The 44158-nt window shown below is 72.2% G+C and carries 42 protein-coding genes; 22 read left to right on the top strand and 20 right to left on the bottom strand.

What is annotated here, in order from left to right; translation table 11 throughout:
- Positions 1 to 45: 45 nt before the first annotated feature.
- Positions 46 to 1320: a glutamate--tRNA ligase gene (gltX, locus tag AB0K34_RS29555; RefSeq protein ID WP_364552201.1), complete on the bottom strand. Its 1275-nt coding sequence runs from the start codon at positions 1318 to 1320 to the stop codon at positions 46 to 48.
- 60 nt (positions 1321 to 1380) lie between these two features.
- Positions 1381 to 1989, bottom strand: a complete 609-nt coding sequence (locus tag AB0K34_RS29550; protein ID WP_364552199.1) for a TIGR03086 family metal-binding protein — start codon at positions 1987 to 1989, stop codon at positions 1381 to 1383.
- Positions 1990 to 2055: 66 nt separating this feature from the next.
- Between AB0K34_RS29550 and AB0K34_RS29545 the strand changes: the two genes are divergently transcribed.
- Both AB0K34_RS29545 and AB0K34_RS29540 read left to right on the top strand, forming a co-directional pair.
- A complete protein-coding gene (locus tag AB0K34_RS29545) occupies positions 2056 to 2895 on the top strand; it encodes a helix-turn-helix domain-containing protein (protein WP_301176354.1) in 840 nt (279 codons plus the stop codon).
- Positions 2892 to 3545, top strand: a complete 654-nt coding sequence (locus AB0K34_RS29540) for a CoA pyrophosphatase (protein WP_301176355.1) — start codon at positions 2892 to 2894, stop codon at positions 3543 to 3545. Before AB0K34_RS29545 ends, AB0K34_RS29540 begins: the two co-directional genes overlap by 4 nt.
- 31 nt (positions 3546 to 3576) lie before the next feature.
- Here AB0K34_RS29540 and AB0K34_RS29535 read toward each other — a convergent pair whose 3' ends face one another.
- The 3 genes from AB0K34_RS29535 to AB0K34_RS29525 all read right to left on the bottom strand — a co-directional run bounded on the left by AB0K34_RS29535 (position 3577) and on the right by AB0K34_RS29525 (position 6056).
- Positions 3577 to 4338 carry an SDR family oxidoreductase gene (locus AB0K34_RS29535; RefSeq protein ID WP_301176356.1) on the bottom strand — a complete coding sequence of 254 codons (762 nt, stop codon included), beginning with the start codon at positions 4336 to 4338 and terminating at the stop codon, positions 3577 to 3579.
- Positions 4339 to 4439: 101 nt separating this feature from the next.
- Positions 4440 to 5447, bottom strand: coding sequence for a methyltransferase (locus AB0K34_RS29530; protein ID WP_301176357.1), 1008 nt, complete (start codon positions 5445 to 5447; stop codon positions 4440 to 4442).
- 108 nt (positions 5448 to 5555) lie between these two features.
- Entirely contained in the window at positions 5556 to 6056 is a 501-nt protein-coding gene (locus tag AB0K34_RS29525; RefSeq protein ID WP_301176358.1) for an HAD domain-containing protein, read from the bottom strand.
- Positions 6057 to 6145: 89 nt separating this feature from the next.
- On the opposite strand from AB0K34_RS29525, the gene AB0K34_RS29520 reads away from it, so the two are divergent.
- Together AB0K34_RS29520 and AB0K34_RS29515 are read left to right on the top strand one after the other, a co-directional pair.
- Positions 6146 to 7000, top strand: a complete 855-nt coding sequence (locus AB0K34_RS29520) for a class II glutamine amidotransferase (protein ID WP_301176359.1) — start codon at positions 6146 to 6148, stop codon at positions 6998 to 7000.
- Between the two features lie 86 nt (positions 7001 to 7086).
- Positions 7087 to 7899: a PIG-L family deacetylase gene (locus AB0K34_RS29515; protein ID WP_301176360.1), complete on the top strand. Its 813-nt coding sequence runs from the start codon at positions 7087 to 7089 to the stop codon at positions 7897 to 7899.
- Here AB0K34_RS29515 and AB0K34_RS29510 read toward each other — a convergent pair.
- From AB0K34_RS29510 to AB0K34_RS29490, 5 genes are all read right to left on the bottom strand, one after another.
- On the bottom strand, positions 7892 to 9034 hold the full coding sequence (locus AB0K34_RS29510; protein WP_301176361.1) for a hypothetical protein: 1143 nt from the start codon (positions 9032 to 9034) through the stop codon (positions 7892 to 7894). The two genes, AB0K34_RS29515 and AB0K34_RS29510, sit on opposite strands and share 8 nt — an antisense overlap.
- Positions 9031 to 10452 (bottom strand): hypothetical protein, encoded by a 1422-nt coding sequence (locus AB0K34_RS29505; RefSeq protein ID WP_301176362.1) that lies wholly within the window; start codon positions 10450 to 10452, stop codon positions 9031 to 9033. The genes AB0K34_RS29510 and AB0K34_RS29505 overlap by 4 nt, the downstream gene beginning before the upstream one ends.
- Positions 10453 to 10665: 213 nt before the next feature.
- Positions 10666 to 11028, bottom strand: a complete 363-nt coding sequence (locus AB0K34_RS29500; RefSeq protein ID WP_301176363.1) for a VOC family protein — start codon at positions 11026 to 11028, stop codon at positions 10666 to 10668.
- A 71-nt stretch (positions 11029 to 11099) separates the two neighbouring features.
- Entirely contained in the window at positions 11100 to 11732 is a 633-nt protein-coding gene (locus AB0K34_RS29495; RefSeq protein WP_301176364.1) for a TetR/AcrR family transcriptional regulator, read from the bottom strand.
- Positions 11725 to 13017 (bottom strand): acyl-CoA dehydrogenase family protein, encoded by a 1293-nt coding sequence (locus AB0K34_RS29490; protein ID WP_301176365.1) that lies wholly within the window; start codon positions 13015 to 13017, stop codon positions 11725 to 11727. The genes AB0K34_RS29495 and AB0K34_RS29490 overlap by 8 nt, the downstream gene beginning before the upstream one ends.
- 106 nt (positions 13018 to 13123) lie before the next feature.
- Between AB0K34_RS29490 and AB0K34_RS29485 the strand changes: the two genes are divergently transcribed.
- From AB0K34_RS29485 to AB0K34_RS29475, 3 genes are all read left to right on the top strand, one after another.
- Positions 13124 to 14188 carry a phosphotransferase family protein gene (locus AB0K34_RS29485; RefSeq protein WP_356948771.1) on the top strand — a complete coding sequence of 355 codons (1065 nt, stop codon included), beginning with the start codon at positions 13124 to 13126 and terminating at the stop codon, positions 14186 to 14188.
- The gene (locus AB0K34_RS29480; protein WP_356948772.1) at positions 14185 to 14703 is read left to right on the top strand and encodes a GNAT family N-acetyltransferase; all 519 of its coding nucleotides are present in this window, start codon (positions 14185 to 14187) and stop codon (positions 14701 to 14703) included. Before AB0K34_RS29485 ends, AB0K34_RS29480 begins: the two co-directional genes overlap by 4 nt.
- Positions 14704 to 14889: 186 nt before the next feature.
- Positions 14890 to 15828, top strand: a complete 939-nt coding sequence (locus AB0K34_RS29475; protein ID WP_301176366.1) for a TIGR03621 family F420-dependent LLM class oxidoreductase — start codon at positions 14890 to 14892, stop codon at positions 15826 to 15828.
- Here the strand turns inward: AB0K34_RS29475 and AB0K34_RS29470 are convergent.
- From AB0K34_RS29470 to AB0K34_RS29460, 3 genes are read right to left on the bottom strand one after another with little or no spacing between them, the layout of a single operon-like run.
- Complete coding sequence (locus AB0K34_RS29470) at positions 15825 to 17333, bottom strand: sugar ABC transporter ATP-binding protein (protein WP_301176367.1); 1509 nt, start codon at positions 17331 to 17333, stop codon at positions 15825 to 15827. The two genes, AB0K34_RS29475 and AB0K34_RS29470, sit on opposite strands and share 4 nt — an antisense overlap.
- Positions 17333 to 18409, bottom strand: coding sequence for a sugar ABC transporter substrate-binding protein (locus tag AB0K34_RS29465; RefSeq protein ID WP_301176368.1), 1077 nt, complete (start codon positions 18407 to 18409; stop codon positions 17333 to 17335). Before AB0K34_RS29465 ends, AB0K34_RS29470 begins: the two co-directional genes overlap by 1 nt.
- Complete coding sequence (locus AB0K34_RS29460) at positions 18406 to 19488, bottom strand: ABC transporter permease (protein WP_301176369.1); 1083 nt, start codon at positions 19486 to 19488, stop codon at positions 18406 to 18408. Before AB0K34_RS29460 ends, AB0K34_RS29465 begins: the two co-directional genes overlap by 4 nt.
- A gap of 102 nt (positions 19489 to 19590) precedes the next feature.
- Between AB0K34_RS29460 and AB0K34_RS29455 the strand changes: the two genes are divergently transcribed.
- From AB0K34_RS29455 to AB0K34_RS29445, 3 genes are all read left to right on the top strand, one after another.
- Positions 19591 to 20373, top strand: coding sequence for an SDR family oxidoreductase (locus AB0K34_RS29455; RefSeq protein ID WP_301176370.1), 783 nt, complete (start codon positions 19591 to 19593; stop codon positions 20371 to 20373).
- A gap of 30 nt (positions 20374 to 20403) precedes the next feature.
- A complete protein-coding gene (locus AB0K34_RS29450; protein ID WP_301176371.1) occupies positions 20404 to 22071 on the top strand; it encodes a thiamine pyrophosphate-binding protein in 1668 nt (555 codons plus the stop codon).
- Between the two features lie 62 nt (positions 22072 to 22133).
- Positions 22134 to 22928 (top strand): IclR family transcriptional regulator, encoded by a 795-nt coding sequence (locus AB0K34_RS29445; RefSeq protein WP_301176372.1) that lies wholly within the window; start codon positions 22134 to 22136, stop codon positions 22926 to 22928.
- A gap of 168 nt (positions 22929 to 23096) precedes the next feature.
- On the opposite strand, the gene AB0K34_RS29440 is transcribed toward AB0K34_RS29445, so the two are convergent.
- Together AB0K34_RS29440 and AB0K34_RS29435 are read right to left on the bottom strand one after the other, a co-directional pair.
- Complete coding sequence (locus tag AB0K34_RS29440; RefSeq protein ID WP_138642038.1) at positions 23097 to 23771, bottom strand: hypothetical protein; 675 nt, start codon at positions 23769 to 23771, stop codon at positions 23097 to 23099.
- An 858-nt stretch (positions 23772 to 24629) separates the two neighbouring features.
- A complete protein-coding gene (locus AB0K34_RS29435) occupies positions 24630 to 25148 on the bottom strand; it encodes a hypothetical protein (protein WP_138642037.1) in 519 nt (172 codons plus the stop codon).
- 476 nt (positions 25149 to 25624) lie between these two features.
- On the opposite strand from AB0K34_RS29435, the gene AB0K34_RS29430 reads away from it, so the two are divergent.
- Entirely contained in the window at positions 25625 to 26719 is a 1095-nt protein-coding gene (locus AB0K34_RS29430; RefSeq protein ID WP_301176373.1) for a winged helix DNA-binding domain-containing protein, read from the top strand.
- Between the two features lie 29 nt (positions 26720 to 26748).
- Here the strand turns inward: AB0K34_RS29430 and AB0K34_RS29425 are convergent, their stop codons facing one another.
- Positions 26749 to 28272, bottom strand: a complete 1524-nt coding sequence (locus tag AB0K34_RS29425) for a long-chain-fatty-acid--CoA ligase (RefSeq protein ID WP_301176374.1) — start codon at positions 28270 to 28272, stop codon at positions 26749 to 26751.
- Positions 28273 to 28514: 242 nt separating this feature from the next.
- On the opposite strand from AB0K34_RS29425, the gene AB0K34_RS29420 reads away from it, so the two are divergent.
- Together AB0K34_RS29420 and AB0K34_RS29415 are read left to right on the top strand one after the other, a co-directional pair.
- Positions 28515 to 28787 carry a hypothetical protein gene (locus AB0K34_RS29420; RefSeq protein WP_138640786.1) on the top strand — a complete coding sequence of 91 codons (273 nt, stop codon included), beginning with the start codon at positions 28515 to 28517 and terminating at the stop codon, positions 28785 to 28787.
- 321 nt (positions 28788 to 29108) lie between these two features.
- Complete coding sequence (locus AB0K34_RS29415; RefSeq protein ID WP_364552187.1) at positions 29109 to 30341, top strand: DUF2786 domain-containing protein; 1233 nt, start codon at positions 29109 to 29111, stop codon at positions 30339 to 30341.
- Between the two features lie 94 nt (positions 30342 to 30435).
- Here AB0K34_RS29415 and AB0K34_RS29410 read toward each other — a convergent pair whose 3' ends face one another.
- A complete protein-coding gene (locus tag AB0K34_RS29410; protein ID WP_089329011.1) occupies positions 30436 to 30648 on the bottom strand; it encodes a helix-turn-helix domain-containing protein in 213 nt (70 codons plus the stop codon).
- Positions 30649 to 30815: 167 nt separating this feature from the next.
- Complete coding sequence (locus AB0K34_RS29405) at positions 30816 to 31811, bottom strand: class II glutamine amidotransferase (RefSeq protein ID WP_301176376.1); 996 nt, start codon at positions 31809 to 31811, stop codon at positions 30816 to 30818.
- Positions 31812 to 31992: 181 nt separating this feature from the next.
- Between AB0K34_RS29405 and AB0K34_RS29400 the strand changes: the two genes are divergently transcribed.
- From AB0K34_RS29400 to AB0K34_RS29385, 4 genes are all read left to right on the top strand, one after another.
- Positions 31993 to 32526, top strand: coding sequence for a 2,4'-dihydroxyacetophenone dioxygenase family protein (locus AB0K34_RS29400; RefSeq protein WP_138640789.1), 534 nt, complete (start codon positions 31993 to 31995; stop codon positions 32524 to 32526).
- A 45-nt stretch (positions 32527 to 32571) separates the two neighbouring features.
- The gene (locus AB0K34_RS29395; RefSeq protein WP_138640790.1) at positions 32572 to 33513 is read left to right on the top strand and encodes a helix-turn-helix domain-containing protein; all 942 of its coding nucleotides are present in this window, start codon (positions 32572 to 32574) and stop codon (positions 33511 to 33513) included.
- A gap of 91 nt (positions 33514 to 33604) precedes the next feature.
- A complete protein-coding gene (locus tag AB0K34_RS29390; protein ID WP_301176377.1) occupies positions 33605 to 34561 on the top strand; it encodes a hypothetical protein in 957 nt (318 codons plus the stop codon).
- Between the two features lie 1184 nt (positions 34562 to 35745).
- Positions 35746 to 36972: a hypothetical protein gene (locus AB0K34_RS29385; RefSeq protein ID WP_301176378.1), complete on the top strand. Its 1227-nt coding sequence runs from the start codon at positions 35746 to 35748 to the stop codon at positions 36970 to 36972.
- A 103-nt stretch (positions 36973 to 37075) separates the two neighbouring features.
- On the opposite strand, the gene AB0K34_RS29380 is transcribed toward AB0K34_RS29385, so the two are convergent.
- Positions 37076 to 37861, bottom strand: coding sequence for a hypothetical protein (locus tag AB0K34_RS29380; protein ID WP_138641095.1), 786 nt, complete (start codon positions 37859 to 37861; stop codon positions 37076 to 37078).
- A 177-nt stretch (positions 37862 to 38038) separates the two neighbouring features.
- Here AB0K34_RS29380 and AB0K34_RS29375 point away from each other — a divergent pair, with 177 nt between their 5' ends.
- Together AB0K34_RS29375 and AB0K34_RS29370 are read left to right on the top strand one after the other, a co-directional pair.
- Positions 38039 to 38968 carry an aldo/keto reductase gene (locus tag AB0K34_RS29375; RefSeq protein ID WP_301176379.1) on the top strand — a complete coding sequence of 310 codons (930 nt, stop codon included), beginning with the start codon at positions 38039 to 38041 and terminating at the stop codon, positions 38966 to 38968.
- 79 nt (positions 38969 to 39047) lie between these two features.
- Positions 39048 to 39941 (top strand): serine/threonine-protein kinase, encoded by an 894-nt coding sequence (locus AB0K34_RS29370; protein ID WP_138641098.1) that lies wholly within the window; start codon positions 39048 to 39050, stop codon positions 39939 to 39941.
- 12 nt (positions 39942 to 39953) lie between these two features.
- On the opposite strand, the gene AB0K34_RS29365 is transcribed toward AB0K34_RS29370, so the two are convergent.
- Complete coding sequence (locus AB0K34_RS29365; protein ID WP_301176380.1) at positions 39954 to 40616, bottom strand: hypothetical protein; 663 nt, start codon at positions 40614 to 40616, stop codon at positions 39954 to 39956.
- A 129-nt stretch (positions 40617 to 40745) separates the two neighbouring features.
- On the opposite strand from AB0K34_RS29365, the gene AB0K34_RS29360 reads away from it, so the two are divergent.
- From AB0K34_RS29360 to AB0K34_RS29350, 3 genes are all read left to right on the top strand, one after another.
- On the top strand, positions 40746 to 42029 hold the full coding sequence (locus AB0K34_RS29360) for a citrate synthase (protein ID WP_138641102.1): 1284 nt from the start codon (positions 40746 to 40748) through the stop codon (positions 42027 to 42029).
- A 178-nt stretch (positions 42030 to 42207) separates the two neighbouring features.
- Entirely contained in the window at positions 42208 to 43113 is a 906-nt protein-coding gene (locus AB0K34_RS29355; protein WP_138641103.1) for a hypothetical protein, read from the top strand.
- 98 nt (positions 43114 to 43211) lie between these two features.
- Positions 43212 to 43865, top strand: a complete 654-nt coding sequence (locus tag AB0K34_RS29350; protein WP_364552182.1) for a nucleoside triphosphate pyrophosphohydrolase — start codon at positions 43212 to 43214, stop codon at positions 43863 to 43865.
- Positions 43866 to 44158: the final 293 nt, after the last annotated feature.

Raw genomic sequence — 44158 nt, 5'->3', positions numbered from 1 at the left:
GGGACTGGATCTCCTCGGCGGTGGCGTTGCCGCGCAGCATCTCGATCATCTCCATCGTCCAGATGCCGGACAGCGCGCGGGCGGCGAGGCGGCGGCCAGCCGGTCCTTCAGCTCGGCGGCGTTCCAGGGGGCGTCCCGGTAGGCGTCCTCGGCGGCGGCGAGGATCGCGGCGGCGGGCTCCTTCATCGCCTTCTTCCAGGACTGCTCGTCGATCGGCGGCTCGTCCAGGCAGACGAAGTCGATCATCTGGACGATCTCCGAGAGCAGCGTGATCCGGGTCTGGGCGAGCGGCGCGAGCTCGGCGAACACGGCGACGTCCACGTCGAAGGGCGCCCGCTCCAGGAAGGGCAGGCATTCGGCGATGAACTTCTCGACGGGCAGCGCGCGGATGTACTCGCCGTTGAACGAGCGGAGCTTCTTCTCGTCGAAGAACGCGGGCGAGGAGTTGACGTCCTCGATGCGGAACTCGTCGACGATCACGTCCCAGGGGACGATCTCGCGGTCGCCGGACGGGGCCCAGCCGAGCAGCATCAGGTAGTTGCGCATGGCCTCGGCGAGGTAGCCCTCGGCGCGGTAGTCCTCCAGGGCGACCTTGTCGCGGCGCTTGGACAGCTTCTGCCGCTTCTCGTTGACGATGACGGGGACGTGCGCCCAGACGGGCGGCTCGCCGCCGAGCGCCTCCCACAGCAGCTGCTGCTTGGGCGCGTTGGACAGGTGCTCCTCGCCGCGCACGACGTGGGTGATGCCCTGGCTCATGTCGTCGACCGCGTTGGCCAGCAGGAAGGTGACCGAGCCGTCGGCGCGGGCGATGACGAAGTCCTCCAGGACGGCGTTCTCGAAGACGGGCTTGCCGCGCAGCAGGTCGACGACGGTGGTCTGGCCCTCGTCGGGGGTGCGGAAGCGGAGGGCGCGTCCGGGGCCGGGCTCCAGGCCGCGGCCGCGGCAGAAGCCGTCGTAGCCCTTGTGCTGGTCGCCGGTGCGGGCGACGATCGCCTCGCGGCTGCAGTCGCAGTAGTAGGCGCGGCCGGCGTCCTTCAGCGTCTGGACGGCCTCGGCGTGCCTGTCGGCGTTGGCGGACTGGAAGTAGGGGCCTTCGTACTGCTCGCCGTCCATCCCGAGCCAGGCGAGGGCGCGGATGATGCCCTCGGTCCATTCGGGGCTGTTGCGGGAGGCGTCGGTGTCCTCGATGCGCAGTACGAGCGTCCCGCCGGACTGGGCGGCCATCACCCAGTTGAACAGCGCCGAGCGGGCGCCGCCGACATGGAACATGCCGGTCGGGGACGGGGCGAAGCGTACGCGGATCGAAGAGCTCGAAGACATGCCTCAAGGGTAGAGCGCGCGGGCCCCCGCTCGCGCCGGGACCCGCGCGCCGCCGCGGATTCAGGGCCTCCAGCGCGGGTCGCGGCCGGCCAGGCCGAGGACCCGGTCGAGCAGGGGGGCGTCCTCCGCCACGGGCACCTCGGGCCCGAACGCGCCGTACTTCCGGCTGACGTCGGCCATCGCGCGGGTCTGCTCCCAGGCCGCCTGGACGGTCTCGGCCGGGAAGGCGGGCTCGCGGCCGGTGGCGACCGCGAGGTCCCAGCCGTGCAGGACGCCTTCGACGAACACGATCCCGCCGATGAACCCGGCGGGCATGCCCTCCTTGGCGCCGGTGAGGCTGGTGTCGCCCTCCCATGCCGCGGGGTCCTGCCACGCCTCGGCGGTCTTGCGGGACTGCTCCTCGAACCGCTCGGCCCAGTGCGGCTCGGCGGTGAAGTCGTGGTCTTCCCCGGGCCCGGTCGGCGGCGCCTTGCGCGCGGCGGCCTCGGCCCGCCCGGTCCACAGGATCAGGTGGTTCACCAGGCCCCGCACGTCCCATTCGGGGCACGGGGTCGGCGCGTCCAGTTTCGCGGGCGGGATCTCCAGGACGATCCGCGCCGCGGCCTCGGCGGCGGAGAGCATCTGGCTCCGGATATCCATGGTCTTTCCCTCGCTCATCAGTTCGAACATCCGTCCACGCTAGGACGGAACGCGGCGCGGGTCTTGAAGAAACGCGACACCGGTAGCCTGGATCCGATGGACCGATCCCTACCCGGCGGGACGCGGGGCATCCTGCGCCCCCGGACGGGCCTGGAGCGCTTCGACGTGGAGCGGATCGCGCCCTGCCCCGCCCTCGCGCCGTTCGTGGCGAACTTCTGGGTGCTGCGCTGGGATCTGCGGGGCCGTCCGCCGCACCGGCAGCAGGTGCTGACGCGCCCGTCCGTGCACGTCACGTTCACGAGTTACCTGACGTCCGGGGCGACGCGCGCGCGGATCGCGGGCGTGGTGCGGGACGATTTCGTCGAGGAGATCCACGGCGAGGGCCGCGTGGTCGGGGCGGCGTTCCGGCCGGGCGGGTTCAGGCCGTTCATGGACGCGCCCGCCGCCTCGCTGACCGGCCGCTTCGCGGGGGTGGACGAGGTGTTCGGCGCGGCGGGGCTCGCGCTCGCCGGGGAGGTCTTCGCGGCGGCGAGCGCCGAGGAGGGCGTCGCCCGGCTGGAGGGGTTCCTCGCGGAGGCGGCCCCCGAGCCCGACCCGGCGGCCGAGCGGGCCGCCTCGGTGGTCGCGCGGATCGCGGAGCGCCCCGGCCTCGTCCGGGTGGACGAGCTGGCCGCCGCGGAGGGGCTCAGCGTGCGGGGGCTGCAGCGCCTGTTCCACGAGTACGTGGGGATCAACCCGAAATGGGTGATCCGGCGGTTCCGGATGCAGGAGGCCGCCGAGCGCGCCGCGTCCGGCGCGGGCGTCGACTGGGCGGCGCTGGCGGCCGAGCTGGGCTATGCCGACCAGGCGCACTTCACCCGCGACTTCACCGCCGCCGTCGGGACGCCGCCCGCGCGGTACGCCCGCGAGGCGGGTCCTGGCACTATCGAGGCATGACCGTCCCCCGTCCCTCCCCCGGCGACCCCGACCCCCTCGATGACCTGGACGCCTTCGGGGCGCTCGCGGCCCGGAGGCTCGGCTCGTTCGCGCACACGACCGTGCCGGACGCGCCCGGCCTGCGCCGCGCCGGGGTCGTGCTGTGCGCGGTGGAGCACGGCGGCGTCCCGTCGGTGATCCTGATCAAGCGCGCCTACCGGGGGCGGAACGCGGGCCAGTGGGGGCTGCCGGGCGGGCGGCTGGAGGACGGCGAGACCGAGGAGGAGGCGGCGCTGCGCGAGCTGCACGAGGAGATCGGGCTGGCCGCCGGGCCGGCGGACGTCCTCGGCCGGCTCGACGACTTCCCCGCCAGCTCCGGCTTCGCGATCACCCCGATCGTGGTGGCGCTGCGGGATCCGGGCCCGCTCGCGCCGAGCCCGGACGAGGTCCACTCCGTCCACTACACGAGCCTGCGGAGGCTGGCGGACGACGACACCCCGCACTGGGTCCCGCAGCCGGACGGCGGGAGCCTCCTGCAGATGCGGCTCGGCCCGAGGTGGCGCGTGCACGCCCCGACCGGGGCGATGCTGTGGCAGTTCCGGGAGGTCGTGCTGCTCGGCAGGCCCGCTCGGGTCGCCGGTTTCGCCCAGCCGGACTGGACGCGCAACTGACCCGCTGCGCTCGCGCCCTACGGCCGCCGGCTCAGAAGGTGCCGCCGTCCACGACGATGCGCTGCCCGGTGACGTAGGACGCGCCGTCCGAGACGAGGAACCGCACGACGTCGGCGACCTCCTCGGGCGAGCACACGTGCCCGTACGGGGACATGGCGTCCTGCTGCCGGATGTCCTCGACGCCCGCGGTGGCGCGCACGAGCCGGCGTCCCATGTCGGTGTCGACCAGCCCGGGCGCGACCACGTTGACGTGCATGCCGTTGCCGCGCTCCTCCTTGGCGAGGACCTGCGCGAGCGCCTCCATCGCCGCCTTGCCCATCGCGTAGGGGCCGCCGAACGGCGGCATGATGTCGGTGATCACGCTGGAGACGAACACGACGTCGCCGCGCTCGGCGCGGCGCAGCAGCGGCAGCAGCGCCTGGCTGACGTGGTGCGGGCCGAACGCGTGCACGCGCATGACCCGCTCCAGCTCGGCCGGGTCGGTGTCGGCGACGCTGTTGCCGCGGCTGGCGATCCCGGCACTGTGCACGAGGATGTCGAGGGAGCCGAACTCCTCCTCGACCTGCCCAGCGAGGCCGCGGCAGTCGTCCACGCTGTCGACCGAGGCGCGGAAGGCGCGGCCGCCCACCCCGGCGGCCTCGATGTCGGCGACGGTCTTGCGGGCGGCCTCCTCGTCCCGCCGGTAGGCGATGCCCACCCGGGCCCCGTCGGCGGCCAGGGCGAGCGCGATGGCCCTGCCGATCCCGCGGCTGCCTCCGGTGACCAGGGCGGTACGGCCGGCGAGAGGACTCATGGGGGCACTCCTTCGTCAGGGGTCGCTTACCACGGTCCATCCTGCACGTTCGAGGTGTGCCGGGGTAAGCGGCCCCCGGTGCGAGCGCCCTCGGCGGAGCGCTAGGCCGCGGGCGCGGCCTCGATCACGTAGTAGGAGGAGGGGGGCAGCGGCCCGGTGAACGAGACGCCGGTGAACCCGGCCGCGTCCAGCAGGTCCCGGAACTCGGCCTCGGAGCGCTCGCGGCCGCCCGTGGCGACGAGCATGTTGAGGTCGTTGCGGACGACGCCGGCCGTCTCCGGCGTGACCATCTCCGGCATCACCTGCTCCAGGACGACGACCCGCGCGCCGGGCTCCATCGCCGCGCGGATGTTCCGCAGGATGGCGAGGGCCTTCTCGTCGCTCCAGTCGTGCAGGACGCTCTTGAGCACGTAGGCGTCAACACCGGCGGGAACGGACTCGAAGAAGTCGCCCGGCACGATCTCGGCCCGGTCGGCGACGTCCGCCAGCGTGCCGGACGCGGCGTCGAGGCCGGCGGGCAGGTCGAACAGCAGCCCGCGCAGGCCCGGGTTCGCGCGCAGGATCGCGGCGAGCAGCGTGCCGTCGCCGCCGCCGAGGTCAGCGACCGTCCCGTAGCGGGAGAAGTCGTGGGCCCCGATCATCTCGGGCGCGACCGCGCGGGTGTGCTCGGCCATCGCCGTGTTGAACGTGGCCGACAGCTCCGGGTCGGTCGCGAAGTACTCGAAGGACGTCCGGCCGTTCACGCGCTTCCACGCCTGTTCGCCGGTGCGCAGCGTCCCGGTCATGTCGCCCCACGTCCGCCACACATCGGGGCCGCAGAACAGCCTGATCAGGGCGCGGACCGAGTCGGGCGCGTCCGCGCGCAGGCGCTGCCCCTCGGCGGTCAGCGCGAACAGGTCCTGCTCCTTCTGCTCGACGGCGCCCAGGGTGACGAGGCCGCGCAGCAGGCGGAGGAGGGACGGCGCATGGGTGCCGGTCGCCTCCGCCAGCTCCCCGCTCGACCTCGGCCCGTCGGCCAGGGCGTCCGCGACGCCTATCTCCGCGGCCGTGTGCACGATCTGCGCCGGCATGTATCCGAAGGCCGCGTCCAGCAATGGTGATCTCGACATCGTCGGCTCCTTTTCCGTTCGTCCGAGGACGCTACGGACCCCCGCCGTACGCCGTCTTGGACGAATGGAACCTTCCCCGCCGGGCCGGGCGCCCACATGGGCGCCGGGTCAGCGGCTGAGAGCGCGGAGCCAGGTCTCGGCGATGCCGAGGTGCTCGTCGGTGAGCCCGGTGAGCGGGTCGATCTCCACCAGGAGGTGCTCGGCGACGCCGGGTTCGCCGGCGATGCACTCGGTGGCGTCCGGCTCGTCCTCGAACCAGACGAACGGGCGGCCCTCCGCCCACGCCGCCACGTGGCGGGCCTTCCACGCGCCGAGCGAGCGGCCCTCCGCGCTGCCGGGATAGGACGGGATCGGGACGAACGGCAGTTCCGGCAGCCCGATCCTGGGCGCGATCCAGCCGTTGGCGTGGCCGCACCAGTAGCTCGCCCAGGCCAGCTCGGCGCCGGTCGACTCGGCGAGCTGGAGCAGCGCCGGGCCGTGCGCAGGGTTGAGCCAGAGCTTGAACCGCATGCCGTTCGGCGAGCACTGGTGCCGTCTGAACCCGCGATGGGGCCTCTCGAACGGATTGAGCACCCCGTCGACGTCCAGCAGCACCACCGGCGACCCCATACACCGGACGGTACGTCATCGCGGGCCCGGGGTCGAAGGTCATTTCGCGCGCCGTGTTCCGGAGGGCGCCGGGCGGGCATCCTCCGGGCATGTGCCGACTGTTCGGGATGACCACGGGCGGGCCGCGCGTCCACGCCACGTTCTGGCTGCTGGACGCGCCCGAGAGCCTGGAGTTCCAGTCGCGCCGCATGCCGGACGGGACGGGGCTCGGCTGGTTCTCGCTCGGCGAGGAGCCCGTCCGCGACCGCGCGCCGATCGCGGCGTTCCAGGACGCCGACTTCAACGCCGAGGCGCGCAACATCGTGTCGCACACGTTCATGTCGCACGTCCGGTACGCCTCCACGGGGGCGCCGGACGTGCACAACTCGCACCCGTTCGTCATGGACGACCGGCTGTTCGCCCACAACGGCGTGGTGCGGGGCCTCGACGGCCTCGGCTCGTGGCTCACCGACGTGGACCGGGCGCTGATGCAGGGCCAGACCGATTCCGAGCTCGTCTTCGCCTACATCACCGCGGAGATCCGGCGGCACGGCGACACCACCGCCGGGCTGGTCGCGGCCGTGCGCCGCATCGCCGCCGAGCTGCCCGTGTTCGCGCTGAACGTCCTGCTCGCCGAGTCGCGGCGGCTGTGGGCGCTGCGCTACCCGGACACCCACGAGCTGTGGGTGCTCACGCCGACGCTGGAGAAGCCCGGCCCCGCCCGGCACCTGGCGTCCGGCCACGAGCCCGGCCAGGTGCGGGTGGCGGCGCACCGGGAGGCGTGCCCGGCGGTCGTCATCGCCAGCGAGCGGATGGACGACGACCCCGGCTGGCGGCTCCTCGCCCCCGGCGAACTGCTCATCCTGGACGGCCTGCAGGCGACCTCGGCGTTCCCGTTCGACGCGCCCGCGCACCCGCTGACGGTCGCGGACCTGTCGCCGGCGGAATCCACCTCCCAGGTGTGAACGACCCGGGTGTGCTCGACCCAGATGTGATCAACTCCGCGCGACCGGACGTAGGGTGGACGGCCGAAACCCTTTGAGGAGCCCGGATGACGCACGAACTCACGCTGATGGCCGTCCACGCCCACCCGGACGACGAGGTGCTCGGAACGGGCGGCCTGCTCGCCCGCAGCGCCGCCGAGGGCATCCGCACGGTGCTGGTCACCTGCACCAACGGCGAGCAGGGCGACGACTCCGGCGGCGTGAAGCCCGGCGAGCCCGGCCACGACGCCGAGGAGGTCGCGCGGCGCCGCCTCGGCGAGCTGCGCGAGTCGGTCGCGCTGCTCGGCATCGATCACCTGGAGCTGCTCGGCTACCGCGACTCCGGCATGGACGGCTGGGCGACCAACGACGACCCGCGCGCGTTCGCGAACGTCCCGCTCGACGAGTCCGCCGGGCGGCTCGCCGAGCTGATGGAGCGGTACCGGCCGCAGGTGGTCGTCACCTACGACGAGAACGGCGGCTACGGGCACCCCGACCACATCCAGGCGCACCGCATCGCGCTGGCCGCCGCGGAGCGGACCGGTGTGCCCGACAAGCTGTACTACACCGCCATCCCCCGGTCGGGCATCAAGCAGATGTTCGACGCCGTCCGGGAGGCCGGCGTGGAGATCGACTTCGACCCGCCGGAGGACTTCGGCACCCCCGACGAGCTGATCACCAGCGCGGTCGACGTCTCCGCGCACGTGGACGCCAAGCGCAAGGCCCTGGAGGCGCACGCCAGCCAGGGCGAGAACATCTTCCTGCTGCGGATGCCGGAGGAGATGCAGCGCGCGGCGTTCTCGTACGAGGCGTTCGTCCGGCACTTCTGCCGCGTCGAGGCCCCGGACAAGGAGGAGGACCTGTTCGCCGGCCTCAGGTAGCCCGCCGCTGCGCCCGGTAGTGGTCGAGGACGTCCTGCCGCAGCAGGTACCCGAACCCCGCCCGCTCCAGGCGCAGCGCCAGCGCCCCCTCGTCGGTGCCGAGGGCCGCGGCGGCGGCGCTCAGCCGCCAGTCGTGCTCGGCGAGCCTGCGCAGCAGGTATCCGCGCCTGACCTGCGTGTCCGACAGCCGGAACGACTTCAGGTAGGCGACCCGGCCGTCCCCGTCGGTGATCGTCTCGCCGATGTGGTTCTCGCCGCGCAGCGCGAACGACGGCAGGAACCGCGCGAGCTCGAACCCGTGCAGGTGCTGGACGACCTGCCGGGTGCCGTCCTCGTCGAACAGTTGCCCGGCCATCACCGCGTCGTGGAACGACGCCCATTCCTCCCGCTGGATCTCGGCCGCGGCCCGCAGGTCCGCCAGGGTGCGGATGCCGGTGCCGTCGATGCGGGCGGACAGGTCGCCGGCGGGCGCGCCCAGCAGCCCGTACATGTAGATCAGCTCGCCGAACAGGTCCTCGACCAGCGTCGGGTGCAGCGCCCGGTAGTCGTCGGGGTGCGGGACGACGAAGGCGCTCGCCAGCGAGTCCGCGACGTAGACCATGACGCCGCACTGCCCCGGATGGATCTCGAAGATCCTCAGCGCGTCCTCCAGGCCGCGCACCCGGTGCCCGGTGTAGGTCTCCTCGCAGCGGGGCGACAGGCCCCGGGCGACGGCCCGGCGCGCCCACTCCTCCCAGGCGATCTCCGGGCCGCCGAAGTGCAGTGCGAGGTAGCCCTCGACGGCCAGGTGCAGGGGGAGGAAGCGGAGCCGGTTGCGGTCCGCCTTCCGCGCCATGCGCCGCACGACCCGCACCGGGATGCGCGGCGGGGCCTGCTCACTGGCGCGGTCCAGCAGCCGCGTCCCGTAGGAGGCGCCCGGGAGCTGGTCGCCGTCGTCCCACGCGGCCACGAACGCGTGCGGGACGAACGACACGTAGTACGCGTTGCCCACGTCCACGACCGACACCGGCTCGGCGTACACCTTGCGGTGCAGCCGCAGGTTGGGGACGGGCTCGTCGCGGATGAGCGGGACGAGCCGCACCGAACCCCACGCCTGCGCCGGGCCGGTCTCCAGTCCCTCAAGGTCGAAGGTCATGCCGGCGCCCCCAGGAAACGGGCGGCCCGGTCGTCGAGGTGGGCCTGCAGCTTGGCGAGCCCGACCCGGCCCTCGGCGAACCGCGCCAGCTCCACCAGCGTGGCCAGGTTCTCGGCGTCGCGGATGCCCGCCGTCGGGACGGCCGGGGCCAGCCGCCGCACCTCGAAGCCCTCCGCGTCGTACACCGGGTTGAGGTGCACGATCAGCGTCCGCTGGCCGTTCGCCACTCGGTGGCCCGGGTCGAGCCGGGTCCGCCAGATCCGCAGCACGTCGGCGGCGAGGCCGGGCGGGGCGTTGTCCCAGCCGTCGGAGACGATGAGGAGCCGCTCGGGGGCGGTGTCCAGCGCGTCGATGATCCGCAGGCCGAGCGGCGTCGGGCCGGACGGGTAGAGCAGCAGCTCGTCGGTGCGGCCCGACGTCCACAGCGGCGTGTAGTCCTTCGCCAGCGCCTCCAGCAGGTAGTGCACGGCGAGCGCGACCGCCAGCGGGCGGCGCCGCTTCTCCCCCGAGCCGAGGGAGGAGTAGCTGTCGTCCAGCACGGCGGCGACCCGGCCCCACGACCCGCGCGCCGCCCCGGCGACCCGCCGGGCCGCGGTGCGCAGCGCCCGCGACAGCTCGGCGCGCCGCGCGGACCGCTCGTCCAGCGACAGCGACAGCACGTACGACGCGAGCCGCGTCAGCGGCATCTCCCCCAGGTCCGCGGAGACGCCGGCGCCCTGCATGCGCAGCCGCTCCAGCCGGGTCATCCGGTGCTCGATCCGCTCCAGGAACACCTGGCGCGGGATCCCGTGCTTGGCCGCGAACCCCTCCGCGACCGTGTACGGCAGCTCGTAGACGGCGGCCTGCTCGTAGTGCGCCCGGCGCCACCGCTCGAAGATCGGCGTCTGGAACGCCTTCACCGACCGCGGCGCGAACAGGAAGGAGTGCTGCTCCGGTTCGAGCCGCAGGTGCGCGTGCCGCGCGACGTCCCTCACCGCCCCGCGGTACTTCACGAAGTCGAAGGCGGGGTCGCGGCGCCCGGCCATCCAGTCGCGGATGATGGCGCGCGTCCGCCGGTTGTTCACCCCGAGCCGCCGCAGGTCCCGGAAGACCCGGTACACGCGCTGCTGCGGCATCGTCTCCAGCCGCCGGGCGATCAGCAGCCCTTCGCGCCTGCGCCGCTCGACCGCGACATCGCCCGCCCGCACCAGCAGGTTCCGGATGATGATCGCCGCGTTGTGGTCGTTGACGTCCAGCGCCAGCGCGGCCGCGTAGACCTCGCGGTAGTTCTCCAGCATGTACTCGTGCAGGAAACCGAGGCTGAGCCGCTGCTCCGCCGCGTCGCCGTGGAACTCCCGCTGCCCGGTCGAGGTGATCGCCGCGTTGACGAACATCAGCACGTCCTCGCACGCGACGAGGTCCGCGAACGTCTCGCTCATGGTTTCCCGGGCTCGGTGGGGGCGATGGGGGGCGCCGGCCGGGGAAGGGAAGCGCGAGCTGGCGAATCATCACTTCAAAGGTGGGTTCCGGAAGTCGCACCGAAGTCCCGCGGCCGGCTCCCGAACCGTAACACCGCCCCCGCTCCCGAGCCTCCGAATATCCGCGGACGGGGCGGGGTGGTCAGGGACGGTGGTGATCAGGGGCGGTGGTGATCAGGGGCGGTAGGTGCCGAAGTACCAGGTGTTGCCGTCGGGGTCGCGGGCCGCGTAGTCGCGGGAGCCGTAGTCCTGGTCGGTGAGGGGGCTGGTGATCTCGGCGCCGGCTGCCTTGGCCCGGTCGTGGTGGGCGTCGGGGTCGTCGACCGCGACGTAGACCGAGGCCGGGGCCGTGTCGGCGGTGCCGAGCATCAGCAGGCCGGTGTCGAAGCGCATCTCGGCGTGGACGATCCTCCCGGTGTCGTCCCGGTGCGCGGCGATCTCGGCGAAGCCGAACGCCTTCTCCAGCCACGCCATCGTCCGCGCCGGGTCGGCGGACCTGATCAGCGGGTAGAAGGTCCGGCGGATCTCACTCGTCATGTCGTCCTCCCTGGGTCTGGCATGCCCAGTGTGCGGGGCGAGGATCCGCCCCGTCTTGGACGGATGGCACCTCAGCGGCGGGCGGCGTCGCGTTCGGCGGCGAGGCGGCGGGTCTCGGGCGAGACGGGGGCGCCGAGGATCGCGGCGACGACGTCGATCAGGTAGCTGGTGAACAGGCGGTCGTCGGTGCGGGGGCCGGAGCGGGCGCGGCGGGCCAGCTCGATCGACGCGTACAGGATGGCGGTGAAGCGGCGGTGCAGGCGGGCGGCATCCTCTTCGAGGAGGGGCTCGACGAGGTTCCGCCAGCGGCAGAGGCTGTCGCGGGGGTCGTCCAGTACCGCCATGGGGACGAGCGGGTTCGGCCGGTTCACGACGTCGGCCCAGATCTGCAGGTAGGCGCGGCCGGACGGGTCGGCCAGGCGGGCGGCGAGCGGGCGGACGAGGGCGGCGGCGAGCGGGCGCACGCCCCGCTCGCCGTCCTCGTAGGCGTCGAGCAGGGCGTGCCGGCGGGCCTCCACGTCGGGGGCGTGCCGGGCGAAGATCGCGCGGAGGATCCCGGCGCGGTCCCCGAAGTGGTACTGGACGGCCGTGGCGTTGCGGGCGCCGGCCTCCTGGAGGATCTCCCGGAGGCTGACGGCGTCCACGCCGCGCGCGGCGTACAGGGCCTCGGCGGCGTCCAGCAGCCGCTCGCGGGTGTCACTCATCGGCGATCGCGAGCTCCAGGGCCTCGGCGAAGCGCTCGCGGGCGGCCTCGCGGCGGGTCGGCAGGTGGCCGGACGGCCACAGCCCCTCGACCGGCTCGACGTCGCGCAGCAGCTGCCGAGCCAGGGTGATCTTGTGGACCTCGGTGGGGCCGTCGGCGATGCCGAGCGCCTCGGCGGCGAGCAGCATGCCGGCGAACGGCATCTCGTTGGAGACGCCGAGGGCGCCGTGCAGGTGCATCGCGCGCTGGACGACGTCGTGGTAGACCTTCGGCATCGCGGCCTTGACGGCGGCGATGTCCTTGCGGACCTTCTTGTAGTCGCCGTGCCTGTCGATCAGCCAGGCGGTGCGCAGCACGAGCAGCCGGAACTGCTCGATCTCGATCCAGCTGTCGGCGATCTTCTCGCGGGTCATCTGCATCTTGGCCAGGGCGCCGAACCGGGTCTGCCGGGACACCGCCCGCTCCAGCATCATGTCGAACGCCTTGCGGACCTGCGCGATCGTCCGCATCGCGTGGTGGATGCGGCCGCCGCCGAGGCGGGTCTGCGCGATGACGAACGCGCCGCCCTCGTCGCCGAGGAGGTTCTCGGCCGGGACGCGGACGTCCTCGTAGCGCAGGTAGCCGTGCGAGCCCTCGCGCTCGCCGCCGACGCCGACGTTGCGGACGGTGGTGAGCCCGGGCGCGTCGGCGGGCACGATGAACATCGACATGCCCTCGTAGGCCGACACGTCGGGGTTGGTCACCGCCATCACGATCAGGAAGGTCGCGTGGCGGGCGTTGGAGGAGAACCACTTCTCGCCGTTGATGACCCAGCCGTCCCCGTCCCGGACGGCGCGGGTCGTGAACAGGGTGGGGTCGGCTCCCCCGTGCGGCTCGGTCATCGAGTAGGACGAGGAGATGTCGCCGTCCAGCAGGGGGCGCAGGTAGCGGTCCTTCTGCTCGGGCGTGCCGAAGTGGGCGATGATCTCGGCGTTGCCGGAGTCGGGCGCTTGGCAGCCGAACACCGACGGCGCCCACCGGGAGCGGCCGAGGATCTCGTTCAGCAGAGCCAGCTTGACCTGGCCGTATCCCTGCCCGCCGAGGTCGGGGCCGAGGTGGCAGGCCCACAGCCCCTTGGCGCGGACCTGGTCCTGGAGGGGGCGGACGAGCCGCTTGTAGCGGGGGTCGCCCTTGTCGTAGGGGTCGCCGAGCACCAGGTCGAGCGGCTCGACCTCGTCCCGGACGAAGGCGTCCGCCCAGTCGAGGAGTTCCTGGTAGTCGGGGTCGGTCTCGAAGTCCCATGCCATGGCGAGCCTCCTGCGTCGTTTCCCCGATAATCGACCTACCTCAGTAAGTAATGCAAGTGCATGACTGTTACCCTCCGGATGACCTTGCGCCGGAAAGGGACCCGCCGTGCAGCCTGAGCAGATCGACCGCGCCCTCGTGGACTTCGCCGTCCTGGCCGGGTGGATGGACGACCGGGGCCTGCCGGGCGGCCCGTTCGAGGACGTCGCGCCGCTCGCGGGCGGCACGCAGAACACCCTGATCCGGTTCCGCCGGGGCGGCCGCGACTACGTGCTGCGGCGCGGCCCGGCGCACCTGCGGGCCAGGACGAACGACGTCCTGCGCCGCGAGGCCCGCGTGCTGGGGGCCCTCGACGGCACCGGCGTCCCGGCGCCGCGCCTCATCGCGGCCTGCCCGGACGAGTCGGTGATGGGCGGCGCGGTCTTCTACCTGATGACGCCGGTCGAGGGCTTCAACGCCTCGGTCACGCTCCCGGCCCTGCACGCGGGCGACGCGTCCGTCCGGCGGGAGATGGGGCTGAACGCGGCGCGCGCGCTGTCGGCGCTCGGCGCCGTCGACCACGAGGCGGCCGGGCTGGGCGACTTCGGCAAGCCCGAGGGGTTCCTCGAGCGGCAGGTCGGCCGCTGGATGTCCGAGCTCGACTCCTACGGCGCGCTCGACGGCTACCCAGGCCCCGACATCCCCGGCCTGGACGACGTCGCCCGCTGGCTGGAGGGGCACCGTCCCAAGGTGTGGCGGCCGGGCATCCTGCACGGCGACTACCACCTGGCCAACCTCATGTACTCCTTCGACGGCCCCGAGGTCGCCGCGATCGTCGACTGGGAGATGTGCACGATCGGCGACCCGCTGCTCGACCTCGGCTGGCTGCTGGCCACCTGGCCGGACCGCGACGACCAGAGCGCCGCGCTGGCCGGGCCGCTGGGCGAGGCGGGCGGGCTGCCGGCCGCGTGGGAGCTGGTCGCCGCCTACGCCGAGCGCGCGGACGCCGTCGCCGGGCGCGACCTGTCGTCCATCACCTGGTACGCGGTGCTCGCCTGCTTCAAGCTCGGCATCGTCCTGGAGGGCACGCACGCCCGCGCGTTCGCGGGCAAGGCGCCCCGGGAGACCGGCGACCTGCTGCACGCGATCACCCTCGGCCTGTTCCGCCGCGCGCAGGGCTTCATCGGCGCATGATCGAGATCCGGAGCGGCGGGCCCGCGGACGCGCCGCTGATGCTCGCCATGCTGGACGGCGCGGTCGCGTGGCTCGCGGCCCGCGGCCGGACGGGCCAGTGGGGCAGCGAGCCGTGGTCGGGCGATCCGCGCCGGGTGGAGCGGATCGAGGGCATCGCCCGGGACGACGAGCTCTGGGTCGGGCAGGTGGACGGCCGCCCGGCCGGGGTCATGGCGGTCGCGCCCCGTCCGGCGCCCTACGTCGACCCGGCCGGCGAGCCGGAACTGTACATCACGCTGCTGGTGACCGACCGGGCGTTCGCCGGGCACGGCGTGGGTTCCGCGCTCATCGCGAAGGCCAAGGACGAGGCGCGGGCCAGGGGCGTCTCCCTGCTGCGCGTCGACTGCTACGGCGGCGGCGACGGGCGGCTCGTCGAGTACTACCGCCGCAACGGGTTCGAACCCGTCGCCGAGTTCACCGTCGGCGACTGGCCGGGGCGCCTGCTGGCGCAGCGGGTGGAGCCCCGCGGAGCTTGAAAATCCGCGCGGCGCGACGCAGCCTGGGAAGGGACCGGTGCGAACGGGGCAGTCGGTGACGCCCTTACGCCGCACGGACGGCGACCGAGCCGCTCGTCCCGTTCCGCCGGTCGAGACCCCCTGCCGGGAACCCTCATGTCGGATTCCCGCCAGCGCCCGCACCCGCCCGGCGGGCACGCTCATGGCATGGCAGGGAACTTCCGCTTCGGCGTCGTGGGCGAGTCGATCAGGTCGGGCGACGGCCTGGTCGAGACCGCGCGGCGCGCCGAAGCCCTCGGATACGACGTGCTGACGCTGCGGGACCATTTCGTCGCCGAGCCGTTCGGCGACCAGCTCGCGCCGATGGTGGCGCTGGCGTCCGCCGCGTCCGCCACGACCACGCTGCGGCTGGGCACCATGGTCCTCGCCAACGACTTCCGGCATCCGGTGATGCTCGCCAAGGAGGCCGCAACCCTCGACCACCTGTCGGGCGGGCGGTTCGAGCTCGGCATCGGCGCGGGCTGGCTCCGCGACGAGTACGAGGCCGCCGGAATGCCGTTCGACCCGGCCGGGACGCGGGTCGGGCGGCTTGAGGAGTCGCTGCGGATCCTGCGGAGCCTCCTCGGCGGCGAGAAGACCGACTTCGCCGGGGAGCACTACCGCGTCGACGGGCTGACCGTCTTCCCGCGGCCGGAGCGGCGGCCGCCGCTGGTCGTCGGCGCGGGCAGCGCCCGCATGCTCGGGATCGCCGGGCGGCACGCCGACACGGTCGGCGTCCTCCCTCGCGCCCTGCCCGAGGGGGCGATCTCCGACGAGCTCACCGAGCGGCTGCCGGACACCATCGCCCGCAAGGTCGACCGGGTCCGGGAGGCCGCCGGCGGCCGGGACGTGGAGCTGAGCATGATGGTGAACCCCGTGTTCGGGGACGACCCGCGCCGCACCGCCGCCCGCGTCGCGGTGACGCGGGGCTGGGGGACGTCGTCGGCCGGGCTCGTGCTGGAGATGCCGTCGCAGTTCGTCGGCCCGCCTGAGCACATGGCCGAGCAGATGCTCGCCCGCCGCGACCGCTACGGCTTCACCTACTACCAGGTCCCGGACTCGGCCATGGAGGCGTTCGCGCCCGTCGTCGGGCTCCTGGCCGGCTAGCCGGGGGCGGCGAAGCCCGCGTTCATGGCGAGGCTCAGCTCCTGCTCGGTGAGCCGGTCGCCGGCGAGGGCGGCGACGATGCGGCCGTGCTGGAGGACGACGACGCGGTGGCACAGCTCGACCAGCTCGGCGAGGTCGCTGGAGGCGATCAGCACCGCCTTCCCCTCGGCGGCCAGGCCCCGGACGATGCCGTGCAGCTCGCCGCGGGCGCCGACGTCCACACCGCGGGTCGGGTCGTCGAGGACGAGGACGTCCGGGTCCGCGTCCAGCCACTTCGCGAACACGGCCTTCTGCTGGTTGCCGCCGGACAGGTCGCTCGCGCGGGCGTGGACGCCGCCGCGGACGCGGAGCCGCTCCAAATGCTCGCGGGAGCGGGCGACGAGGCGGGAGCGCCGCGGCATGACCCCGCCGCGGCCCTGCCCGAGCCAGCTCACCGACGTGATGTTCTCCCAGAGCGCCTTGTCGAGCATCAGCCCGCGGCCCTTGCGGTCGCCGGAGACGTAGGCGACGCCCATCGTGACCGCGTGTCGGGGCGAGCGCGGCGACCGGCCGTCCGGCAGCCGGACCGTCCCGGACGCGGGCCGAGCCCGGCCGCAGACGGCGTCGAGCACGGCGAGGTGGCCGGACCCCTGCAGCCCGGCCAGCCCGACGATCTCGCCGCGCGCGACGGTGAGCGACACGTCCCGGAGCCGTCCCGGCACGGTCACGGAGGCGAGGGCGACCGCGGTGCGGGCGGCCGCCGCCCCGCCGGGGCGGCGCGGGGCGGCGGCTGCGGCTTCCGCGTGCCGGGCGGGCTGCCCGAGCATCGCGGTGACCAGGGAGTCCAGGCCGACGTCGGCGGCCGGTGCGCCCGGCAGCACGACCCGGCCGTCCCGCAGGACGGTGACCCTGGTCGCGACCCTCATCACCTCCTCCAGGAAGTGCGAGATGTAGAGGACGGCGAGGCCCCGCCCGGCCAGCCGCCGGGTGACGGCCGCGAGCCGGGCGGCGGCGTCGCGGGGCAGTGCCGAGGTGGGCTCGTCCAGGATCAGGACGCGGGGGTCCTGCAGCAGCGCCCGGCAGATCTCCAGGAGCTGCCGGTCGGCGAGGGGCAGCGCGCCGACCTTCGCGTGCGGGGGCGGGTCCAGGCCCAGCTCGGCGAGGACGGGCGCGGCGAGCCGCCGCATCTCCCGCGTGCTGACGAGCCCGCGGCGGCGCGGCGCCCCGTACAGGAACAGGTTCTCCAGCACGGTCAGGTCGTCGTAGGTCATCAGCTCCTGCGAGACGATCGCGACGCCCTGCGCCGCAGCGTGCCGCGCGTCGGCGAACCGGACGGGCACGCCGTCCAGCTCCACGGTGCCGCCCTCGGGCCGCACCACCCCGGACAGGATCTTCACGAGGGTGGACTTGCCGGCGCCGTTCTCCCCGACGAGGGCGTGCACCTCCCCCGCGTCCAGGGCGATGCCGACCCCGTCGAGCGCCGTGACGCCGCCGTAGTGCTTGACCAGGCCCGACGCGACCAGCATCAGCGGGCTTCCTTCAGCGGACGCATGCTCGCGTCCGGATTCGCCAGGAGCTTGTCGAGGTGCGGCTTGTACCACTGGTAGGCGTTCTGCACCGACTGCTGCCGCTTGATGATGTCGTCGATGTTGGACGCGTCCATCACCAAGCCCGGCGTCTTGAACCAGCCGTCCGGGAGCTTGCCGTCGTTCTTGCGCACCGACGAGATCAGCATCGAGGTCGCGACGTAGCCCTTGAGGTAGTGCTCGGGGTCGATGCCCGCGAAGTTGGTGCCCTTCTTGATGTATTCGAGGGTCTTGGGGTCGACGTCGAACCCGGCCGTGAGGTACGTGCCGTGCTTCTGGTCCTTGAGCCGGCCGAGGTTGTAGCTGTCGGCGTCCCCGACGCCGAGGAAGGCGAGGGCGTCGGGGTTGGCGTTCACCTGCGACTGCCAGGCGCCGTAGCTCTGCGCCGGGTCGCTGTAGGTCTGGAACGGGCCGAGGACGCGGATGCCGGGCGCCAGCCGCGCGAACGTGTCCTTGATCCCCTTGGCGCGGCTGTCGAGGACGGGCGTGCCCGGGTTCGGGACGCCGACGACCACCTTCCCCCTGGCGTCCTTGCCGAGCTTCTTCACGGCCGCCTCGGCGAGCATCCCGCCGAGTTCGTAGTTGTCGTTGCCGACGTAGAAGGTGACCTTGCTGCCGTCGGTGGGCGCGGTGTCGAGCGCGACGATCGGGATGCCCTTGTCGACGGCCTGCGCCGCGGGGCGGGTGAAGATCGGCGGGTCGAGGTTCTCCAGCACGATCCCGTCCGGGTGGGTGACGGTGAGGTTCTGGAACAGCTGCTGCTCGGCGGGCCCGTCGGTGTTGGGCGGCCCGACCACCTTGAAGTCGATGTTCCCGGCGCGGTTCGCGGCCTCGGTCGCGCCCTCGTACATCTCGCGGGCGAAGTTCAGGCTGTAGTTGGCGACGGCGATGCCCATCTTGAGCCGTCCGCTCTCGCCGCCGGAGCCGGAGCCGTCGCCGCAGGACGCGGTGGCGAGGGCGGCGCCGAGCACGAGGGCGGCGGCCGCCGCGACGGGCCCGCGGGGACGCGGGATCATGGGTTCCTCCCTGGGGAACGCAGGTCACGGACGCGGCGCAGCAGCGGCGCGGCGCCGACGGCGGCGAGGATCACCCCGCCGGTCGCGAAGGTCGTCCAGTTGATGGGGACCTCGAAGAACACCAGCGCCGCGGTGACGGCGCCGAGGATGAGGGTGCCCGCCGCGGCGCCGACGACGGAGCCGGTGCCGCCCTTCAGCGGGGTGCCGCCGATGATGGCCGCGGCGATGGCGGTGAGCTCGTAGCCCTGGCCGATGGTGGGGTCCCCGGCGATGAAGAACGCCAGGGCGAGGACGGCCGCCACCCCCGCCATCAGGCCCGACAGCGCCAGCGCGGCGATGCGGGTGCGGGTGACGGGCAGCCCGCCGAACTCGGCGGCCTCGGGGTTGGAGCCGATGGCCCGGACCCGCGCGCCGAACCGCGTCCGGGTGAACACGACGGTCAGTACGGCGACGGCCCCCGCGAACACCCACACCGCGTTCGGGACGCCGAGCGACTCCCCGCCGCCGAGCACGCTGAAGAACGCGTGGTCCTGCGGCAGGTCGGTGACCTGCTTGCCCTCGGCGAGGGCGAGCCCGATGCCGCGCAGCAGCATCAGCGTGGCGAGCGTGACGATGAACGACGGCAGCCGCAGATAGGCGGTGATGGCGCCGTTGACCGCCCCGAGCGCCGCGGACAGCGCCAGCACGGCGAGGGCCGCGAGCCACGGGTTCCAGCCGTCCCGGATCAGCAGCGCGCCGACGACGATGCCCATCGCGTACATGCCGCCGACCGACAGGTCCACCTCCCGCATGGCGAGCGCGAACACCATCCCGCACGCCATCAAGCCGACGTAGACGGAGTTGTGGGCGGTCGTCAGCAGGTTCCCGGTCTGCAGGAAGTCCGGCTTGAGCAGGCCGACGCCGAGCACCAGGAGGACCAGCACGCCGACGACGGCGGCCTCGTCGGGGACGGGCCGCCGCCGCGTCCGGAGCCGGTGCCCCCGGGACGCGCCGGGCGCGCCGTCTGCGGCGTCCTTGTCTTCCTGGTCGTCCTTGCCGTTCTCCGAGGCCGGCTCGGCCGCGGGCTTTCGTACGGACATGCGGCGAGCATGTGACCTGCCGCACGGCGCCACAAGGAAGCCGTTTCACCCAATGAAAACGCGCCCTTGCCGGGGTGCGCGGGGTGGCGCACGCTGCGCTGCATGACCGATACGCCGTCCATGAACGGTCCCCCGTCCGGCGGCGCGTCCGGTGACGGGACGCGGCGGGTCGCGCTCGTCACCGGCGCGGCGGGCGGGCTGGGCCGCGAGTTCGCGGTCGCCCTCGCCGCGCGCGGGCACCGGATCGCGGGCCTCGACCTCGCCGACATGTCGGGCACCGGGGAGCTGGTCGGCGACGCCTTCCTTCCCGTGCGGGCGGACGTCACCGACCCCGAGGAGGTCGAGGCGGCCGTGCAGGAGACCGCGGCCCGGTTCGGCGGCCTGCACATCGTCGTGAACAACGCGGGGATCTACCCGCCGCTGGAGTTCGAGGACACCACGCTGGAGGACTGGCGCCGGATCATGCGGGTGAACCTGGACGGCCCGTTCCTGGTGTCGCGCGCCGCGCTCCCCCACCTGAAGGCCGCCGGCTGGGGGCGGATCGTGAACATCGCGTCGGCCGTGGTGTTCCTCGGCCCGCCGGACCTGGTCGCCTACACCACGTCCAAGGCCGGGCTCGTCGGGTTCACCCGGGCGCTGGCGAGCGCGGTCGGCGCCCACGGGATCACGGTGAACGCGATCGCGCCCGGCCTCACCCGGACGGCGACCGCCGCCCGCACCACCGGCGCGGACGGCGGGTTCGAGCGGGTCCGCGACCTGCAGGTCGTCCGGGCCGTGGCGGAGCCCCGGGACCTGGTGTCCACGCTGCTGTACGTGTGCGGCGAGGGCAGCGGCTTCCTCACCGGGCAGACGATCAACGTCGACGGCGGGTCCGCCATGCACTGAACCTCTGGACGTCGAAGCGAAGGGCAGGACATGAGGCCGATCGAGGCGCTGCTGGAGATCGCCCGCGACGAGGGCGTGGCGCGGATCTTCGGCAACCCCGGCACGACCGAGCTCCCCCTCATGGACGCGCTGGCGGAGGCCCCCGGCCCGCGCTACGTGCTGGGCCTGCAGGAGGCGTCGGTGGTGGCGATGGCGGACGGGTACGCGCGCGCCTCGCGGCGGACGTCCCTGGTCAGCCTGCACGTGGCGGCGGGCGTCGCCAACGGGCTGATCGGGATGCTGAACGCGCTGCGCTCCCGGACGCCGATGGTGGTCGTGGCGGGCCAGCAGGACCGGCGGCACCTCGTCCAGGACCCGATGCTGTCGGGCGACCTGGTCGGGCTGGCGTCGGCGGCGGTGAAGCGGGCGGTCGAGGTGCAGCACGCCCGCGACCTGCCGATCGTGCTGCGCCGCGCGTTCGCGCTGGCGGCGCGTCCCCCGGCGGGCCCGGTGCTGGTGTCGGTGCCCATGGACCTGCTGGCCGAGGACGCCGACGTCGCGGTGCCGGCGCGGTCCCCGGTGACGGGCCCGGGCCCGGCCGAGGCCGGGGAGGCGGCGGCGCTGCTGGCGGGCGCGGACCGGCCCGTGGTGATCGCCGGGGACGGCGTGGGGCGGGCGGGCGCGGTCGCCGAGCTGGTGGCGGTGGCCGAGCGGCTCGGCGCGGCCGTCCACCACCAGCCGATGAACGACGGGATCGACTTCCCCACCGGGCATCCGCTGTACGCGGGGATGCTCGCGCCGCGCAACGCGGCCGTCCGGGAGGTGCTCGCCCGGCACGACGCGGCGCTCATCGCGGGCTGCCACGCGTTCATGCCGCACCACTACACGCCCGGCCCCGCCGTCCCGGACGGCCTGGCGATCGTGCAGGTGGACGAGGATCCCGCCGAGATCGGACGCAACTTCGCCGTCCGGCACGGGCTGACCGGCGACCTGGCCGGGACGCTGCGGGCGCTGGCCGACCACCTGGACGGGCGCGTCCCGGCGGCGCGGGAGCGCACCGAGCGGCTCGGGGCCGCGCACGCGCGCGCCCGCGAGGCGGCCGACGCCGCCGCGCGGGCCGCCTACGGGCCCGCCCCGCTGGATCCGCGGGCCGCCGCGCACGCCGTCGCGGCGGGCCTGCCGGACGGGGCGGTGGTGGTCGAGGAGGCGATCACCGCCGGCCTGCTGCTGCGGGCGGCGCTGCGGCAGGACCTGCCCGGCTCGTACGTCCACACGGTCGGCGGCGGGCTCGGCTGGGGCATCGGCGCGGCGATCGGCACCCGGATGGCGGACCCGGACCGCCCGGTGGTCGCGGTCCTCGGTGACGGGTGCGCCGTGTTCGGCGTCCAGGGCCTGTGGAGCGCGGCCCGGTACGCGGTCCCGGTCGCGTTCGTGGTGATGAACAACGGCGAGTACCGGACGCTCAAGGACACCCTGGACGAAGGCGGCGGCCCGTCCGCGAGGCACGGCCGCTACGTCGGCATGGACCTCGGTCCCCCGTCGATCGACTGGCGGAGCGCGGCCGGGGCCTTCGGCGTCGACGCGGTCCGCGCGGGCTCGGCGGACGAGCTGCGGGACGCGGTCGCCGGCGTCAAGGACCTGGCCGCTCCCCTGCTCATCGAGGCCCCGATCACCGGGCACGCCGCGGGTCGCCGGGCCGATCGCGGGACGGGCCGGTGACGGGGGCCGTGATCCCGCTGCCGGCCCTTGCCGGTCGGCGCGAGTCCGGACACGATCGGGAGATGGACGCTCTTGCCGCGGGCGCGGAGCCGCCGAGGTCGGTGATGGCCCGCGGGCTCAGCCTGCTGGACGCCTTCGGCTCCGCCGACACCGAGCTGACCCTCACCGAGCTCGCCGCCCGCACCGGGCTGCCGAAGCCGACCGCGCACCGCCTCCTCGGCGAGCTGGTGCGCTGGGGCGGCGTCGAGCGGACGGACGCGGGCTACCGGCTGAGCATGCGGCTGTTCGTGCTGGGCCAGCGCGCGCCCCGGCCCCGGGGCCTGCGCGAGGCGGCGCTCCCCTACCTGGAGGACCTGTACGAGGCGACGCACGAGAACATCCACCTGGCCGTCCTGGACGGGACGGACACGCTGTTCCTGGAGAAGGTCAGCGGGCGGCGGTCGATGCCGATCGTGTCGCGGGTGGGCGGGCGCCTGCCCGCCTACTGCACGGCCACCGGGAAGCTGTTCCTCGCGCTCGGGCGGCCCGATCGGCTGGAGGACGTCCTCGCGGCCGGCCTCGCCCGCCACACGCCGCACACGATCGTCATGCCGGGCCTGCTGCGGCGGGAGCTGGCGCGGACCGCCGACCGCGGCTACGCGGTCAACCGCGAGGAGTCGGAGGCCGGGGTGTCCGCGGTGGCCGCGCCGATCCTCGACCGGCGGCGCCGCGCCATCGCCGCGATCTCCATCACCGGGCACGTGTGCCGGCTGGACCTGGACCGGCTCGCGCCGGCCGTCCGCACGGCGGCGCGGGCGCTGTCGAGGGAGCTGGCGCGGGAGGGCCCCGGAGAGCTGAAAACGGGGACTCCCCGGTGATCTCGCGATACCGGGGAATCCCCGTCTTCCATGCACCGGCAGCCCTGTGCCGGGTCTATGTGAGGCCGGACGGACGGAAGTGAGCGGGCTCACATCGCCGCCACGGGCCTTCTTCTTGTGTCAGCCGCTTCACCGGGTCACCGGTGATGTGGCCTCGGTTCCTTCGGGTCAGGAGCCGAAGGGACGCGGGGCGCCCTTCTTCCCGGCGCCGTGGCCCCAGGACAGGACCTCCCACTTGACGCCCTTCAGGTGGCCCTCACCCGTGCCGGAGTTGTACTTGCTCTTCGGCTTCCCGCCGTCCAGCAGGTAGCGGAAGGTGTAGGTGTCGAGGTCGAGCATGACGCCCCGGTGCGAGGGCTTGCCCGGCCCGCGGTCGCCGACGAAGCCGGTGACGCTGCGGCCCTTGTAGCTGACCTTGACCTTGGTGTGGAGGGGCCAGCTCGGGCTGGCGAACAGGCCCTTCTGCATCGGCTTGCCGCCGGCCGGGGCGCCGGTGTCGCCGTTGACGCCCGACCCGTCGTCCCAGAAGTAGGACGCGGTGGTCTTGCCGCTCAGCAGCGACTTGGAGCCGGTCTTCTCGCGCTTGGCGTCCGGCTTGGCCGCGGCCTTGGAACCGGTCTTGGAACCGGCATCGGGGGTGGCCTTGGCCTCGCCCTTCTCAGCGGCGTCGAAGGTCTTCTTGGGGGCGGTCTTGTGCTCCTGCGAGGCCACGGCCTGCTGCGACAGGAACTGCTTGTCCGGAGCGGAGTCATCGCTGGCCGCTGCGACGCCGGCCACCAGCATGCCCGCGAGGGCGGTGCCGGTCACGCCGGTCAGGACGACATTGATCGCTCGCTGCTGCATTGATTTCCTTCGTTCGGGGTACAGGGCTGCCGCTCCGCGCCGGGGCGCTCCGCCGGGTGGCGTCGCGCCGGATTCCGGGCAGGGGGAAGCGGCTCCGAGACTCGGGACTCGGGAGGTGCCGCCGCGGTGAAGGACCCGCTTGGAACGATCCACGGGCATGGTGGACCGCGCCCGCACTCAGGTGCGCACGACCGTTCTCGGGCATGCGTGAACACGGGCTTGGTTCAAACGGAAGGAACGCCGGGCCGGGGGCTCATGGGCGCATCCCGGATACGCGCGGCCGGTGCATGGGACGACCGCGGTTCGGCGCGATGATTCCCGCCTGGCGGGCGGGAGGCGACGGCTATGCGATTGGCCAGGTCAAGGGTTCTTTGACCCGACCTGCGGTTGACTATATACGGCATTACCGTACTTTCGCCAAACCGCCGTTTTCTTTACCTTTGCCCAGGTAGATCGTTTTCCCGGGGACTGGACCGGAGCCCCTTTGGCATCGGGCTTCCGGGTCGTCCGCCCCGCAAAGAACGATCTCTATGGTCCCCGATCACGGCCGGCGCGAGCGCGCCGTACCGCCTCAGAGACCGGGCAGAGGGCCGAGGAGAACGCTGTAGCGGACTGCCACAGCATCACCGCGACACCCTAAAGAACACACCCACTACAACGGGCATTCCAACCATCCCCCCAGAGCAGGTAAAGCCTGGGTTTGGGCGGCCCGGAGGGCCTACAGGGCCGGGCCTCCGCGCGCATACACGGCTCCCTGGAGGCCCTCAGGGGGGCGACGACAGCGGCCCGGTCAAGCCCTGGCTCGGCGCATGACAAACGCCGCGGGGCGAGCCCGCGGCGTCGAAGGGTCCGGCTGGATCAGTGCGTCGGGTAGACCGTCGGCACGAGCGGCGTCGGCCCGGTGCCACCGGTGAAGAGCGGAGCCCCCGGCTGCGGCGGGACGAACGGCCCCTCCGTGTAGACCGGCTCGGGGTACGCGGGCTCCGGGTATGCGGGCTCGGGGTACCCGGGCTGCGGGTACGCGGTGCCCGTGTAGGGGGCGCCCTGGTAGGCGGATTCGCCGTAGGGGTCGGCTGCGGCCACGATGGGTCCCTGCGCCGCCGGCACGGCCTGGGCCGGAGGTGGCGGTACATGGGAGCCGTCGGCGCGGCGCGGCTCGGGCCCTGGGAGGCCCTGCTGCCCCGCACGGCGCTCGGCCAGCAGGGCCATGAGCGCGTGGGCGGTCTCCGCGTCCATCCTCAGCAGGACGCTCGGCATCCCGGACTGGTCGACGAACGGGGAGACCGAGGGGGCGGCCGGCAGCTGCGGAAGCGCGGCCCGCATCTCCTCGCGGAGATCCTGGGCCAGCCGCAGCGCCTGTCGGTCACTGTCGCTCAAGTGTGCGTTCATCGCGATCTCCGGGGAGTTCACGTGCGGGGGTCCGGGATCATCCTGCTAGGGATGGCGTGCAGGTGCAAGGGCTGATGCACGTGCATTTCAAGAAATATCCCCCCGTAACCCCGGCCCCTGTCGATCGTTCCAACGCCCCTCCATCCCGCGCCCGCCGGGCGTCGATACCGGGTCTGACCAGCACGGATCTGCGGGGCCGGCCGCCCTCCCGGACGAGATGTGAGCACACCGCCTGTACGGTGCGTGCCTCCACGGCCACGTAGACGAATCCCGGTTCGGCCGGCCGGTCGAGGTCGCGGACGGCCCCGCTGACTCAGGTCCGGGAGGAGGTGATGTCCGCCACGCGCACCCATTGCCGGGCGCCCAGTCGAGGCCGGGCACACCGTCGGCCCGGATCCACCCCATGTGACCGGGCGCGGGCCGGGCCGGTGCGGGCGGGCTCGGGATCCCGGCATGCTGGACGGGTGACGGAGACACTGAGCATCCGGGCCCTGAACCGGGCGACGCTGGCGCGGCAGATGCTGCTCGCACGGGAGGCGATCCCGGTCACCGAGGCGGTGGCGCGGCTGGGCGGCATGCAGGCGCAGGAGCCCAAGCCGCCTTTCCTGGGGCTATGGACACGGCTGGACGGTTTCCGAGCGTCCGATCTGCATGCGGCCTTGCAGGACCGTACGCTCGTCCGGGCCACCATGATGCGGGCCACACTGCATCTGGTTACAGGCGCCGACTACAGGGCGTTCCGTACGACCCTGCAGCCGATGCTGGACGGCGCCCTGCGCGTTCTGGGCGACCGTGCCAAAGGGCTGGACCTGGAGGAGGTCGTGCCCGCCGCGGGTGCGCTCCTCTCGGACGGGCCGCGCACCTTCAACGAGGTCCGCGCACTGCTCCAGGAGCAGTTCCCGGACGTCAACGACCGCGCCCTGGGCTACGCCGTCCGGTTGTGCGTGCCGCTGGTGATGGTCCCCACACAGGACAGGTGGGGCTTCCCGCGTACGGCGCAGTTCACACTCGCCGGCGGCTGGCTGGGAAGCGAGCCGTCCGCCGAGACGGCGCTCGACGAGTTGATGCTCCGGTACCTGGCGGCTTTCGGGCCTGCCTCCGCCGCCGACGCCCAGGCGTGGTCCGGCCTGGCGTCCGCCGGGGAGGCCCTTGAGCGCCTGCGGCCCGGCCTCCGGGTCTTCGCCGACGACAAGGGCCGGGAGCTGTTCGACCTGCCGGACGCGCCGCGCCCCGGAGAGGACGTCCCGGCGCCGGCGCGGTTCCTGCCCGAGTTCGACAGCCTCGTCCTGGCGCACGCCGACCGCAGGCGCGTGATCTCCGACACCGACAGGCCCATGCTCACCACCAAGAATCTGCGCGTCCGCGCGGTCTTCCTCTGGGACGGGTTCGCTCGCGGCATCTGGGATACCGAATACAAGCGCAAGGTCGCCACCCTGACGTTGCGGCCGTTCGAACGCCTCCCGAAGGCGGCCGTCAAGGCGCTGACCACCGAAGGGGAGGCGCTGCTGCGCTTCCTGGAGCCCGACGCCAAGGAGACCGTCGTCACCGTCGAGGCATAGGCATAGGCATAGCCACGGGCGCGCGGGGGTCAGGCGATCGTGCGGCCCAGTCCGTCCCAGTAGGGCGCGCGGAGGTCCTTCTTGAGGATCTTGCCGCTGGGGTTGCGCGGCAGCGCGTCCACGAAGTCGACCGAGCGCGGGCGCTTGAAGCCCGCGAGCCGCTCGCGCGCGTAGGCGAGCACCTCGTCCGCGGTCAGTTCGGCGCCCGGCGCGAGCACGACGACGGCCTTGACGGTCTCGCCCCAGCGCTCGTCCGGCACGCCGATGACCGCCACGTCCGCGATGGCGGGATGGGCGGCGAGGACCTCCTCGACCTCGATCGGGTACACGTTCTCCGCGCCGGTGACGATCATGTCCTTGATGCGGTCGGTGAGGAACAGGTAGCCCTCGGCGTCGACGTGGCCGGCGTCGCCCGTGCGGAGCCAGCCGTCCCCGGCCAGCAGCCGGGCGGTCTCCTCCGGGCGGTTCCAGTACCCGGGCGTGTTCTGCGGGGAGCGCGTCAGCACCTCGCCGACCTCGCCGGGCGCGCGCTCGGTGTCCCCGCCCGGCTCGACGATCTTCACCTCGACCCAGTCGTAGGGGCGTCCGGCCGAGCGCATCAGGTGCGCGCGGGGGCCCTCGGGGTCGTGGTCCTCGGGGTCGAGCTGGACGATCGCGCCGGTCGTCTCCGTCATGCCGTACAGCTGGAACAGCGGCGCCTTGAACGTGTCCAGGGCGCGGCGCAGCACCTCCGAGGTGATCGGGGACGCGCCGTAGGTGATCGCGCGCAGCGCCGAGTAGTCGCGGCCGGCCGCACCCGGGACCTGGCACATGAACTGCAGGACGGCCGGGACGATGAACGCGTTGGTGATCCGCTCCCGCTCGAACGTGTCGACCAGCGCGGCCGGGTCGATGTCGCGGACGAGCACCTGGCGGCAGCCCGCGTACAGCCCGGCCAGCGCCCAGCCGGAGCCGCCGATGTGGAACAGCGGCATCGGGACGAGGCTCGCCGAGGAGCCGTCCAGCCGCCAGCGGCGGGCCATCCGCTCCCCCACCTCGAAGTTGGCGTTGCTGAGCTGGACGCCCTTCGGGACCCCGGTCGTGCCGGAGGTGTAGAGCTGCACGACGATGTCGTCCGGCTCCCCTGTGAAACCGGGGTCGTCGGCCGGATGCGCCGCCAGCCAGCGCTCGTGCTCGTCGCCGGTGCGGACGACGCGGCCGGGCAGCGCGTCCGCGAGGTCGGCGAACTCGGCGTCCAGCACGGTCACCGGCGCGTCCGCGTCCGCGACGATCGCCGCGATCTCGGCGGGGGTCAGCCGCCAGTTCACCGGGACGGTCACGGCGCCGATCTTGGCCGCGCCGAACAGCAGGTCGAAGAACTCGGGGGCGTTCTTGCCGACGTAGGCGGCGCGCGACCCGGGGCCGAGCCCCGCCGCCCGCAGGGCCTGCGCGGCCCGGCTGGAGCGCTCGTCGAGCTCGGCGTAGCTCACGGTCCGCCCGTCCCCGGTGACGGCGGGCGCCGTCCCGCGCTCGCGGGCGTGGTCTCGGACGATGGACACGACCCGGTACTCCACCCCGGCCCCTTCCGAATCCCATTCGGTTATGTGTTGCCGACCTTATCGATCCGGACGCCGCCCGGGGAACCACTGGTCCGCCGCCACTTGCGGACATGACGCTGTGAGCGTGGACAACTTCGAAAGGTGATCAATCCGATACCAGAACTGATTGAAAGATCCACCAATTGGGCGCAAGCTGTCCCCGACGTCTGGAATGCCCCGCCCGTTCCTTCCGACCGACCGCCGACAGGACACGATCAATGTTCGAGATCTGGGAGACGAGCGAGCCGGCCCGGCTCATCAGCGACGCGGGGAGCCTGAAGGTGGCGCTGGAGAAGGTCGACACGATGTGCCGCCTCCGGCACGACCAGGCCGTGGCGCACGTCGGCGACGCCGGCCGGGGCTACCACTTCGAGATCAGGGATCCCGAGGGCAAGGCCCTGGCACGGCTCAGCTACGTCCCCGACACCTCCCGCGCGTACCAGAGCGTGGTGGTGGAGGAGATGCGCGGCGACAAGCACGGCGGCCCGTAGCCGTCCTCCGGACGGCGAGACCCCGGCGGACGACGCCGGGAACGCTGGAAGACTCCGAATCACGCGGCCCCGGCCCTTGCGGCCGGGGCCGTCGCATTCATGCCCGCACCCTGCCGCCTCCGGCCTCCGCTGGCTTCGGGCTCGCTCCCTTCCGCGAGTCGCGCGCCGGCGGCCGAGCGGGTCCCGGCCGGATGACAGGATGCTGTGTGCCCGTGCAATCGGACCGTAGGAGTGGCGGTGTGGAAGTCGCGGCGGCGGCGCGGTCCCGGATCGCCGGAGTCGTCCTGGGAGCCTGGTCGGGAGTCGGCGGCCGGTGCTGTGGTGGCCGAGGCGGTCACAGCGCTGGCGCGGGGTGATGGCGCGGCGTTCCGAGAGCTCGTAGCCGAACTGGAGCAGGGGCCCGGCACGCCACTGTGGACGCACACCACGGATCGCCACCTGGCCGACCGGCTCCGGCAGTGCGTCACCAGGGCGTGGAGCCGGGGCTGGCAGCCGGCCGACGTGGTCAGGTTCGCCTCCCGCCGGTACACCGCCCTGCACGCGGGGCTCGCGGCGGACGCGATCGCCGGCGAGCTGCGCGCCTACTCCGCCACCACCGTCGACGCCGTCTGGCACGAGCAGCTCGCCTCCCTGGACGCCACCGTCTGGTGGACGGACGACGACGCCCACCCGGCCGAATGGTGCGACCGCGAGGGCGTGGGACGCGCCCGCTACATCGCGACGGCGATCGAGCTCGTCCACCTGCTGGAGACACTGCCGAGACTCCCGCCCCTGGCCCCGCCGCCCGGCTCGGCCTCATCCAGTGCAGGCGCGCCCACACCGGAGACGACGCGGGACGTGGATCAGCGGATGCTCGGCAAGGTCCGTGCGCTGCTCGCCAAGGCGGAGTCGACCGAGTTCCCGGAGGAGGCCGAGGCGCTCAGCGCGCGCGCCCAGGAACTCATCGCGCGGCACAGCATCGACCATGTGCTGCTGGCCGCGGAGACGGGCGACATGGGAGGGCCCGCCGGACGGCGCGTCGCGGTGGACAACCCTTACGAGGCGCCGAAGGCCGTCCTGCTGACGGTCGTGGCCGACGCGAACCGCTGCCGCGCGGTGTGGCATCGGGAGCTGGGGTTCTCCACGGTCCTGGGTTTCCCGGCCGATCTGGCCGCGGTGGAGATGCTGTTCACGTCGCTGCTCGTCCAGGCGACGTCCGCCATGGTGCACGCGGGCCCGCGGCGCGACGCGCGGGGACGCTCACGCACGCGGTCGTTCCGGCACGCCTTCCTCAACGCGTACGCGTCCCGGATCGGGGAGCGCCTCCGCGAGGCCGCGGGCGAGGCCGCGGACCGGGCGGCCGCCGCGGGCGCCGGCGGGAAGGATCTTCTTCCCGTGCTGGCGGCGCGCGACCGGGCCGTCGAGCAGGCCGTCGACACGATGTTCCCGAACCTCGCCCAGGGGCGGGCGGGTTCCGTCTCCAACTACGAGGGCTGGGTGGCCGGGCGCGCCGCCGCGGACCTCGCCAGCCTGAACGGGCGCTCCGAGGTCACCGGAGCGTCTCGCCGTCCTTAGCGCACGGGGTCCCCCCGGGGGGCGAGGGGGACGTCCGTTCATGTGCTGTGCTTTCTTCTCGGCCTATCTGGTCTTGCCTGGTCTCGGGAGCGGGTCAGCCCTTCTTGCGCCGGGTGTTGCCGCCGCGCCCGCGCAGCGGCACTCCCGCCTCCTTCAGCACGTTGTAGATGAATCCGTACGACCGGCCGGTCTCGGCCGCCAGGTCGCGGATGCTCTCACCGGCCGCGTACCGCGGAGCGAGCTCGGCGGCGAGCTGCGTGCGTTCGGCACCGGTGACGCGGGTGCCCCTCGACAGTGTTCGAGCCACGGGGACCTCCTGTTTCCAAGGCTGGGCGGCGGGGCCCGTCCCCGCAGCTCACAGCAGTGTTGATCTCCCCAACGTACACATTCCCCCTGATTACGCCGTCGATGCCGCGCGAATCACCGCGAATTCGGCCGAAGCTGGTCTTATCCGTGGTGAACGGCGTGTCGGATCTAGACAGACGGGTCCGGAACCGCTGGCGGTCGTCCGTTCCGAACGATCACCGCCTGCAGCGGCACCCGGACCGGAACCCGGTCCAGGCCCGGCACGGCCGGTTCCGCGCCCTGGGCCCGCACCGGCCCGGTGGCCTGGGAGGCGGCCTCGCGGAGCGACAGGTCCGAGCGGCGCAGCGGATGCCGCGGCGGCGCGAACGGGAAGAGCGACTCCTCGGCGAGCCCGTCGACCACCAGCAGCTCACCGGGTTCGAGGAGCCGCCAGCCGGGATCGTCGTCCATCGGCTCGCTCGCGATCACGACGGCCGGGACCGGGCCCGGCCCACCGACGGAGGCCCGGCCGGGGCCGCCGTCCGCCGCCCCCGGACCCCCGGCGGGGCGCCCGGGCTCGCTTGCACCGCCCCTGTCAGGCGAGAGCACCCACAGCTCGTTGCTCTCCGGGTAGCGCAGCGCCCACAGGCGGCCGGCCTCGGCGACGAGGAGGTTGAGCGCGAACACGGGCAGCTCCGCGCCGATGCGGCGCACCGCCTCGACGATCCCGGCCGTCGTGTCGCCGCGGCGCCGTATCTCGGCCGTCAGGTAGGCGAACACCAGCTCCGAATCGGTCTCCCCGGCGACGTGTGCGCGCTCGATCTCGGTCAGCCACGTGCGGAGCACGTCCAGCCCCTTCACCACGCCGTTGTGGGCGAACAGCCGGTCGTTCATCACGAAGGGGTGGCAGTTGCGCACGGTCAGCCCGCCCACGGACGCGTCCCGCACGTGCGACACGAAGGTGTGGGACGGGACGTTGCGCGCGTGCAGGTCGAAGTCGGCGTTCTCGAAGGCGGCCAGGGGCGCGCGGTCGCGGACGGGCTCGCCGCCGAGCGAGAACCAGCCGAGGCCCGCGCCGTGCTGCATGCGGTGGCTCTGCGCGCGCAGGCTCCGCGGCGCGTCCAGCAGCCAGTGCGCCGCCCTGACGCGGGGGCCTCCCGTACTCATCCCGAAAAGCCGGCACATGTCGTCACCTCTTGATGATCTTAACTGCGGGTGACGGGGATTTTACCGAACGTCGCGGCCGGCCGCCCGGTGAATCGCCGGTGTCCCGGCCAGGCAAGGCCGGACGTCCGGCAGCGGGAAGACACGGCCGGACCTGCGCGGTTCACTGCCGGTCAACGGACCGACCCACCTGGAGGAAGCCATGCCGGAGGACGCGACCACCGAGTTCTGGAAGAACCTGAAGCCGATCCAGAACTCCCAGAAGCCGGACGCCCTGCCCGAGGTGTACCTGCCGAAGGTCGCCACCGACGACGACCGCTACTACGTACCGTTCACCGAGACCGTCGGCTCGCGCCCGCTCTGGATCAACGTCAAGGACAACTCCTGGGCGGACATCCTGCGCGCCACCAGCGCCGGCCTGGTCAACAGGCACTACCACCCGCACGAGGTGTTCGCGTACACCATCTCCGGCAAGTGGGGCTACCTCGAACGCCCGTGGACGGCGACGGCCGGCGACTTCATCTACGAGGCGCCGGGCGAAGGCCACACTCTCGTCGCCTACGAGAGCGGCGAGCCGATGAAGACGATGTTCATCGTGAAGGGCCCGCTCATCTGGCTGGACGAGAACGGTGACTCGGAGGGGTACTTCGACGTCCACGACTACATCGCGATGTGCCGCGAGCACTACGAGAAGGTCGGCCTGGGCTCGGACTACGTCGACTCACTCTTCCGCTGAGGGACGCTGGCTAGACTCGACCTCCCACCTGCGAGGGAGGTCGAGATGGCCGCTTCCGTGCTGGAGTCGCGTGTATCGACCGAGGACGTCCCGCCGGGCGACCGGGTCTCCTACTGGGAGCGGTACAACGCGCGTGCGCTGGTCGGGCTGACCTGCACCTCCTACGCCGAGGGCGGCCTGCTGGCCCGGCAGGCGAACCTGCGCGTCGGCGGGCTGCGCCTGGCCGACATCCGGGGCAACGAACACGTCATCGAACGGACGCCCGGCATCTGCCGCGACTTCCCCAAGGACTCCGTGTTCGCGAGCCTCGTCCTCAAGGGCGAGGCCGTCTTCTTCCACTCCGGCGGTTGCCTGAAGGTCGGCGCGGGAGACATCGTCCTCTACGACACTTCTCGTCCGTACCTGTTCGGTTTCTCTGCCCCGATGCGGAAGCTCCTCCTGGACGTTCCGCGCGAGATGTTCGCAGAGCACTTCCGCGCGCCGGTCCTGCCCGCCCCGATCACCCTCAACGCCTCACGGCCCACCCCCGCCTCCCGCACGCTGCGGTCGCTTCTGCTGGAGCTGACAACGGGCAAGGGGCCCGGCCACGCCGACGACCTGGCCCTCGAACTCCTCGGCCTGCTCGCCGCCGAGCAAGCCGGTGACCGCCCCGCGTCCCCTACCCGCCTGCTCCACCTCCTCGTGGCCAAGGACTACATCGACCGGCATCTGCACGATTCCGGGCTGAGCGCCCAACGCGTCGCGTCCGCGCTGGGCATCTCCGTCCGCCACCTCAGCCGCGTCTTCGAACCGGAGGGCACGACGCCCGTCCGCTACGTGATGGACCGCCGGCTGACGAGGGCCAGGGCGGACCTTGCCGACCCGGCATCGGCCGCGGCGACCGTCGCGGAGATCGCCCACCGCCATGGCTTCGCTAGCCAGGCCCACTTCACACGGGTCTTCCGCGAGCGCTTCGGCACCACCCCCGGCGCGATCCGGCCGCGCTGACCGGAGAGTTATCCCCAGAACCGGATTCGGGTGCCTCTTCCCGGGACGGGCGCGCAAGCTGGCGATGTCCCCTCCCGGAAGGAGCGGCCCGATGGCCACGATCACGTTCCCGGTGCCCGCCACCACGACCTCGCGGTTCGCCGTCGCCACCGACGGCGTCCCGCATGATCTCCCCGGCATCCTCCGCGAAGCCGCGGCCGGCCCCTTCCACGCCCACATCGCCGGCCGGCTCGGCTCGCCGCAGCTGCAGCTCACCCGGGAGAGCTCCGCCACCCTGCGCTGGGATCCGGGCGAGATCCGGCCGGCCGTCCCGGAGGACCGGCCGGCCGCGCTGACCTTCAACGACGCCTCGGATTTCGCCGTCATCACCGCCTTCGCGCCGATCACCGACCAGCCCCGCGGCGCCCAGGCGGCCCGCGCCGCCGCGTACGCCATCGCCCGGGCCACCGGAGGCATCGTCGCCGATCTCGTCACCGGCCACGTCCTGGCTCCGCCCGCCGCCGAACGAACGCGCTTCGTCCTCGCCGACCGCTGGCTGGGCGACGCCCTGCCGCCGTTCCGCGCCAACGGCCGCTGCACGGCCGCCGACCCCGATCTGGACCCGGAGGGCGTCAACGGGTGCGCCTGCGTCCGCCTGCGCACCCGCGGCCTCCGCCGCTTCGGGCTCCCCGAACTCCAGATCACCGACGTCGCCTGCCCGCACGACCTCGCCGCCCTGAACGTCCTGCGCACCGCGGCGCGCCGCCTCCTGACCGACCACTGGTCCTGGCTCGCCACCGGCCCGGCCGGGCGCGACCGCACGATCCCCGCCGAACTCGACCTCTCCCAGCGCGACTTCAACGACTTCTGGGGAACCACCCGCCGCGTCCCGCTCGCCCCGCCGCCCCCCTTCCAGATCACCCTCACCCCGCTGACCTCACGCCTCCTCACCGTCACCCCACCCGCGACCTTCGACGGCACGATCAACGACTGGCTCTGGGGCGACACACTCCCCCTGGGCATGTACGACATCCTCAAATCCCCCGCAGACCCCCCACAAGCCGCCTGACCCCCACCACAGCCACACGCGCGCCCTCGCGCTTCCACCGACGATGTCGGGGGCGCGAAGTCGCACCAGGGTTCAGTCGGAAGGCATCCACCCACATCCTCCACCTGCCCGAACTCCGCAAAACCGGGTGCCACCCGAGCACCACCGCACCTGAAACGCGCGCCGACCCTTCGCCCCGCAGCCGCAAGACCACATTGCCATCGGGGCGGGCAGTGTGGCCGATCGCAGAAGCGGGCCCCTCCACCACCGACGATCCCGGCCTGGACGTACCACCTGGCAAGCCTCCAAGCCTGGCGAGCGCTGAAGCCTGGGCGAGCCCTGAAGCCCGGCGAGCCACCTGGCGAGCCTCAAAGCCTGGCGAGCCTCAAAGCCTGGCGCCCCTCAAAGCCTGGCGCCCCTCAAAGCCTCGCGCCCCTCAAAGGCTGGACATGCCCCCCAGCGAGCCTTGAAGCCTGGACATGTCACGTAGCGAGCCTTGAAGGCTGGACATGCCAGCTGGCGAGCATCGGCACGTTCGGGTCGTTCATCGGGTTCGGCTTCGCGTTCGGGCAGGTCCTGCCTCCGCGGCGGCGAGCACGGCGGTCATCGCCCTGTCGAACCTTTGACGGACGTCACCTACGCCTGCCTAGGGACGCACGCAGCAATACGGGCACGGCTACGTCGCCGCCGGCGTGCTTCTCGGTATAAACGTGCGGGTCGTCGCGCCGCGCCATCGGTCGCGACATATCAGCCGCCCTTCAAATGGCGAACAAATCACCGCAAAGGGGGCAAATTACCGAGGAGCGTCTCTACGCTTGCGCCTTTCGGGGCCGATAACACCGAGTGAGACTTATAACACCGTGCGGCCACCCATGCATACCAGCCCGTCCACTTCCGGAAGTGTCGGTCAGTGGCACATCATCTGCGGAGCCCGCGTGGAGTCCGCTCGGGGAATGGCCCGGAACACGCGTGCCAGCAGGCTATACCGCCGAGAATTCACGCCTTTCGCTTCACGCCGCCACATCTGCTCGACCACATCGCCCTCTCACTTACATCTAGGACATAACGCACATTTCCTCCACCATCACACCGCAACCCGCCACCCAGGAACCTTCCGTCGAGTGTGAGCAATGTTCAACGCTCCGTAGCCGAATTGACTACGATCGGCATTCTCACGGTGACCGACGCGATCCCCCGGGGCGAAGATGAACCGCTTTCAGGCCCATCCCAGGCTGGCCGACCTGCTCGGCGACTGGCTTCGCTGCACCAGCGGCGTGCTGGGCTGTACCGCGATGGCCGGTGCGATCTCCATGGGAGCCGCCGCGTCCGCCGAGGCCGCCGCGCATCCCGAGCCGGGGGCCCGCAGATCCGCGCCGCCCATCTGCCGTCACACCGTGAGCATGGGCGACTGGCAAAAGTGCAAGGAGGCATGGCGGTCGATGTACGAGAGGTCTCGCAGAGGATCAGGCCGCGGCCGGGACTTCCCTCGCTGGGCGGACCGGCACACCTGGAAGCCCAAGTCCGGGCACAAGCCGCCCTCCCCCGTACCGGTCGAGAGGCCGACGCCCCGCGCCACCCGGCCGGATCCCCCGCGCGGCGAATCCCCCGACCCCGACCGGAGGTTCCCGTCTCCCGTGGTCTCCTCCCCCGAGCCGACGCGCATACAAGACCAGGCGGACGAGGTGGATTCACGTCCCCCTTCCCTACAGCCCGTACTGCTGCTGAGCCTGCTCATCCCCGCCGCGGCCGCGATCTGCTACCCCTTCCGGCATCGGCTCTACGCCGTCGCCGCAGCAGGTCTGCCCGCCCTCGGCCTCCCCGAGGAAGAGCCGGCCCCGGCCCACTTCGACTACCGCCCCGGCCTCGACCCGTTCGCCGCCCCGGCCATCGGCCTGACCGGCCCGGGCGCGGTCTCGACCGCGCGAGTCCTCGCCCTGGCCGCGCTCGACGAGCACGGCGACGACTCCCTGGTCGTGATCCCACGCCCCGACGCGACCATCCTTTTCGGGCTGGCCGAAGACGAACTGCTCGACGACGACACGGCCGGGCTCTTCATCCCGGGCAATCTCGACGCCGCCCTCGCCTACCTGGAAACCGAACTCGCCATCCGGCAGAACACCGGAGTGACGAAGGCACGCCGGCTCCTCCTGGTGGCCGACTGCACCCAGGAACCCGACCGGATCAAAGCGCTCCTCGCCCGGCATCCCGGCGGCGCCTCAGCGATCCTCGTCGGCCCCTGGACGGGCGAGCGGGCCACCATCGACGACACCGGGCTGGTCACCGCCCCGGCGAGCCTGGCCTCCAGCCTGCCCGGCCACGTTCCGGCGCTGTCCCGCACCGAGGCCCGCGACCGCCTCCTCGCCGCCCTGGCACGCCACAAGAAGCCGGGAAAGCCCTCCCCCAAACGACGCTCCTCCTCCCGTCGCCCCTGACCATGACCGTCCCCAAGACCGTCACACCGCCCACCCTTGGACACAACCGCCCGCCCCAAGGCACTGACAGAGGCACCCTCCATGACGCCGGGATCGCCGCCGGTCAGGAGGCGGCCTGCTCGTGGCCTGCGAGTTCGGCTCTGACCGTGCCGAGGCTTCGCAGCGCCCGGCTCAGGAGCGCGATGTCCGGTGGCTGTTCGGCGTCGCCGTCCACGTAGGCGAAGCAACGCAGCATCCAGCCGCGCACCACGTCCTCGACATGGGCCTCGGACTCGCGCTTCTTGACGAGGGTCAGGTGCCGTTTCTCCTCGGCGATCTCGCGTGCCAGACCGTCGTCCGCCCTCAACGCCTGAATGTCGGAGAGGGCGTACCGGCCGAGCCGGTCGGTCGTGAGTCCGCGTTCGCTCGCGACGCGGTCGAACGTCCGGCGGGGCCAGTCGAGTATGGACATCGCGCCGCCCACGTCGACAGAGTCCATGAGCGGCCCCTTCCTCGTCGAGACGACGGCACGGACGGTCTCCGGGTCGAGCCGGTCCAGGTCGCGCATGAGGTACACCGGGTACCCGCGGAACGTGCTGACGACGTCGAGGGCGCCCTGGGCGACCAGCACCTCGACGTCCCGCCGTTCCACGTCGAGGCCCACCCTGGCGGCCAGGCGGGCCGCCGCGCGCGCGGAGCCGATCGGCGGTTCATCGCCGAACCTGGCGATGACCTCCTTGCCGGCCTCCGCGGCGCTCTCGGCCAGGTCGGCGGACCACCGGCCACCGTCCAGGTCGGGCGCGGGGAGGACGCCGTGCTCCAGGCCCACACGCAACTGCCACCGGGTGAGCCCCAGATGACCGGCGAACTGGTGGGCGCCGTACTGTGTGCGGTCGATCTGCGCGGCCATTGCCATGCCTTTCGTCGCGGGTTCGACATTGACGCCACTCAGCCTCGCGGACGAGAACTTCCGAGAGCTACGGAACGCGATTCTGTGGACAATCCATAGATGCATAGCGGATTAATCGGATAACTCGGGCGATCGACCCGGTCTTCAGGAGAGAGCGCGGCATGCGAGGCTGGATCCATGGAGCGCTTGGGAATCGGGCTCGCGGCCTTGGGGCGGCCCGCTTACATCAACGTGGGCCGGGCCGATGAACTGCCGCCCGAGCGGAGCGTAAACCTGATGCGCGACGCGACCTGGGACGTCCTCGACACCGCCTACGCGGCCGGTATCCGGTGGGTGGACACGGCACGTTCGTACGGCAGGGCGGAGGAGTTCCTCGGGGGCTGGCTCAGCGCGCGCGGTGCTGACGATGTGACCGTATCCAGCAAGTGGGGCTACACCTACGTCGGCGACTGGAAGACCGACGCTGCGGTGCACGAGGTCAAAGAGCATTCTCTTGGCCGCTACCGCGCCCAGTACAGGGAGACTCGCGAACTGCTGGACGGGCACCTGTCCGTCTACCAGGTCCACTCTCTGACCGAGGAGAGCCCACTGTTCCAGGACGTCCGCCTACAGGAGGCTCTGGCTGAACTGAGCGCCGAGGGCATCCGCGTCGGTTTCTCCACGTCGGGCCCGCGGCAGGCCGACACGATCCGCCGAGCCATGGCGCTGGACGTCTCGGGTCAGCGACTCTTCACCTCCGTCCAGTCGACCTGGAACGTCCTGGAGACGTCGGCCGAGGACGCTCTGCGCGACGCACACGACGCAGGGCTGCATGTTCTACTCAAGGAAGTGCTGGCCAATGGGAGGCTCGCCGTACAGCCACCCGCTGCCGTGCTGTCCGTCGCGTCCAAGAACAACGTGCGGCCGGACGCAGTGGCGCTGGCGGCGGCGCTCAGCCGTCCTTGGGCCGGCACAGTCCTGATCGGTGCGGTCAGCCCGGCCCAACTCGAGTCGAACCTTGCGGCGTCGACGCTGTCCCTAGACGAGGACGAGTTGCGGGTACTGGCGGACCTGCGCGTTCCACCGGAGCGCTACTGGGCCGAACGGAGCGCGCTGCCCTGGACTTGAGCGCCGCGCGCTGCCGGGCGAGTGTCCGCCCATGGCACGATTAGGCGCGGCCCACCATGATCGGATCCTCCCCTTGTCCATGCAGTCAGAACTTCCAGATGTGATCGGCCCGTACCGTGTGGTCGCCCGGCTCGGTGCCGGTGGGATGGGCGAGGTGTTCCTCGGTGCGTCACCCAGCAGGCGCCTCGTCGCCGTGAAGGTGATCCGCCCGGAGCTGCTGGACGATCCGCGGTGGCGGGAGCGGTTCCGCCGTGAGGTGACGTCCGCGCGGTCGGTCAGCGGCTTCTACACCGCACCCGTCGTCGACGCCGACCCGGATGCGGACCGGCCGTGGCTGGCGACCCAGTACATCCGCGGGGTGAGCCTCGCCAGGGTGGTCCGGGAGAAGGGTCCCCTTCGCGAGCGGGCCGCGTGCCGGCTGGGGGCGGGGCTCGCCGAGGCGCTGATCGCGATCCATCGTGCGGGCATCGTGCACAGGGACCTGAAGCCGTCGAACGTCCTGCTGGCGTCCGATGGGCCGAGGGTCATCGACTTCGGTATCGCGAGGCCGCTGGACGCACTGCCACTGTCCCGCACTGAGATCCTCGGGACACCCGCTTACATGTCGCCGGAGCAGGCCCTCGGCGACCCCGTCCACCCGGAGAGCGACGTGTTCTCCCTCGGCTCGACGCTCGTGTTCGCGGCCACGGGAGCCGCCCCCTTCGGCGGCGGCCACAAGGTCCGCGGGCGCATCGTGCACGGCGAACCGGACCTCACCCGTCTGCCCGCACCCATGCTCGGGCTCGTGAACCGCTGCCTGTGCAAGGACCCTGGGGAACGTCCCACACCAGAGCAAATCCTCGTCGCACTGTCCACGCTGCTGGACGCGCACTATGGCGAGGAGTGGCCGCCCGTGGACGTCGAACAGCTCATCGGCGTGCAGGAGCGAACCCTGATCGACATCACCGCCGAGTTGCCCACGCTCAAGGAGTAGCAGGACGCCCTGTTACGGCAAGCCCTGCGCGAGTGCGTCCCAGAAGGCGGTCTCGTAGGCGTGCAGGAGGCGGGCCGCACGAGCGGCCTCGACCGGGTCGTCACCGGCCGCCAGCCCTGACGCGATCACGTCCAGGGCCTGCTCCTCGAAACCGGGCGGGGATTCGGCGAAGAAGTGGAAGAAACCGACCGCGTCCCCGGAGAGGCCGTACCGCGTCTGGAGGGCCCGCGCGGTGCGCGCACAGTACGAGCCCCACTCCTCAAGGTTGGCCAGCATGGCCAAGGCGACCTCGCTGGCCGTCCCGAACGCCGCCTTCTGCGCGAGAAAGGCCGGGTACGCCTGCGCCATGGGTTTCGGCTCGTACGCCATGAGATTCTTCTCACTCTGCCCGAGCGCGGCGGCGAACTCCCGGAGCAGCCCCAGGGCCTGCGCCTCGCCCTGGGCGAGCCCCAGGAACAGCTCACCGGACGACGAATCCGGAAACCGCGCCGCCAGCAGGGCGAAACTCCGCCGATCGCTACTAACGATCCGATACTCCTCGCCTGCCAGCCAGACCAGGCGATCTCGGGGCATCTCACCCGTCTCCAGCATGTCGACGAAACGGTTCGCGCGCGCCCCGGCCGCGAGCTCCGCGCGAGTGCGCGCGACGAGTTCCGCGGTCCCGTGATCGGTCATGGCTCCACCGGAACACCCGAGCCGCGCCTCCGTCAACCGGGACGGGCCGGATTAGCGTTGGTGATCACGTGGATACGATGAAGAGAAGAACGTCTACGCAGGTGTGGACCCAGTTGGGAGTGAGCGAGTATGTCGGACTTCGAGCTCGACCACGCGGGCGGCCGGATGCCTCTGGAGGTCGCCGAGGCGACCGAAGGGCCGTCAGGGCTGGTCGTGGGCAGCCTCCTGAAGGAGACGGGGCATGTCACGCTCGATCCCGGCTTCACCAACACCGCGTCCACCACGTCGGCGATCACCTACATCGACGGCGAGGCGGGGATCCTCCGCTACCGGGGCTACCCCATTGAGGAACTGGCGGAGAAGTCGTCCTTCCTCGAGGTGGCCTACCTGCTGATCTACGGCGAACTCCCGACGACCGACCAGCTCGACACGTTCACCGACAAGGTGCGCAACCACACGCTGCTGGACGAGAAGTTCCGCGCGTTCTTCTCCGCCTTCCCGCGCCGCGCCCACCCCATGGCCGTGCTGTCGTCCGCGGTCAGCGCCCTGTCGACGTTCTACCAGGACAGCCTCGACCCGTTCGACCCCGAGCAGGTCGACCAGTCGAGCATCCGGCTCATCGCCAAGCTGCCCACCATCGCGGCCTACGCCTACAAGACGTCCAACGGGCAGCCCCTGCTGTACCCGGACAACTCCATGGGCTATGTGGAGAACTTCCTCCGCATGATGTTCGGCCTGCCCACGCAGGCCTACGACGTCGACCCCGAGATCGCGCGCGTGCTCGACATGCTGTTCGTCCTGCACGCCGACCACGAGCAGAACTGCTCGACCTCGACCGTGCGGCTGGTGGGCTCCAGCCAGGCGAACCTGTTCTCGTCGGTGTCGGCGGGCGTGGACGCGCTGTTCGGCCCCCTGCACGGCGGCGCCAACCAGGCCGTCCTCGAAATGCTGGAGCGCATCCACGAGAACGGCGACGACATCGACTCGTTCGTGGCGCGCGTCAAGAACAAGGAGCCCGGCGTCAAGCTGATGGGCTTCGGCCACCGCGTCTACCGCAACTACGACCCGCGCGCCGCGGTCGTGAAGAAGGCCACGGGCAAGGTCCTGGACGCGCTCGGCAAATCCGACCCCCTCCTGGACCTCGCCATGCGCCTCGAAGAGGTCGCCCTGAGCGACGACTACTTCATCGAGCGCAAGCTCTACCCGAACGTGGACTTCTACACGGGCGTCATCTACAAGGCGATGGGCTTCCCCACCAACGCGTTCACCGTCCTTTTCGCGCTCGGCCGGCTGCCCGGCTGGATCGCCCAGTGGCGCGAGATGATGAACGACCCGGCCACGAAGATCGGGCGTCCGCGTCAGGTATACGTGGGCCCGGGCGAGCGCCACTACGTGGCCCCCTCCGACCGCTAACAACTCCCCCCGCACGCTCACCCGGATCGTCCGACCGCCCTAGGCGGCCGGACGATCCGCTTTTCAGGCCCGGTGGGCATCCGGCCCTCTATCCACAGAATCGCGTTCTAGTGAAGGAGCGCGACGGCCTCCTCGAAGCTGGGCAGCGAACGCCGGTCCAGGCCACGAGGAGGCTGCAATGCGCGTCACCATCACGGTTCCCGAAGAGACGACCACCGGCTTCGTCATCGCGGCCGACAGCGACCCCGGCGACATCCCGTCAACCATCCGCCGGCATCTCCCGGTCCCGTTGAGCACGGCGGCGGCAATGCGCCTCGGCACGCCGCACCTCATGATCGCCTGCCATCCCGCCAACGATTCCCCCTGGGATCTGAGCACCGTGGTCGGCGAAGACGAGGACGACGCAGAAAGGCTCCACCACGCCGCACGGCACATCGGCGTCACCTCCGTCCTACCGGTCGGTGACGTGCCGTCCGGCCCTCATGTCGCGCGGGCCACGGCCAGGGCGATCGCGGAATCGCTCTGCGGAGTGCTCGTGGACCTCGCCACCGGCCGGACACTGCCCCTGCCGCGCCTCGGCCGCCCGGACGGCTTCGCCCTCGCCGACGAGTGGCTCGGCACCGGCCTGCCGCCCTACCGGAACTCCGGCCGCTGCACCGCCGACGAGGACGACATCGACGGCTGCGCCTGCGTCGCCCTCCACACCACCGGGCTGCACCGCTTCGGCGTCCCCGAACTGGAGATCACAGAGGTGGCATGCCCGCACGACCTGGCCGCGCTGAACCTCCTCCGCACAACCGCACAACGGCTGCTCCCCCTAGGGCGGCACCCAGGCGACCACACACTGCCGAATGAACTCATCCTGACGAGCGCGGACTTCTCCGCATTCTGGGGCAACCAAGACCCGATGTGGGACGACGGCCCCATCGCAGTGCAGCTGGCCGAAGCCGCACCCAACCGGCTGAGCATCCGCCCGCCCAGAAGCTTCCCGGGCACGCTCAACGAATGGCTCTGGGACGAACTCCCACCCGTCCTGCACGAAGTCCTGACCTGCGAACCCGACCGCACACCCACACCGAACTGACCACCGGACTCCGGCCCCCAACGCCGAAGGTCGGCAGAGCGACTCGCCCGTGCCGACGGATCAGTCGCGGGGCGGCGGATTGGCTAGCGTCGTGCGGCATGGACGATGTTGAAGCGCCCGGGGCGTTGGAGACCGTGCTGGCCGACGTCAGAAGCGAACGTCATGCCCAGGACCGCATGTGGGGAGTCCAAGAGTTCCCTGATGGGAGCGGCCCCGAGTTCAGCGACGAGGCGGAGCGGGCAAAGCGGGAATGCGCCGCCGCGTGGACGAAAGGGGAACTGACGTGGCGGCACATCCTGGCCGAGGAATTCTTCGAGGCTCTCGCCGAATCGGATCCGGCCGCTCTCCGAAATGAGTTGGTGCAGACCGCCGCCGTCGCCGTCAAATGGGCCCAGTCCCTGGATCGGCGCCACGGCGCGGTGGTCCATTCGGCCAAGGAAGGAGGTGGATCCCCCGAGAAGCTGGTCCGCGACCGGATACCCGAGATCATCCGGGCGTCCGGCCGGGAGCCGGAGACCCGCGTCGCCGACTCGGGCGAGCACGCCGCACGGCTGCGCGCCAAACTCGTCGAGGAAGTCGGCGAGTACATCGCCAGCGGCGACCCAGGTGAACTCGCCGACGTCCTGGAGGTCGTCCACGCTCTCGCCGCGACCCACGAAATCACACCTGCGGACCTTGAGAGGCAACGTTCGGCCAAGGCGGCCGAACGAGGCGCCTTCAACGACCGGGTGATCCTGCGCCTCCAGACCTGACACTCGCCCCAACCCGGAGCCACGGCCCACGCAGGAAAGTCGTCCCACAAAGGCCCGGGGCCCCAGGCCACTAACAGAAAACCGTTGTCGCCGCAGGCCCGACACGGTGCGACAAGACCTCAAAGCAGCGTCCACGCTGGCAATTGGCGTGGTTCGTCCTATCCCGTGCGTGAGCTTCCCCCGGTTCCACGGACACCCCATCTGAGTTGACCTTGATCAACTTGGGAAGGAAGTGTCTCGTGCCACCACCTCACCCGCCCGAGTTCCGGCGTCGCGCCGTCGAACTGGCCCGG

Origin of the sequence: Actinomadura sp. NPDC049382 (assembly GCF_040677125.1) — a bacterium.
Classification (GTDB): domain Bacteria; phylum Actinomycetota; class Actinomycetes; order Streptosporangiales; family Streptosporangiaceae; genus Spirillospora; species Spirillospora geliboluensis.
Note: the sequence above shows the minus strand (reverse complement) of the source record. Positions and strands in the feature narration are given on the sequence as shown.

What these genes read in the sequence shown, in the direction of transcription:
- gltX (WP_364552201.1), bottom strand. Translation starts at nt 1,320, where the DNA reads ATGTCTTCGAGCTCTTCGATCCGCGTACGCTTCGCCCCGTCCCCGACC.
- AB0K34_RS29550 (WP_364552199.1), bottom strand. Translation starts at nt 1,989, where the DNA reads ATGTTCGAACTGATGAGCGAGGGAAAGACCATGGATATCCGGAGCCAG.
- AB0K34_RS29545 (WP_301176354.1), top strand. Translation starts at nt 2,056, where the DNA reads ATGGACCGATCCCTACCCGGCGGGACGCGGGGCATCCTGCGCCCCCGG.
- AB0K34_RS29540 (WP_301176355.1), top strand. Translation starts at nt 2,892, where the DNA reads ATGACCGTCCCCCGTCCCTCCCCCGGCGACCCCGACCCCCTCGATGAC.
- AB0K34_RS29535 (WP_301176356.1), bottom strand. Translation starts at nt 4,338, where the DNA reads ATGAGTCCTCTCGCCGGCCGTACCGCCCTGGTCACCGGAGGCAGCCGC.
- AB0K34_RS29530 (WP_301176357.1), bottom strand. Translation starts at nt 5,447, where the DNA reads ATGTCGAGATCACCATTGCTGGACGCGGCCTTCGGATACATGCCGGCG.
- AB0K34_RS29525 (WP_301176358.1), bottom strand. Translation starts at nt 6,056, where the DNA reads ATGGGGTCGCCGGTGGTGCTGCTGGACGTCGACGGGGTGCTCAATCCG.
- AB0K34_RS29520 (WP_301176359.1), top strand. Translation starts at nt 6,146, where the DNA reads ATGTGCCGACTGTTCGGGATGACCACGGGCGGGCCGCGCGTCCACGCC.
- AB0K34_RS29515 (WP_301176360.1), top strand. Translation starts at nt 7,087, where the DNA reads ATGACGCACGAACTCACGCTGATGGCCGTCCACGCCCACCCGGACGAC.
- AB0K34_RS29510 (WP_301176361.1), bottom strand. Translation starts at nt 9,034, where the DNA reads ATGACCTTCGACCTTGAGGGACTGGAGACCGGCCCGGCGCAGGCGTGG.
- AB0K34_RS29505 (WP_301176362.1), bottom strand. Translation starts at nt 10,452, where the DNA reads ATGAGCGAGACGTTCGCGGACCTCGTCGCGTGCGAGGACGTGCTGATG.
- AB0K34_RS29500 (WP_301176363.1), bottom strand. Translation starts at nt 11,028, where the DNA reads ATGACGAGTGAGATCCGCCGGACCTTCTACCCGCTGATCAGGTCCGCC.
- AB0K34_RS29495 (WP_301176364.1), bottom strand. Translation starts at nt 11,732, where the DNA reads ATGAGTGACACCCGCGAGCGGCTGCTGGACGCCGCCGAGGCCCTGTAC.
- AB0K34_RS29490 (WP_301176365.1), bottom strand. Translation starts at nt 13,017, where the DNA reads ATGGCATGGGACTTCGAGACCGACCCCGACTACCAGGAACTCCTCGAC.
- AB0K34_RS29480 (WP_356948772.1), top strand. Translation starts at nt 14,185, where the DNA reads ATGATCGAGATCCGGAGCGGCGGGCCCGCGGACGCGCCGCTGATGCTC.
- AB0K34_RS29475 (WP_301176366.1), top strand. Translation starts at nt 14,890, where the DNA reads ATGGCAGGGAACTTCCGCTTCGGCGTCGTGGGCGAGTCGATCAGGTCG.
- AB0K34_RS29470 (WP_301176367.1), bottom strand. Translation starts at nt 17,333, where the DNA reads ATGCTGGTCGCGTCGGGCCTGGTCAAGCACTACGGCGGCGTCACGGCG.
- AB0K34_RS29465 (WP_301176368.1), bottom strand. Translation starts at nt 18,409, where the DNA reads ATGATCCCGCGTCCCCGCGGGCCCGTCGCGGCGGCCGCCGCCCTCGTG.
- AB0K34_RS29460 (WP_301176369.1), bottom strand. Translation starts at nt 19,488, where the DNA reads ATGTCCGTACGAAAGCCCGCGGCCGAGCCGGCCTCGGAGAACGGCAAG.
- AB0K34_RS29455 (WP_301176370.1), top strand. Translation starts at nt 19,591, where the DNA reads ATGACCGATACGCCGTCCATGAACGGTCCCCCGTCCGGCGGCGCGTCC.
- AB0K34_RS29450 (WP_301176371.1), top strand. Translation starts at nt 20,404, where the DNA reads ATGAGGCCGATCGAGGCGCTGCTGGAGATCGCCCGCGACGAGGGCGTG.
- AB0K34_RS29445 (WP_301176372.1), top strand. Translation starts at nt 22,134, where the DNA reads ATGGACGCTCTTGCCGCGGGCGCGGAGCCGCCGAGGTCGGTGATGGCC.
- AB0K34_RS29440 (WP_138642038.1), bottom strand. Translation starts at nt 23,771, where the DNA reads ATGCAGCAGCGAGCGATCAATGTCGTCCTGACCGGCGTGACCGGCACC.
- AB0K34_RS29420 (WP_138640786.1), top strand. Translation starts at nt 28,515, where the DNA reads ATGTTCGAGATCTGGGAGACGAGCGAGCCGGCCCGGCTCATCAGCGAC.
- AB0K34_RS29405 (WP_301176376.1), bottom strand. Translation starts at nt 31,811, where the DNA reads ATGTGCCGGCTTTTCGGGATGAGTACGGGAGGCCCCCGCGTCAGGGCG.
- AB0K34_RS29400 (WP_138640789.1), top strand. Translation starts at nt 31,993, where the DNA reads ATGCCGGAGGACGCGACCACCGAGTTCTGGAAGAACCTGAAGCCGATC.
- AB0K34_RS29395 (WP_138640790.1), top strand. Translation starts at nt 32,572, where the DNA reads ATGGCCGCTTCCGTGCTGGAGTCGCGTGTATCGACCGAGGACGTCCCG.
- AB0K34_RS29390 (WP_301176377.1), top strand. Translation starts at nt 33,605, where the DNA reads ATGGCCACGATCACGTTCCCGGTGCCCGCCACCACGACCTCGCGGTTC.
- AB0K34_RS29385 (WP_301176378.1), top strand. Translation starts at nt 35,746, where the DNA reads ATGAACCGCTTTCAGGCCCATCCCAGGCTGGCCGACCTGCTCGGCGAC.
- AB0K34_RS29380 (WP_138641095.1), bottom strand. Translation starts at nt 37,861, where the DNA reads ATGGCCGCGCAGATCGACCGCACACAGTACGGCGCCCACCAGTTCGCC.
- AB0K34_RS29375 (WP_301176379.1), top strand. Translation starts at nt 38,039, where the DNA reads ATGGAGCGCTTGGGAATCGGGCTCGCGGCCTTGGGGCGGCCCGCTTAC.
- AB0K34_RS29370 (WP_138641098.1), top strand. Translation starts at nt 39,048, where the DNA reads ATGCAGTCAGAACTTCCAGATGTGATCGGCCCGTACCGTGTGGTCGCC.
- AB0K34_RS29365 (WP_301176380.1), bottom strand. Translation starts at nt 40,616, where the DNA reads ATGACCGATCACGGGACCGCGGAACTCGTCGCGCGCACTCGCGCGGAG.
- AB0K34_RS29360 (WP_138641102.1), top strand. Translation starts at nt 40,746, where the DNA reads ATGTCGGACTTCGAGCTCGACCACGCGGGCGGCCGGATGCCTCTGGAG.
- AB0K34_RS29355 (WP_138641103.1), top strand. Translation starts at nt 42,208, where the DNA reads ATGCGCGTCACCATCACGGTTCCCGAAGAGACGACCACCGGCTTCGTC.
- AB0K34_RS29350 (WP_364552182.1), top strand. Translation starts at nt 43,212, where the DNA reads ATGGACGATGTTGAAGCGCCCGGGGCGTTGGAGACCGTGCTGGCCGAC.